Source organism: Vibrio chagasii, assembly GCA_041879415.1.
GTDB lineage: Bacteria > Pseudomonadota > Gammaproteobacteria > Enterobacterales > Vibrionaceae > Vibrio.
This window is the reverse complement of the sequence record CP090851.1, coordinates 1787065-1844735: the sequence shown is the minus strand read 5'-3', so window position 1 is coordinate 1844735 and position 57671 is coordinate 1787065. Positions and strand designations below refer to the sequence as shown.

The window sequence follows — 57671 nt, the reverse complement described above, 5'->3', positions numbered from 1 at the left end:
AAAAATGGCAGACAATTATAAGAAGCCGTCCAAGGAACTAGATCGTATTGACCGCAACATTCTTAATGAGTTGCAAAAAGACGGTCGTATCTCGAACGTTGAACTCTCAAAACGAGTAGGACTTTCTCCGACTCCGTGTCTTGAACGTGTTCGTCGTTTAGAACGTCAAGGTTACATTACTGGGTACACAGCGTTGCTGAACCCACAGTACCTTGATGCTTCACTTTTGGTGTTTGTTGAAATCACATTGAACCGCGGTGCGCCAGATGTGTTCGAACAATTCAACACCGCTGTGCAGAAACTGGATGACATCCAAGAGTGTCATTTAGTGTCGGGTGACTTTGACTATCTTCTAAAAACACGTGTATCTGATATGGGTGCTTACCGTAAGCTACTGGGTGATACGTTACTTCGTCTACCGGGCGTAAACGACACTCGAACTTACGTGGTAATGGAAGAAGTGAAACAAACCAATCAACTTGTGATTAAAACTCGTTAGTCATAATTGGTGAAATGAAAGAAAGCGGACATTTGTTCCGCTTTCTTGCTTTCTGGAATTGGGTTTTTTGGTTTGATATGGTTAAATCAACAGTAGTTTCATTGAAACGGGCGGCCTGTGCCGCTCGCTATGTTTTTATCCCGTTTAATTATTAAGTTGGTTTATGTTCAAGCAGAGCAGTAATAAAGTAGAAACAATCATTAAAACGAGTGAAGAGCCCCAGTCTTCTCGTTTGAATGGTTCTCAACGCCTTAAAGAGTGCAGCCTGATACTGGGTGTTCTTTTCTCTATTCTACTTGCCGTTGCGTTATTAACCTTTAGCCCTGCCGATCCTTCATGGTCGCAAACCGCGTGGGGTGGTGACATTCAAAACGCAGGTGGCTATCTAGGTGCATGGCTAGCAGATACGCTTTTCTTTGTATTTGGCTCTCTGGCTTATCCACTGCCTATCTTAGTGACCGTTGCCGCATGGGTCTTATTCCGTAAGCGTAATGAAGACGAACAGATCGACTTTATGTTGTGGGGCACCCGTTTACTTGGCTTAACGGTGCTTATCCTGACCAGTTGTGGTTTGGCTGACATTAACTTCGATGATATCTGGTACTTCTCGTCAGGTGGCGTGGTTGGTGACGTATTAACGAGCCTTGCACTGCCAACGCTGAATATTCTGGGTAGTACGCTTGTGCTTCTTTTCCTTTGGGGTGCAGGCTTTACGCTTTTAACCGGTATCTCTTGGTTGAGAATTGTGGAATGGCTAGGTGAAGGTGCGATTAAGCTCTTTACTTCAGCGGTAAATAAAGCACGTGGTCAAGACCAAGAATTGCTTGAGCCAGAATTGAAAGAGTCGGCAGACCGAGATCCACAGCAAGATAGCCGTCAACAGCCAATCTACAATGAAGATGTCATCGAGGAGTCTGGTACGGCATCGGAAGCTCTCGATCCTGCAATGAGCTTCTCAGCGACCAATGGACCTTCTGATACTGCTAATAGAGTATCTGGTGAAGGCGCATCAGAAAAACGTCATTACAATATTCATATGCCTGCGGAAGCGCCGGCTAAGCAGCAAGCTCCGGTTTCTCAAGACCCCGTTTCTCGAGTGACTCAACCGCCTGTTGTTCCTCAACCAGAAAAACCAATTGCTGCCGCTCCCGTTTACCAAGCGCCACAAGAGCCATTGGAAGAGGGCGTCGAGCGTTCTAAGCAGTTGAATGCGACGATTGAGCAGCTAGAAAGTGCTGCAATGTATGAAGATGATCTTGCTGAACAAGATCAGACAGATGCCCATGAATCTCAAGTTGCTTATCAACAATATATGCAGCAAGAGCAGGAATCAGTTAGTCCAGCTGAGCCTGTTGTAGAAGAGAGCGCTGAAACAGTTCTTGATGAACAATATGCACAACCAGAGATTGAGAATGAAGCTCAAGCGTCTACAGAGTTTGATGCTGACGACGTTCAGCCTGAATCTTTGTATGCCTCACCTATGGGTGAACCAGAAGCTGATACTCAAGATGATTTCTCAGCGCACAGTGCACCATTTGATGTGTCTGAAGAGCAAGGATACGAGCAGTCTTCTGAATTCGATTCTGAAACAGTAGAGAGTGATATCGAAGAACAACCTGAATCATTCTCTTATCAGCAAGAGCAAACAGCGCAACCTGCCGTTGCGGATGAAGAGCAGGTGATTGACCTTCCTTGGGAAGAAGTAACGGAAGATCAAGATCTGAATCAGGATAAAGACGTTGCGGCCTTCCAGAATATTGTTTCTGAAGCTCAAGCGAATATGGCAGCTGCACAAAACCCATTCTTGGTTCAGCAGGAAGTTAACTTGCCGAAACCGGCAGAGCCGCTACCGACACTGGATCTATTGTTCCACCCAGAGAAGCGTGAAACATTCATCGACCGCGATGCACTAGAAGCGATCGCTCGTTTGGTTGAATCCAAGCTAGCTGACTACAAGATTAAAGCGGATGTTGTTGATATCTTCCCTGGTCCAGTAATTACACGCTTCGAGTTAGATTTGGCTCCAGGTGTGAAAGTAAGCCGTATTTCTGGCCTTTCTATGGACTTGGCTCGCTCATTGTCTGCGTTGGCAGTACGTGTTGTTGAAGTAATCCCGGGTAAACCTTATGTCGGTTTAGAACTGCCAAACATGAGTCGTCAAACCGTATTCTTCTCAGACGTAGTGAGCAGCGAGCAGTTCCAAGAAGCGAAATCACCAACGACGGTGGTATTAGGACAAGATATTGCAGGTGAAGCTGTGATTGCTGACCTAGCTAAGATGCCACACGTTCTGGTTGCGGGTACTACAGGTTCTGGTAAATCGGTGGGTGTGAACGTAATGATCTTGAGTATGCTGTATAAGGCATCGCCTGAAGACGTTCGTTTCATCATGATTGACCCGAAAATGCTTGAGCTTTCTGTATATGAGGGTATTCCTCATCTACTATCTGAAGTGGTTACCGACATGAAAGATGCGTCGAATGCGCTTCGCTGGTGTGTTGGTGAAATGGAACGTCGTTACAAGCTGATGTCAGCACTTGGTGTTCGTAACATTAAAGGCTACAACGACAAGCTTAAGATGGCTGCCGATGCAGGTCACCCAATCCACGATCCATTGTGGAAACCAGGTGATAGCATGGACCCAGAAGCGCCATTACTTGAAAAACTGCCTTACATTGTGGTTATCGTCGATGAATTTGCCGACTTAATCATGGTAGTAGGTAAGAAAGTAGAAGAACTGATTGCCCGCTTGGCACAAAAAGCTCGTGCGGCAGGTGTTCACTTGATTCTTGCGACTCAGCGCCCATCGGTTGACGTTATTACCGGTCTGATTAAAGCCAACATTCCAACGCGTGTTGCCTTTACCGTATCAACTAAGACTGACTCTCGAACCATTCTTGACCAAGGTGGTGCAGAATCGCTGCTTGGTATGGGTGATATGCTTTACTTACCGCCAGGTTCTAGCCATACAATCCGTGTTCATGGTGCGTTTGCGTCAGATGATGATGTACACGCAGTGGTAAATAACTGGAAGGCACGTGGTAAACCAAACTACATTGATGAAATTACCAATGGTGAGCAAACGCCTGAAACCTTGCTTCCGGGTGAGAAGATGGAAGGTGATGAAGAGGTTGATCCTCTGTTTGATCAAGTAGTCGAGCACGTTGTTCATTCTCGTCGTGGTTCAGTTTCTGGTGTACAACGTCGATTCAAGATCGGTTACAACCGAGCGGCACGAATTGTGGAGCAGCTTGAGGCGCAAGGCATTGTAAGTGCTCCGGGTCATAACGGTAACCGAGAAGTCTTGGCTCCAGCACCGCCGAAAGAGTAATCACTTAATTGTGTAGATAGGAACTCAACCCTTAATAATCGGTCATAGTTTTATGACCGATTTACCTTGTAACAGGACTATTAATGAAAAAAGTATTCGCACTTTTATTTATGAGCTTCTCAGTGTTTGCTTCTCCGAAAGAAGAGTTGAGTAGCCGCTTGGCATTGAACGCAGGGTTTAGTGCTGACTTTAAACAAGTGGTCACAAGCCCTGATGGTGATGTTGTAATGGAAGGTGAAGGCACGGTTGAAATTGCACGTCCAAGCTTATTCCGTTGGGAAACCACGTTCCCGGATGAAAACCTATTGGTCTCTGACGGTCAGAGTTTGTGGTATTACAGCCCGTTCATTGAGCAAGTTAGTATCTACTGGCAAGAGCAAGCGACATCGCAAACGCCTTTTGTACTACTGACTCGCAACCAAGAAAGCGATTGGGATAACTACAATGTGGCGCAATCGGGTAACCAATTTACATTAACACCAACGGCAGTTGACTCTAATCAGGGCGACTTCCAGATTAACATCAATGAAAAAGGCATTGTTCAGGGCTTTAATGTGATTGAACAAGACGGTCAAAAAGGCGAGTTTACCTTCAGCAATGTAAACCTGGGTAAACCAGCAGCAGACCGCTTTACTTTTGTAGCACCGGAAGGTGTCGAGGTCGACGACCAAAGAAATTGATCGAAACAAGCCGATCGTTTGGTAGTACGTCGATAGGGTTGATGGATATTGTTTCCATCAGCTCGATGCCATCAAATAATCAAGAGATTGCAATTGAGTAATTACAGCTTAGATTTTGCAGGGGACGAAGATTTTCGTCCCCTTGCTGCTCGTATGAGACCAGAAACTGTAGAACAGTATATTGGTCAGCAGCACATATTAGGTCCAGGTAAACCCCTTCGTAGAGCCCTTGAAGCGGGCCATATCCACTCGATGATTTTGTGGGGGCCTCCTGGCACAGGTAAAACCACGCTCGCAGAAGTCGCCGCCAATTATGCTAATGCAGAAGTGGAGCGTGTCTCTGCCGTGACATCGGGTGTGAAAGACATTCGCATCGCGATCGAAAAAGCCCGTGAAAACAAGCAAGCAGGGCGTAGAACCATCTTGTTTGTGGATGAGGTCCATCGCTTTAACAAAAGCCAGCAAGATGCGTTTCTGCCTCACATTGAGGACGGTACGGTTACCTTCATTGGTGCGACGACCGAAAATCCTTCTTTCGAGTTAAACAACGCTCTGTTATCTCGTGCGCGAGTGTACAAGCTGACTTCTCTCAATACCGATGATATTGCGACGGTAATACGCCAAGCGATTGAAGATAAGCAGCGTGGTCTTGGTGACGTTCCTGCTCACTTTGCTGACAATGTTTTGGATCGCTTAGCTGAGTTAGTGAACGGTGACGCGCGTATGTCGCTCAACTACCTTGAGCTGCTGTATGACATGGCTGAAGACAACGACAAAGGCGAGAAGTCGATTACCTTACAGTTACTTGCTGAAGTTGCAGGTGAGAAAGTGGCTCGCTTTGATAACAAGGGTGATATTTGGTACGACCTAATATCCGCTGTTCATAAATCGATTCGAGGTTCAAAACCTGACGCGGCCTTGTACTGGTCGGCTCGAATGATTGCGGCAGGCTGTGATCCGCTTTATATCGTTAGGCGCTTATTGGCAATAGCTTCTGAAGATATTGGTAACGCTGACCCTCGTGCCATGCAGGTTGCGATGTCTGCTTGGGATTGCTTTACACGTATTGGTCCTGCTGAGGGAGAACGCGCGATTGCACAGGCGGTTGTTTATTTAGCGTGTGCACCAAAGAGTAACGCGGTTTATACGGCTTGGAAGCAAGCGTTAACCGATGCTCATAATCTTCCTGAGTACGAAGTGCCTCATCATTTGCGAAATGCACCAACAACCTTGATGAAGGACATGGGCTACGGACAAGAATACCGTTATGCTCATGACGAACCGGGAGCCTACGCGGCGGGTGAAAAGTACTTGCCTCCTGAAATGGGAGAGAAGCAATACTATTTCCCAACAAAACGAGGCTTAGAGACCAAAATTGGCGAGAAGCTAGATTATCTGGCGGATTTGGACGCAAAAAGCCCACAAAAACGCTATGAAAAGTAGTCTTTTTTGGATATCGTTACCTAGTCATAAAATTTAAATTAAATCGTTACAAATTGGTCGAAATAGCACCAGTTTTAGGGGTTTAGCAGTGATTCAGTAGCAAATTACTGAATATTCAAATAACTAAAGCATAGGATTAGCAATGCTGGATTCTAAATTACTTCGAGCTGAGCTGGATGAAACAGCGGCAAAATTAGCACGTCGAGGCTTCGCCCTTGATGTAGAGACAATTCGTGAACTTGAAGAAAAACGTAAGTCCCTTCAGATGAAAACTGAAGAGCTACAAGCGTTACGTAACTCTCGATCGAAGTCCATTGGTCAAGCGAAAGCAAAAGGCGACCATGAAGAAGCTGAGCGTATCCTTGCTGAAGTAGGCAACTTAGGCGCAGAACTAGACCAAGCTAAAGCAGCATTGGCTGAGCTTCAATCTGATCTAGAAACGATCACTATGTCTATTCCAAACCTGCCAGACGAGTCTGTGCCAGAAGGTAAAGACGAAGATGATAACGTTGAAGTTTCTCGTTGGGGTCAACCTAAGACTTACGACTTTGAAGTGAAAGATCACGTTGATCTTGGCGAAATGTCTGGTGGTCTTGATTTTGCTAGCGCAGTAAAAATCTCTGGTTCTCGTTTCATCGTGATGAAAGGCAAATTTGCACGTCTACACCGTGCGATTGCTCAGTTCATGTTGGACCTTCACACTGATGAGCACGGTTACACAGAAATGTACGTACCGTACCTAGTGAACCACGATAGCCTATACGGCACCGGTCAACTTCCTAAGTTTGGCGAAGACTTGTTCCACACAAGCCCGCTAACTGAGCAAGTAAGTGATGTCCCTCTTAAGACGCTATCACTTATCCCTACTGCGGAAGTACCTGTAACAAACATGGTTCGTGATACCATTACAGACGAAGCTGAACTGCCACTTAAGATGACAGCTCACACTCCATGTTTCCGTTCTGAAGCGGGTTCTTACGGTCGTGACACTCGCGGTCTTATCCGTATGCACCAATTCGACAAAGTTGAACTAGTACAAATCACTAAGCCAGAAGACTCAATGGCAGCTCTTGAAGAGCTAACAGGTCACGCTGAGAAAGTACTTCAACTTCTAGAGCTTCCTTACCGCAAAGTGGTTCTATGTACTGGTGACATGGGCTTCGGCGCCGCGAAAACTTACGACTTAGAAGTATGGGTTCCAGCACAAGAGACTTACCGTGAAATCTCTTCTTGTTCAAACATGTGGGATTTCCAAGCTCGTCGTATGCAAGCTCGTTTCCGTCGTAAAGGCGAGAAGAAACCTGAACTTGTGCACACACTAAACGGTTCTGGTCTGGCTGTTGGTCGTACTATGGTTGCGATTCTTGAGAACAACCAAGAAGCAGATGGCCGTATTGCTATCCCAGCAGTACTTCAGCCATACATGGGCGGCGTAACGCACATCGGCTAATCGTTTTACGATTTAATGAGCTTATAAAATATTGAAAACCCAGCCTATTGGCTGGGTTTTTTATTACTATTAATAATAGGTTGATCCATTCCTTAACTACTTTTATTTAATTACTATTACCAAGGTGTAATAGTATTTTGTTATTTGTGGTTATTATTACTTAATTGATATCCGGCTATAATGTCCTCTTACCGCGGTAGGTAAAGATTTTCTCGTTTATGTATAGAGGAGGGCTTATGGCCGTAGGATGGGCTGGAGACGACAGCGTCAGCCAGCAAATACAAAACACCATCGATGATGAGATCTCTCGTGTAAGAGGAAACCTTAGAGGTGGTGAGAGTTTGCGTTATTGTGATGAGTGTGGCGACGAGATACCAGAAAAAAGACGACTCGCGATAAAAGGCGTTCGTTTGTGTATCGAATGTCAGTCATTATTAGAGCACGACGCACATCGACATTCATTGTTTAACCGTCGAGCAAGTAAAGATAGTCAATTACGTTAAACTGACGGATATCTTCAAAATAGATAAGGCCTTACTTTTATGTAAGGCCTTTTAGTTTTATTAAATTATTTATTACTGAAGATATACGGAAATAATCACCGCTCTTGTTCAGAACAATAAACGCATTATTTAATGGCTATTTAAAGCAATGAGTATTTTGTAATGCAGTGTCGATAGCAGCGACCAATTTTTCGATATGTTGTGGTTCGCTAATAAACGGAGGCATCATATAAATTAACCTTCCGAATGGACGAATCCAAACACCTTGCTCGACAAAGTGAGCCTGTATAGTTTCCATTTCGACAGGCGAGTGGGTCTCTACGACGCCAATAGCGCCTAACCAACGAACGTCTTTAACCAGTTCATGTTTGAGCAACGGTGGCAGTAGCTCTGAGAAGAGCTGTTCAATTTGTAGAGTTTGTTTTTGCCAGTGGCCTTGCTCTATTAGGGATAAACTCGCGGCCCCAACGGCACAAGCTAATGGGTTACCCATAAAAGTTGGGCCGTGCATAAAGCAACCTGCTTCACCTCCACATACGGTGTCTGCGACTTCTTTACTTGCTAGTGTTGCGGAAAGCGTCATGTAACCACCAGTCAGCGCTTTGCCGACACACAAAATATCCGGTTGAATATCTGCATGCTCGCAGGCAAACAATTTACCTGTGCGGCCAAAGCCGGTCGCAATCTCATCCAAAATTAACAGCACGTTAAACTCGTCACAAAGCAAGCGAACTTGTTTTAAGAACTCAGGGTGGTAAATACGCATACCGCCAGCGCCTTGAACAATCGGCTCTAAGATCACGGCAGCGACTTCTTCATGGTGTGCGGATAGCTTTTCACGAAAACTATCAATGTCACTTGGGTTCCACTCATCCCAAAAGCCTGTCTTTGGTGAGCCAGCGAAAATATGCTCAGGTAAAAAGCCCTTATAGAGACTGTGCATTGAGTTATCGGGGTCTGTCACTGACATCGCAGCGAACGTGTCACCATGATAACCATCTCTCAGCGTTAAGAATTTAGAGCGAGGTTGCCCTTTCGCATGCCAAAACTGAAGTGCCATTTTTAGGCTCACTTCTACCGCAACTGAGCCCGAATCAGCCAAAAATACGTGTTCTAGATTGTCTGGTGCTAGCTTAAGAAGCTTCTTACATAAATCGATAGCGGGCTGGTGGGTGATGCCACCAAACATCACGTGTGAAACCTTTTCGATTTGGCTGTGCGCTGCTTCATTTAAGACCGGATGATTGTATCCGTGGATCGTTGACCACCAAGAGGACATGCCATCAATAATTCGATTTTCGCCTTCTAGTTCTAGGTAAACGCCGTCTGCATTGGTAACAGGATAGCAGGTCAGAGGTGTTAACGTTGATGTGTAGGGATGCCAGATATGCTGGCGATCAAAGGCGAGATCCATAACGATTTCCGTTCTTGTTGTGATTAAAAAGCAATCAGATGTAAACTTTTGTTATTATCAATGTGTTGACAGTCTAAAGCTTGTCGGTAGACTAGCCAAGCATAAATGCAATCTCTATTGATGGAGATGCGACATCAAATAATAAAAAAGGATCGACACGTGGAAGTTCGTCATGACTGGACAGTCGCTGAAGTAAAGGCACTGCTTGAAAAACCATTTATGGATTTAATGTTTGAAGCACAACTGGTTCACAGACAGTACCAAGAGCACAACCACGTGCAGGTGAGTACGCTGTTATCGATCAAGACAGGTGCTTGTCCTGAAGATTGTAAATACTGTCCTCAAAGTGCTCACTATCGAACTGACGTTGATAAAGAGCGTTTGATGGAAGTTGAGCGTGTGTTAGATGCTGCACAAAAAGCGAAGAATGCGGGCTCAACTCGTTTTTGTATGGGCGCAGCATGGAAGAACCCAAAAGCGCGCGATATGCCACACCTCACCGATATGATTAAAGGTGTGAAAGGTATGGGGCTAGAAACCTGTATGACACTTGGCATGCTAACGCCTGAGCAAGCAGGTGAGTTAGCCGATGCAGGATTGGATTACTACAACCACAATCTTGATACCTCTCCAGAGTTTTATGGCAGCATTATCACCACTCGTACTTATCAAGATCGTCTAGACACGCTATCTCACGTTCGTGATGCCGGAATGAAGATCTGTTCTGGCGGTATCATTGGCATGGGCGAAAGCACCAATGACCGTGCGGGCTTGCTGGTTGAACTGGCTAACCTTCCGGTACACCCAGAGAGTGTGCCAATCAACATGCTTGTTAAAGTGAAAGGCACACCGATGGAAAACGTCGATGATGTTGAGTCTTTCGACTTTATTAAATTGATCGCGATTGCTCGTATCATGATGCCGAAGTCTGCGGTTCGTTTATCTGCAGGTCGCGAGAACATGAACGAACAGATGCAAGCGATGTGTTTCATGGCAGGTGCAAACTCTATCTTCTACGGCTGTAAGCTACTGACGACACCAAACCCAGATGAAGATACAGATATGCAGCTGTTCAAGAAGCTGGGTATCAACAGCCAAGAAGTGGCTCAAAAGCCTGATGAAATTCAAGAAAACGAACTGTTAGATCAAGTGGTGGAGCGCGTTGCAGCTCGCCCTACGAAAGATGACATGTTCTACGATGCCACGGTTTAAATCTCGCATTAAAGAAGCCCTTGTTCATCGCCGTGAGCAAGGGTTAACTCGTCAACTCAAGGTGCTTGAAAACAGTAATGGTCCATTGCTTAGTAGTGAAGGTTTACCCTTCATAAACTTTTCGAGCAATGACTATTTGGGATTGGCTAACGATCCTGAGTTGGTCGAAGCATGGCAAAACGGGTTGTCTCAGTATGGCGCTGGCAGTGCAGCGTCGCCATTAGTCACCGGGTTTAGCTCAGCTCATCGAAACCTAGAAGCTCAGCTGTGTGAGTGGCTTGGCTTCGAGCGTGCGATTCTTTTCAGCTCTGGATTCAGCGCCAATCAAGCCTTGTTGTTTTCTCTGCTCGAGAAAGATGACGTCTTGCTACAAGACAAACTTAACCACGCCTCTTTGATGGAAGCGGGTGTGCTTTCTCCTGCCTCAATGAAACGCTTTAAGCACAACGATGTGCAGCATCTTGAGTCGTTACTAAGTCGTTCTCCACAATCGTTAGTCGTGACAGAGGGCGTTTTCAGCATGGATGGTGACCAAGCGCCTCTCGAAGATATCGCTAACCTTACCAATGAATACGACAGTTGGTTGGCAGTTGATGATGCTCATGGGATCGGTGTATTAGGCTACAGGGGGGCAGGTAGCTGCAATGCTGCACGAGTCTCACCCGATATTTTGGTGGTGACCTTTGGAAAAGCATTTGGTCTTTCCGGTGCTGCAATTCTATGTTCATCAGATGTGGGTGACTACTTAACCCAGTTTGCACGTCATCATGTGTATTCGACGGCAATGCCACCCTCACAGGCTTTCGCTTTGTCCCATGCGTGTCAGATGATTCAAACCCAAGAGTGGCGCAGAGAAAAACTGATTGATCTAGGTGGTATCTATGCGGAGCAGATGAAAGGTATACAAGGCTTTGTTGATACCAATACTCCTATTAAGCCATTTGTGATAGGCGAAGCACAGGCGGCATTATCGATAGCGGAAGAGTTAAAGCGCAATCAGATATGGGTAACGGCGATAAGACCGCCAACCGTTCCTTCTGGGACGGCTCGTTTGAGAATCACATTAACCGCCAATCACACTCAAAAGCAGGTTAACCAATTAAGTCGTTCGTTGCTTCAAGCTATCGAATTGAGCTGTGCATTAAAGGAAGAGGTTTAGCAAATGTCACAGGAAGCAGTAGTGCATGAATACCTAGGCCAAGATAAAAGTGCGATTGCCGAAGCGTTTGGAAAAGCGGCAACTACCTATGACAAACATGCTGAGTTTCAGCGTGATGTGGGCCACCGCTTACTGGATAAGCTACCAAGCGATCTTTCTGGTCTTAAGGTGCTCGACCTCGGTTGCGGAACGGGTTATTTCTCAGAACAGTTGTTGAATCGCGGTGCCGAAGTGGTTTGTGCCGATCTCTCTCTTGGAATGCTAGAGAAGGCAAAGCAGCGCTGTGGTTCTGCCGTCTCTTTATATCAACAAGCTGATGCCGAACAATTGCCGTTTGCAAATGGATGCTTCGATATTGTTTTCTCGAGCTTAGCGTTGCAATGGTGTGATGATTTATCGTCGCCTTTAAAGGAAATGAAGCGTGTTACGGCGGCTAATGGGCAAGTCATCTTCTCAACTTTGCTTTATGGATCACTGTTTGAGCTAGAAAAGTCATGGTCCAAAATTGACTCACATCAACACGTTAACCATTTTATTACAATCAATCAGGTAAAAATTGCGTTAGCGCAATCTAGCTGTACGGCTCATCAACTAGACTTGCCCACCATCACCGTTTGGTACGACACTGCGTTTGAACTGATGCGAGACCTTAAAGGCATTGGCGCTAATCACGTAAGTGGTCGCTCACAAGGTTTGACAAGTCGTCGCATGTTGCAGCTTGTTGAACGGGAATATCGAGAGTTTAAAAACCATCAAGGTTTCTTACCAGCAACATATCAAGTTTGTTTAGGGGTTATTCAATTATGATTGATGCAGTATTCATTGCAGGTACGGATACCGAAGTGGGAAAAACTGTGGTTTCAAAAGCGATTCTTCAAGCTTTGGCCGCACAAGATTTATCAACAATTGGTTATAAGCCAGTTGCTGCAGGGTGTGAAAAGTACCCTGAAGGGTTACGTAATAGCGACGCTCTACATCTTCAAGAAGCAGCGACACAAGAGATCGCTTATGAAGATGTTAACCCGTACGCATTGCTACTACCTTCATCACCTCACATTGCAGCTAAGCATGACGGTGTGGTGATTGAAGAAGAAGTGCTATCGACTAAGCTAGCTGAACATAAGCAGAACTCTGACATCGTTTTAGTAGAGGGTGCAGGTGGGTGGCGAGTACCTGTTTCAGATGATGAGTACCTGTCTAGCTGGGTTAAAAAAGAACAGCTTCCAGTGGTTCTGACGGTAGGTATTAAGCTAGGCTGCTTGAGCCACGCTCTATTAACTGCAGAAGCGATTCGTGCTGACGGCTTAAACCTAGTCGGTTGGGTGGCTAACCGCATTAATCCAGGCACTGAGCATTACGCGGATATTATTGCGATGCTTGAAGATAAGCTAGGTGCGCCAAAGCTAGGTGAGATCCCTTATGTACCAAAAGCTAAGTCCAAGAACATTGGTAAGTACATCGATGTTCAGCCATTGCTTGCACTGTAATTGGTGAGTAGAGCATAGAATAAGAAAAGGGCTGCGATTGCAGCCCTTTTGCTATTTAAGCCTTTATAGAGTCAAGCGAGGGATTAGTGCTCTTTAGTCAGCCCCATTAGTGCTTGCTGTGTCTCTGTGATGTTTGCTTGCGCTGCTTCTGGCGTAAGAATACCGATCTGTTTTTTCGCTTCTTCTTCAGTAATCCCTAGGTGACAGCACAGTAAATCGATAGCCATTTGAGTGTTAGTACCTTCAACCATGATCCTTTCCTTTTGTTACATGAACTAGCCAATACATTAATTGACTGACACTCTAAACGGATCGTTAGAGGTAGACCATACTACTTAGGTCTAATGGACGAGTACGAATTGCGCTACTCCCGTAATCAAATGTTTCAATTTAATGCTTAACCTTGTTTTCTTAATCTAAGACTATATGTATAAGTAAGTATAAGTCGTCAAGGTTGGAATCAATTGCTGTCTGCCTTGTCTATAACAATAAGTTTGATAAAAACAGCTTTCATGCGGAGATAAGTAATGAAGCGAGTAATGTTGTTCCTTGCAACCAACCTTGCGGTTGTATTGGTTCTAAGTGTTGTTCTTAATATTGTATACGCAGTCACAGGTATGCAACCAGGTAGCCTCTCAGGCTTACTGGTGATGGCTGCGGTATTCGGTTTCGGCGGCTCATTCATCTCACTAATGATGTCAAAGAAAATGGCACTTCGTTCTGTTGGCGGTATGGTTATTGAAAGCCCGCGTAACGAAACAGAACATTGGTTGATGGAGACGGTAAGCCGTCAATCTCAACAGGTTGGTATTGGTATGCCGACAGTGGCGATCTATGACTCGCCAGACATCAACGCATTTGCGACAGGCGCTAAGCGTGACGATTCACTGGTCGCGGTATCAACTGGTTTGCTACACAACATGACACGTGATGAAGCTGAAGCGGTACTGGCGCACGAAGTTAGCCACATCGCAAACGGCGACATGGTGACAATGACGCTGATGCAAGGTGTTGTGAACACGTTCGTTATTTTCCTATCTCGTTTCATTGCCAATATTGTGGCATCGAATGACAACGAGGAAGAAGGTGGTAGCAACATGATGGTGTACTTCGGTGTGTCTATGGTGCTGGAATTGGTATTCGGTTTCCTAGCGAGCTTCATCACCATGTGGTACAGCCGCCATCGTGAGTTCCATGCTGATGCAGGTGCTGCTCACTTGGTAGGTAAAGAGAAGATGATTGCTGCTCTAGAGCGTCTTAAGGTGAGCCACGAGCCACAACTAGAAGGTTCTATGATGGCATTTGGTATCAACGGTAAGAAGTCTCTAACTGAGCTACTAATGAGCCACCCACCGCTAGACAAGCGTATTGCGTCTCTACGTAACATGTAATGTCTAATACGATTAGCCATCGCTAATCGATAAGGTAAATCTAAAGGCTTCCTTCGGGAGGCCTTTTTTGATCTTGGCGTTTAAGATAACAAGTGTTGATACATGAGGTGCACTTGTCGCTAGGTGAATAATGAATGAGTAAGGGACGAGTAGATCAATTGGAGAAGGCTTGGTGTTCTATGTTGACGATTCTTTTGACGATAGATTTAGTTCCGCGCAATAAAAAGGCTTCCACATAGGAAGCCTTCTCATATCATCTAATTCGAATCTCGAATTACAGCTTGTCAGTTAGCTCGACAGCTTGACCGATGTAGTTCGCTGGAGTCATCTCTTTCAGACGAACTTTCTCGTCTTCAGGGATCTCTAGGCCGTCGATGAATGCACGCATGCCTTCGCCATCTACACGCTTACCACGAGTTAGCTCTTTAAGCTTCTCGTATGGCTTCTCGATGCCGTAACGACGCATTACTGTTTGTACTGGTTCAGCTAGAACTTCCCAGTTTTTGTCTAGTTCAGCAAGTAGTGCTTCGCGGTTAACCTCTAGCTTGCTAATACCTTTCAGAGTTGAAGTGTATGCAATGATAGCGTAGCCAACACCAACACCTAGGTTACGAAGAACCGTAGAGTCAGTTAGGTCACGTTGCCAGCGAGAAACTGGAAGTTTTTGCGCTAGGTGGCCGAATACAGCGTTAGCTAGACCAAGGTTGCCTTCCGAGTTTTCGAAGTCAATTGGGTTAACTTTGTGCGGCATTGTAGATGAGCCGATTTCACCAGCAATCGTCTTCTGCTTGAAGTGACCAAGAGCAATGTAGCCCCAAACGTCACGGTCGAAGTCTAGAAGGATAGTGTTGAAACGAGCAATCGCGTCGAATAGCTCAGCGATGTAATCGTGAGGTTCGATTTGAGTTGTGTACGGGTTCCAAGTTACACCAAGAGATTCAGTGATGAACTCTTCAGAGAACTGGTGCCAATCTACTTCTGGGTATGCAGAAAGGTGTGCGTTGTAGTTACCAACAGCGCCGTTGATTTTCGCTAGGATCTCAACGTTTTCGATTTGCTTGTATTGACGTTCCATACGGTACGCAACGTTAGCCATCTCTTTACCCATAGTAGAAGGAGAAGCAGGCTGACCGTGTGTACGAGAAAGAAGAGGGATATCGCGGTATTCGTTCGCTAGTGCTTTGATTGCGTCGATTACGTTGCGGATCTCTGGAAGAACAACTTTGTCGCGAGCTTCTTTAAGCATAAGCGCGTGAGACGTGTTGTTGATGTCCTCAGAAGTACATGCAAAGTGAATGAATTCGTTTACAGCGTGAAGCTCAGGAACGCCAGCTACTTTCTCTTTTAAGAAGTATTCAACCGCTTTTACGTCGTGGTTTGTAGTGCGCTCGATCTCTTTGATACGTAGAGCATCTTCTTCGCTGAAGTTAGCGGCTAGTTCATCAAGAAACTGGTTAGCTTCTGCACTGAACGCTGGTACTTCTTTGATTGCATCAGTAGCTGCAAGCTTTTGTAACCAACGAATTTCAACGATAGAGCGGTACTTTAGTAGACCAAACTCACTAAAGATGCTGCGTAATGCAATAGTCTTACTTCCGTAACGGCCGTCTACTGGTGAAACAGCAGTCAATGCTGACAGTTCCATGGTGTTCTCCTGAATTGAGTTTTCTAAATTTTGAGAGGTTTATACCAGTAACAATCTCAATTGTCACGCATATTGCGCAAACGTTTGCGTGAGAGTTGTGTTGATACAAAAAACAAGCTCGCGACGAGGCGCGAGCTAATAAGTTACATTCGAGCTAATAGGATTTGAGCCTGCTCGATCATCTTCTTGCGACCGAAGATAAGGTGACGACGTTTGCCGCCCACCTGACGCCATAGAACAGCACTTCGAATCCCTGAGAGTAGTAGGGCACGAACCTTATGTTGGGTCGAGGTTTGTTGAAGTACCGCTGGCGTGCCAGAAACCTGAATACGAGGGCCGATTGGGCTCACAACATCAAGGTAGATGCTCGCTAGGTTGCTGACCATCTGCTCGTCAAACAAGTCGAAATGTTCACTCTGACGCTCTGCAGTTTGAATGCGGTCACCAAGCTGAGACATAGAGTCGTTGCGAGATGATAGCTTACGTTCAAGCGCCATTAAGCTGATGATGTAACGAGTGATATCGCTACCAGCAGGAGTACTATCGATACCTTTTACTAGGCACTCAAGACCTAATTTTAGGTTAGCTTCACGTCCAAAAACACCAACAGTGTTTGCTGGGCTAGTATTCAAAATAGCACTGAGTGAAGCTTCGAAGGCATCTTTATCACAATGGCCGTCTTTCGCTACTTGTTGAACCAAAGCCACAGCTTGGCAAATTCCGGCGAAAGCAATAGTACGGTCATAAAGTGTATTAGCCACGTAGTAACTCCTAGTTGTCTTCTATCGTTTGTCGTTCGATCAGTTAGATGCGTTTTTCGATGATACCACCGCCAAGACATACGTGGTCTTGGTAGAATACTGCAGATTGACCTGGGGTCACTGCGATCTGTGGCTCGTCAAAAATAACCTTAATGTTCTCGTCATCAATTGGGATGATTGTACAAGGAATATCGGTTTGACGGTAACGTGTTTTTACCGTGCATGTCATAACTTCAGTAATTGGTGTGCGATTTACCCAATGAAGCTGAGAAGCGATCAAACCTTCTGATTTAAGAAGAGGGTGATCTTTACCTTGTACGGCAATCAGAACATTACGCTTAAGGTCTTTTTCACCAACAAACCATGGTTCTTCATTACCACCACCACCTTTGGTGCCGCCAATGTGAAGGCCTTTACGTTGGCCCAGCGTGTGGTACATCAAGCCGTTGTGGTTACCAATCACTTTACCTTCTGGTGTTTCGATGTCACCTGGTTGTGCTGGTAGGTATTTGCCAAGGAACTCTGTGAACTTACGCTCACCGATAAAGCAGATACCTGTAGAATCTTTCTTCTTCGCCGTGATTAAGTCTTGCTCTTCAGCAATGCGTCGCACTTCTGGCTTCTCTAATTCACCAACTGGGAATAGGCTGCGCGCAACTTGGTCTGAGCTTAGCGTGTAAAGGAAGTAGCTTTGGTCTTTGTTGCTGTCTAGACCACGTAGCATCTCTGGTTTTACGCCAGCATCTAGCTCTTCTTGAGTTGGGAAAGTACGACGAACGTAGTGACCCATCGCAATGTAGTCTGCGTCTAATACTTCATCGGCAAACTCTAAGAATGCTTTGAATTTGATTTCTTTGTTACAAAGAATATCTGGGTTAGGCGTACGACCTGCTTTGTATTCCGCAAGGAAGTATTCGAATACATTGTCCCAGTATTCTGCAGCAAAGTTGATTGTGTGAAGGTGGATACCTAGTTTGTCACATACCGCCTGAGCATCAGCAAGATCTTCAGCTGCCGTGCAGTATTCTTCGTTATCGTCTTCTTCCCAGTTTTTCATGAAAAGGCCTTCTACCTGATAGCCTTGTTGCTGAAGAAGATACGCCGATACTGACGAATCTACACCGCCGGACATACCGACAATTACTTTCTTTTCGCTGTTTCCAGAGCTGATATCTGACATGTCTAAACACCGTTACTATTACTTGGTCGCAGATTCTAACAGAAAGAGAAACGCCGTGACAGATCCGAGACCGGAATCACAGTTTCATTTGCACAAATAGTGCGCTGACTTTGTTAGTAATCGCATGAGAGCGAGGTGAGTCGCTAGGATGTCAGAAGTATATGTGGCATAGTCGCTCGAAATCCAAGACTTGAGATAAAAAAATGTCTGAACAAAATGAATTTATGCAAGAAGAGCAGTTGATTGAAATTATTGAAAATCAGCTAGAAGACGGTCAGCCAATTAAAGTAAAAGAGACGTTAATGCGTCTTATGATGACAGGCACACCGCGTGAAGACGCAATTGCAGCAATGGCATGCGCACTTGCAGTTGAAGTATTTGACGTAATGAAGAACGGCGCAGAGTTTAATCAAAAGCGTTATGCCGAGCATTTAGAGATGCTGCCTGATTTAAGCTTTATGGAAGGTGAATAAAAAAATAACTCAGCAAACGTTTGCTATAGTTTGAATGATTGCCGCGTTAAATATAGCGCGGTAGAATCCGCCACCTATTTCCCCTTGACTTAGACTAGCCCTATGAAATTCCCTGGACAACGTAAATCAAAGCACTATTTTCCGGTTCACGCACGTGACCCATTAGTGAGCCAAGCTCAAAGCAGTAAAAGAATGTCACGCACTCATATTATCGGTATTGACCAAACTTTGGTTGATATTGAAGCAAAAGTGAGTTCTGAACTTATTGAGAAGTACGGTTTAAGTAAGGGACACTCACTGGTTATCGGTGATGAAGCGGCTGAGTCTTTATATCAAGAACTAAAAGAACAGTGTCTAATTACCAATGAATATGCTGGTGGCACTATCGGTAATACATTACACAATTACTCAGTACTAGCGGATGACCGTTCAACGCTACTAGGTGTAATGAGCCAAGATATTAAAATTGGTAGCTATGGTTACCGCTATTTATGTAATACATCAAGCAGAATGGACTTGAACCATTTACAAGGGGTAGATGGCGCAATCGGTCGCTGCTTTGCATTAATTACTGAAGATGGTGAGCGTACTTTCGCAATTAGCGAAGGGCAAATGAACCAACTAAAACCAGAAAGTATTCCTGAAAAGATTTTCAAAAGTGCTTCTGCTTTAGTATTAACGGCTTATTTAGTTCGTTGTAAGCTAGGTGACCCGATGCCTGAAGCAACAATGAAAGCGATCGAATACGCGAAGAAATACGATGTACCTGTTGTTTTAACTTTGGGTACTAAATTCGTTATTCAAGACGATCCTGAATTCTGGAAAGGTTTCTTAGAGCAACATGTAACGGTTGTTGCAATGAATGAAGACGAAGCTGAAGCCCTAACTGGTGAAAGCGATCCACTTGCTGCTTCTGATAAAGCGCTAGATTGGGTAGACCTAGTACTATGTACTGCAGGCCCTGTTGGTCTATTTATGGCGGGTTACACGGAAGACGCAGCGAAACGTGAAACATCACTGCCTTTACTTCCAGGTTCAATTGCTGAATTTAACCGTTATGAATTTAGCCGTCCTGCTCATAAAGATTTATGTGAAAACCCTACTAAAGTTTATTCACATATTTCGCCTTATATGGGCGGTCCTGAGAAGATCAAAAATACCAACGGTGCAGGTGATGCAGCTTTATCTGCTTTATTACATGATATGGCGGCGAATAAGTACCACAAAGAAAACGTGCCAAACTCAAGTAAACACCAGCATTCATTCTTGACGTATTCATCTTTCTCACAAGTTTGTAAATATTCGAACCGTGCGAGCTATGAAGTATTGGTTCAGCACTCTCCACGTTTATCTCGCGGTCTTCCTGAAAGAGAAGATAGCCTAGAAGAAGCGTACTGGGAAAGATAAGAGACTTTGTTTATCCGCTGCGCACAAGTTTATCAAATGCGCAGCAATGTTTATAAAGAACATGAATGGGTAACAAAATATAAAAAAGGCTCCGAAAGGAGCCTTTTTTGTTTCTAAATATATTGAAGTCGTAAATAATACTTTAGTCGACTTAAATATTAATTCTATTGCTTAGTCAGTAATTGCGACACCCACTATGCAAATTGAACATTTAGATAGCGAAATCTTCTAGAGATTTACCAGCGTCTAGTTGTTCTTGGATAGCTGAAGGTGTACGACCTTGACCTGTCCAAGTTTTCTCGTCGCCGTTCGCATCTACGTATTTGTATTTAGCTGGGCGAGGAGCGCGTTTCGCTTTTGTTGTTTTAGATTTTGCTTCGCCAGAAAGCGCAGCAATAAGATCAGCAACATCAATTCCGTCTTTTGCGATTTGCTCAGCAATAGCAGAAAGTTTAGCTTCTTGTGCTGCTTTAGCCGCACGTTCTTCAGCTTCAGACTCTTGACGCTCTTGTACAACAATAGTTAGCTTGTCTAGCGCTTCTTCTAGTTGCTCAAGAGTTAATTCACGTGAGAATGCGCGAAGGCTACGGATATTTAATAGAGTTTTTGTTAATTCAGACATGATATTTTCCATCAAGGTAAACTAAATAATCTACCTAATAATAAACAGAGCTTGGGAATAAAACAAACAGTATTTCTTCTATTACATATTTAAATATAAAAGTGAGATGAATAGTTGAAAATGCCAATGCTCATCTCAATTGAATTTATAATAAATATTAAGAATATCTTAAAAACTGATATGTGACTGGTGGAGTAGTTACACTATGTTGACTATTCTTAAGTTGAATAGTTCACAAATAAAAAGCCGCTTTTCTCGGAATGATATGTTGCATTGTTGCTCTTGATGGGTACAATTGCGGCTACCTGATGCGATGCTTTGGTTAATCATTTGTTAAACTATTGTTTGAGTGGTTAATAATGTTGTCGCACGTAGAGGTGCAATTATAAAAAGTAGTTTTCGTTGGGGTGATGCCAATGAACGGGAATGAAAGGTGTAATTGCCGAAGTAAATTGTATATCTAAGCAATTTGCTGGGGTTGTGCTCAATAGGTACAACACTGCCATAGTCTTAATTTTAAACTATGGAGCGCTACTGTAGGGTTGGGTGAAGTGTTCACTTCCCTTTCGCTTAGTTCAACATGAACTTGGTCATCCGTATCAAGTTTGTCTGCAGTAGATCTCTAGCCAAATAAAAAACTGGTTTTTGAAGATCATGAATTTAATAGATTTTGCAACATCTCCTTTATCTTTGCTTCCGCCACTTGTGGCTTTGAGCCTTGCTATCGTTACCCGCCGTGTATTGGTTTCTCTGGGTGTCGGTATCGTTATGGGTGCTATCTTACTTGCTGATTACTCAGTGGGTAATGCCGCTAGCTACGTATTTACTAAAGCATCTGGCGTTTTCATTGAAGATGGCGGTATTAACACTTGGAACATGAGCATCATTGCTTTCCTAATTATCTTGGGAATGACAACGGCGCTATTAACATTGTCTGGTGGTACTCGCGCATTCGCTGAATGGGCTCAGTCTCGCGTTAAAAGCAAACGTGGTTCTAAACTGCTTGCAGCTTTCTTAGGCGTATTCATCTTTGTGGATGATTACTTTAACAGCTTGGCGGTAGGTGCAATCTCTCGTCCTGTAACAGACCGTTTCTACGTATCTCGCGCTAAGCTAGCTTATATTCTTGATTCTACTGCAGCTCCTATGTGTGTGATCATGCCAGCTTCGAGCTGGGGTGCTTACATCATTACTATTATCGGTGGCATCCTAGTAACACACGGTGTGACTGAGTATTCAGCTCTGGGCGCTTACGTTCGTCTAATTCCAATGAACTTCTATGCGGTATTTGCACTTCTTATGGTGTTCGCAGTGGCGTGGTTCGGTCTAGATGTTGGTAAGATGCGTGATCACGAGATCGAAGCGTCTCAAGGTCGTGGCTTTGAAGGTGACAACGACAGCCAACAAGCTCACGATTTAAACGAAGAGCTAGATATCGAAGAGAGCGAGAACGGTTCTGTTTCTGACCTAATCATGCCGATCGTTTCATTGATCGTAGCGACGGTTGCAGCGATGCTTTACACAGGTGGTCAAGCGTTAGCGGCTGATGGTCAAGCGTTTAACCTACTTGGTGCATTCGAAAATACAGATGTTGGTAAGTCTCTTGTTTACGGTGGCATCATCGGCCTACTTGTTGCTCTAGCGACTGTATTTAAGCAGAAGCTATCTATGGCAGACATCGCAAGAACGATGTGGATCGGTGCAAGCTCTATGTTTGGCGCTATCCTAATCCTTGTGTTCGCTTGGACTATCGGTTCAGTAATCGGTGACATGAAAACAGGTACGTACTTGTCTTCTCTAGTAACAGGCAGCATTGATTACCACTGGCTACCAGTTATCCTGTTCCTACTTGCAGGCATCATGGCTTTCTCTACCGGTACTTCATGGGGCACGTTCGGTATCATGCTACCTATCGCGGGTGATATGGCGGCAGCATCTGATATCGCACTGATTCTTCCTATGCTAAGTGCGGTTCTAGCGGGCGCGGTATTTGGTGACCACTGTTCTCCAATCTCTGATACAACGATTCTGTCTTCGACAGGTGCTCGTTGTAACCACATCGACCACGTATCAACACAGCTTCCATACGCGCTATCAGTAGCGTTTGTATCGTGCATTGGCTTCATTACCCTAGGTATGACAGCTTCTATCGGTATCGCATTCAGCGCGGCAGCTCTAACGTTCGTTGCTGTGTGTTTCGCTCTGGCTTATTTCTCTCGCTGCAAAATGGCGACATGCAAAAGCTAAAAACGAAAGTTAATCAGTAAACTATCAGGGAGGCGTTGGCCTCCCTTTTTTGTGCCTGTTAATTTAATTTTAAGTTTCGTGAAAAAAGTTCGAATTAATGGTTGAAAAAGGATCTTACCTTGGTTAGTGTGGAGACAAGACAGCAAACAACCTAAGAGCTGATAAGTATGCGTAAATTAGTAATGAACATTCATCACCATCATCACCCTATTTAGTCTTTCGGGGAGATTTACGTATACCCGGGAGCAAGGTTACTCCCGGAGGTTAAGTCAAAAGAATTTAGATTTAAACCCTCGGGATGACAGAGTCTTCCGAGGGTTTTTTAGTTTTAGCGCTTTTAAATAATCAATAAATTCAAATATTTGCACAGGGATACAGCAATGCAGACACAACGCCTAAGAATCGCAATTCAAAAGAAAGGTCGCCTAAGTAAAGAGTGCCAAGACCTACTAAAAAAATGTGGTGTTAAATTTAACATCATGGGTGAGCGCCTAGTGGTTCATTCACTAAATATGCCAATTGACCTGTTATTAGTTCGTGATGATGACATCCCAGGTCTCATCATGGATGGTGTGGTTGACCTTGGTTTTATCGGTGAGAATGAGCTTGAAGAAGTTCGTCTAGATCGCCTTGCTCTTAAAGAGCCTGCAGAGTTCCAAACACTACGTCGTCTAGATTTCGGTGGCTGCCGTTTATCTATCGCTATCAATAAAGACGAACAGTACAACGGCCCACAAGATCTAGCGGGCAAGCGTATTGCAACAACCTACCCACAACTACTTAAAGCCTACATGGACGAGCAGGGTGTTGATTTCAGCACTTGTATGCTAACAGGCTCGGTTGAAGTAGCTCCTCGCGCTGGTCTAGCTGATGCAATCGCGGACTTAGTTTCTACCGGTGCAACGCTAGAAGCAAACGGTCTAAAAGAAGCGGAAGTGATTTTCCAGTCTAAAGCGACCTTGATTCAACGTACTGGTGAATTCGACGCAGACAAAACAGCATTGATTGAAAAACTACTGACTCGTATGCAGGGTGTTCAACAAGCAAAAGAGTCGAAGTACATCATGCTACACGCGCCAACATCTCAGCTTGAGCAAATCAAAGCACTACTGCCTGGCGCTGAAGATCCAACAGTACTGCCACTTTCAACAGACAAAGATAAAGTTGCCGTTCACCTAGTAAGTACAGAGAACTTGTTCTGGGAAACGATGGAACAGCTGAAAGAGTTAGGCGCAAGCTCGATTCTAGTACTACCAATCGAAAAAATGATGGGGTAATGACGATGAGAACCGTTGTTTGGCAATCTTTAAGTGAATCACAGCAAGACTCGGTATTAGAGCGTCCCGCTATTACTGAAGGTGCAAACATCACAGCGACAGTTTCTGATGTTATTGCAAAAGTACGAAATGAGGGCGATGCAGCGCTTAAAGAACTGACTGAGAAGTTTGACCGCGTTACTCCAAAATCAATTCGAGTGAGCTCGGATGAAATTGAAGAAGCGAGCGCTCGTCTAACTCCAGAAATGAAGCAGGCGTTAGAACAAGCTTACAGCAATATTGCTAAGTTCCACGAAGCTCAGAAACCTCAGCCAATTAAGGTTGAGACGCAACCAGGTGTTGTGTGTGAGCAAGTGACACGTGCGATTAACACGGTTGGTCTATACATCCCGGGTGGCAGTGCGCCACTTCCGTCAACGGTTCTTATGTTAGGTGTTCCTGCTCAAATCGCAGGTTGTCGCAAAGTTGTACTTTGTTCTCCTCCGCCAATCGCTGACGAAATTCTGTATGTCGCTAAGCTTTGTAAGATCGATGAGGTTTACAACGTTGGTGGTGGTCAAGCGGTTGCTGCGATGGCTTACGGTACGGAAAGTGTTGCTAAAGTCGATAAGATTTTCGGCCCAGGTAATGCTTTTGTGACTGAAGCAAAACGCCAAGTAAGCAATGACTTCCGCGGCGCGGCGATTGATATGCCAGCGGGCCCATCAGAAGTGCTAGTCATTGCTGATGAGACAGCAGACGCAGACTTCATTGCTGCTGACTTGTTGAGCCAAGCTGAACACGGTCCTGATTCTCAAGTGGTGTTGGTCACACCTTCTCCATTGATTGCGGATCAAGTGACCGAAGCTGTTCAAAAACAATTGAAAGAGTTGTCTCGTGCGAGTATCGCTCAGCAAGCGCTGGCATCAAGCCTAATCATCATTGCTGAATCCATCACTCAAGCGATTGCGATTTCGAACTTCTACGGTCCTGAACACTTGATCGTTCAAACCAAGAACCCACGTGAATTACTGCCATTGCTAGACAATGCAGGCTCTATCTTCCTTGGCGATTGGTCTCCAGAATCGGCAGGGGACTATGCCTCTGGTACTAACCACGTATTGCCGACTTACGGTTACACCAAGACATACTCTAGCCTTGGTTTAGCTGATTTCTCAAAACGCATGACAGTGCAAGAACTGAGTGCTGATGGCCTAAAAGGCTTAGCACCAACAGTTGTTACTATGGCGGAAGCCGAAGGCTTGGATGCACACAAACGTGCTGTGACTATCCGAGTTGAAAAGTTAAACCAAGCTAAATAAGGGCAGGGCATGGAAAAGTTAGCAAGAAAACAAGTTCAGGCTCTTACACCTTACTTGTCTGCAAGACGCATTGGCGGCACAGGCGATGTATGGCTAAATGCCAACGAATCTCCATTTGATAACGAGTACAACTTAAATCTGTCTCGTCTTAATCGTTATAGCGAGTGTCAGCCTAAAGAGTTGATTGATGCTTACGCGCAATATGCAGGTGTGAAATCAGAGCAAACTCTGACGACACGAGGCGCTGATGAAGGTATCGAACTGCTGATTCGTGCTTTTTGTGAGCCGAACGAAGACGCTATCCTTTACTGCCCACCAACCTACGGTATGTATGCAATCAGTGCAGAAACCATCGGTGTTGAGCGTAAAGTTGTGCCTCTAACCGCAGAGTGGCAACTTGACCTTCCTGCGATTGAAGCTCAGCTAGACAACGTGAAAGTGGTGTTTGTGTGTAGCCCAAATAACCCAACGGGTAATTTGGTTGAACGTAAGGACATCATTAAGCTACTTGAGGTGACTCAAGATAAAGCAATTGTTGTGATGGATGAGGCGTACATCGACTTCTGCCCAGAAGCGTCAACCGTTGATTTGCTTGAGCAATACCCGAACTTAGCGATTCTGCGTACTCTGTCTAAAGCTTTTGCATTGGCTGGACTACGCTGCGGCTTTACGCTAGCGAACAAAGAGCTTATCGATGTATTGTTGAAAGTGATTGCACCATACCCAGTGCCAATCCCTGTTGCTGATATCGCGGTTCAAGCACTTTCAGAGCAAGGTCTTGCAAGAGCGAAGTTTCAGGTTTTGGACTTAAGCGCTAACCGAGCGTACCTACAGGCTGGTCTGATGGGGATGCCTAACGTTACGGTATTCGATGGATGGGGTAACTACCTTTTGGTTAAATTCCCAAACGGTGACGAACTATTTAAAGCGGCATGGGACAGTGGGATTATCTTACGTAATTCGCCAATTGAAGACTGTGTTCGAATTAGTATTGGTAACCGCGAAGAGTGCGAAAAGACACTCGGATTCATTCGTAACTTTTACCAGTAACGAAAGGCTTGCCAGTAATAACATTTGTCTGCCTTTATTCGATAAATAGCAGGCTGATAAATGAAACTTATATTTTGGGTTAGCGTTTAATTTTAGCTAGGCCACCAGATTTAAAATTAAAAGGAAGTTCAAGTGAGTAAACAACAAAAAATACTTTTTATAGACCGCGACGGCACCTTAATTGTTGAGCCGCCAGTCGATTTTCAAGTAGACCGTTTAGACAAACTAAAATTCGAACCGCTAGTGATTCCTAGCCTGCTTGCATTGCAAGACGCTGGCTACCGCTTAGTTATGGTCACTAACCAAGATGGCCTTGGTACAGATAGCTACCCACAAGAAGATTTCGATGCGCCACACAACATGATGATGGATTTCTTTGAATCTCAAGGCGTAAAGTTTGATGACGTGCTTATTTGCCCTCACTTTGACGAAGACAACTGCTCTTGCCGTAAGCCAAAACTGGGCATGGTTAAAGAATATCTGCAAGGCGGTAAAGTAGACTTCCAACACTCTGTTGTGATTGGTGACCGCGTGACTGACCTGCAATTGGCAGAGAACATGGCAATCCGTGGTATTCAATATGGTCCAGATGCTGAAACAGAAGGCACACTTAACTGGCCACAAATTGTTAAAGACTTAACGGTTAACGCTCGTGTTGCTGAAGTGGTTCGAACGACGAAAGAAACGGACATTAAGGTAGCGGTAAACCTTGATGAAACGGGCGGTAACAAGATTGACACTGGCATGGGTTTCTTCGACCACATGCTTGATCAAATTGCGACGCACGGTGGTTTCCAAATGAATCTAACTGTGAAAGGCGATCTGCACATTGACGATCACCACACAGTAGAAGATACAGCACTTGCGTTAGGCCAGGCTCTGAAAGATGCGCTAGGCGACAAACGTGGCATTGGCCGCTTTGGCTTTAGCCTGCCAATGGATGAGTGTTTAGCTCAGTGTGCGCTAGACCTTTCTGGCCGTCCATACCTGAAGTTTGATGCAGAGTTCAGCCGTGAGCAAGTGGGTGACCTTTCAACGGAAATGGTGGTTCACTTCTTCCGTTCTCTAACTGACACACTAGCTTGTACGCTACACCTTTCTTCTGCTGGCAATAATGACCACCACATCATTGAGAGCCTATTCAAAGCATTTGGTCGTACTTTGCGCCAAGCAATTAAAGTTGAAGGTAACGAGTTACCGAGTAGCAAAGGCGTTCTGTAAGGAATCGGTATGAAAGAGCAGAAAGTAGTTATTATTGATACTGGTTGTGCCAACGTCTCATCGGTTAAATTTGCGATTGAACGTCTGGGCTACACCGTTGAAATTTCAAAAGAGCCTGAAGTGGTTCTAGCAGCCGACAAGCTATTTCTACCAGGTGTAGGTACAGCAAGTGAAGCAATGAAAAACTTACAAGAGCGCGATCTTGTCGCTCTTGTAAAGCAAGTAGAGAAGCCTCTGCTTGGTATTTGTTTGGGCATGCAGCTTCTTGGTAAGTTATCTCAAGAAAAAGGCCAAAAGGCCGACGAGCTAGTTGAATGTTTAGGCTTGTGTGAGGGTGAAGTTCGTTTATTGGATACGGGCGATTTACCGCTGCCACACATGGGTTGGAATACCGTCACTGCAACACCGAATCACCCTCTATTTAAAGACATTGAAGAAGGCGAGTATTTTTACTTCGTTCATAGCTTCGCAATGCCAGTAGGTGACTACACTATCGCACAGTGTGATTACGGCAATCCGTTTACCGCAGCAGTGCAAAGCGGTAACTATTATGGTGTTCAGTTCCACCCAGAACGCTCATCAAAAGCTGGTTCTAAGCTGATTCAGAACTTCTTGGAATTGTAATAAGGATTAGGCAGCGGCTAACGTTGCCATATAAGGAATGTAAATGATTATTCCCGCATTAGATTTAATTGAAGGCCAAGTAGTTCGCTTATTCCAAGGGGACTACGGTCAAGTAACAGAATACAAAGTAGACCCAGCAGAGCAGTTCAACCTATATCACCAAGCTGGTGCTGGCTGGTTGCACCTTGTTGATTTAACAGGTGCAAAAGACACGACAGCTCGCCAGTTAGACTTGATCGCTAAGCTACTTGATAGCACGCCAGCTAACATTCAAATTGGCGGCGGTGTGCGTAATGAGCAAGATGTGATTGATCTACTCGAAGCCGGAGCACAACGTGTTGTTGTTGGTTCAACGGCAGTTAAACAGCCAGAGCTTGTTAAAGGTTGGATGGAAAAGTACGGCGCTGAAAAAGTCGTTCTTGCTCTGGATATCAACATTGACGAAAACGGCACTCGCAAAGTGGCGATTTCAGGCTGGCAGGAAGATTCAGGTGTGACTATTGAAGCGCTAATTGAGGACTACCTGACCGTTGGCCTTAAGCACGTTCTGTGTACTGATATCTCTCGTGATGGCACGCTAGAAGGATCAAACGTAGAGCTTTACGTGGATCTTTGTAAGCAGTACCCGCAGGTTCAGTTCCAATCATCGGGCGGCATTGGCAGCCTAGCAGACATCGAAGCTCTAAAAGGTAGCGGTGTGGCTGGTGTGATTGTGGGTCGTGCGCTACTTGATGGTAAGTTCACCGCAGAGGAGGCATTTGCATGCTGGCAAAGCGAATAATCCCTTGTTTGGATGTCCGTGACGGACAAGTGGTTAAGGGCGTTCAGTTCCGCAACCACGAAATCATTGGCGACATCGTTCCGCTAGCACAGCGTTATGCGGAAGAGGGGGCGGATGAATTAGTATTTTACGATATCACGGCATCAAGTGATGGCCGTGTTGTTGATAAGAGTTGGGTAAAGCGTGTTGCAGAGGTGATTGATATTCCTTTCTGTGTCGCTGGTGGTATTAAGTCGGCTGAAGATGCTGCGCGTATTTTAGAATTTGGAGCCGACAAAGTATCCATTAACTCACCAGCACTGGCTAACCCTCAATTGATCACTGACCTGGCTGATAAATTCGGTGTGCAGTGTATCGTTGTTGGTATCGACTCATACTTCGATAAAGAAACCGGTAAGTACCAGGTTTATCAATTCACTGGCGATGAAGCGCGTACTAAAGCAACCAAATGGGAAACCAAAGATTGGGTGCAGGAAGTACAAAAACGTGGCGCTGGTGAAATTGTGTTGAACATGATGAACCAAGATGGCGTTCGTAACGGCTATGACCTTGAGCAACTGAACATGGTGCGTGAAGTATGTAACGTTCCATTGATTGCGTCGGGTGGTGCAGGTGCAATGGAGCACTTCGCAGAAGCTTACAACAAAACTAATGTGGATGGGGCGCTTGCGGCTTCGGTATTCCACAAACAAGTCATCAATATTGGTGAATTAAAGCAGTATCTAAAACAACAAGGTGTAGAGGTGCGTCTATGAGTTTTGCAGCGACAGAAGTAAATACGCTAGCTGAACGTATCAATTGGGATAAAGTCGACGGTCTCGTTCCTGCGATTGTACAAGATTTCCAGTCAAGCCAAGTGCTGATGATGGGTTACATGAACCAAGATGCGTTAGCAAAGACGGGCGAAACAGGTCAAGTGACCTTCTTCTCTCGTACTAAAGAGCGCCTTTGGACTAAAGGTGAGACTTCAGGAAATATTCTGCAACTGGTGAATATGTCACTGGACTGCGACAACGATACCTTGCTAGTCAAAGTGAACCCAATTGGTCCTACGTGTCACTTGGGTACGACAACATGCTGGGATTCTGATCCACAGGAAGAGTCTCAGATGGTGTGGCTTCATCAACTTGAGCAGCTACTGGCTGCCCGCAAGGACGCAGATCCTGACTCTTCTTACACTGCCAGCTTATACGCCCGTGGCACCAAGCGTATATCGCAAAAAGTGGGCGAAGAAGGCGTTGAAGTCGCGCTTGCGGCGACGTCGGGCGATAAGGCGGAGCTAGTCTGTGAATCAGCAGACTTGATCTATCACCTAATGGTTCTATTGCAAGACCAAGGTCTATCGATGAACGATGTGGTGAATAAGCTAAAAGAGCGCCATAAGTAATCTTTAAGATACATCTGGACAAGTAAAAGCCCCGTAAACATAGCGTTTACGGGGCTTTTTTAGTGCTCTATCCGGTGTCTCTTTCACATTTAGGCCTCGTCATTCCGAGGAGCCTAAGCGACATCAGGAATCTCTTCTTCTAATCTGCTTCCTATGCGTACGAGTTAGCCGCAGCACTTCTTGTATTTCTTACCGCTGCCACAAATACACGGGTCATTGCGGCCGATCTTAAAGCTTTCTACGGTTTGGTTTAGTCGAGGGTCAATCTCAGGCTCAGGTTGACTTTGTTCTGGAAACTCACCATCGATATAGAACCAAAGGCCGTTTTCACGAATGAAACGAGAGCGTTCTTGCATGCAGTATTGCGCGCCACCTTCATTAAAATAGGCTTTAAATTCAACATAGCCTTCGTTTTCGTGGGAACCAGCAGCTGTGTCGATAACTTCTAGGCCTGCCCAATCATTGTTGATCGAATCAGCAATACCTTCTCTTTGTGCTTCAGCATTACAGCTAGGGTGGTAGGTCGCAACCACATAATCGACTAACCCTAAAACATGCGCGGAATAACGCGAGCGCATCAACTGCTCTGGCGTTTCAACGGAGCTGTGATCAAGGTGTGCTGATTCACAGCACTGAGGGTAAGTATTGTTGCTACCACATGGGCATAAAGACATAGTCAGATCCTGTAAAAATGGCCTCTAAATAAGAGGCCATAAATGAATGCGTTGGAGTTTAACAAGAAATCAAGGTCCACTAAAGAGGACGTTTCTATCAAGCCAATGGTTGATTAAGCTGGAGCTAACAAATCTTGCGCCCAAGCTGTTGCTTCGTCATAGGCGAGACCGAGTTGAGCCTCACTGAGCTTGAGGAGTTTACGAATGCGAGTCGCTTCTTCCCATCGAGCTTGTTCATAAGCAACAACCATGGCTAAGACCGCACCTAATACACCTTTGCGCAGTATTAGTGCTTGTTTTATCTCTTCGTCAATTGGCACAGAATCCAGTACCTGTTTTAACGGTTGATCGAATAATGAATCTAATAGTGAGAACATACCGGTTAAGAAAGCTTGTCCCGGCTCCACTTTAACGTTCATCTTTTCGACTAACAGTTCACACTGGCGAGCGCGAATGACAGCTAAGCCGTAAAGTGAGTCAGGTTTGTCTTCCTTCGCGGACGCAATCGCAACAAGAGAGACAAATTTACGCAGCTTCTGCTCTCCCAGATAAACTAATGCTTGTCGGAAAGAGCGAATGGTCGTCGCTGAGCCACCTGCCGAGTTTACGTAGGTAAGCAGCTTGTACGAAAGCGTAACATCTAAGGTGATCAGTCGTTCTACTTCACCAAAATCAATAGGATCGTTAGCGATCTCTTTTAACAGTTGCACGATAGTTAAAAAAGCAGGGTTGAGTGCACGAGTCTGAATCATCTCTGGCTTGCTAAAAAAGTAGCCTTGGAAGTAGCTGAAACCCGCTCTATTTGCTTCCTGATATTCCTCATAAGTCTCTACTTTTTCAGCAAGAAACTTAATATCTAACCCTTTCATTGAGCTCATGAACATCGAAGCTTTTTCAATAGAGACCAAGCGAATATCGAATTTGATAATCGATACGTAAGGTAGGAAACGCTTCCAAGCCTTACTTGGCACAAAGTCATCTAATGCAATAGTGTAGCCAGCATCATAGATAGTCTTGATCGCCTCAAGTAACTCGTCAGTTGGTTCGCAGTCTTCTAGAACTTCAACGACTAAGCTTTCTTTGGGGAACAGAGTAGGGACTAAGTTGATTAGGCTTGCATAAGGGAAGTTAACGAAACCAAGCTTATCACCCAATGTATTGTAGTGAGTCGATAAGAAGTGGTCAGATAGCAAACGACTAGTAGCGAGTTCCGGTTCTACTTCAGGGAAAGTGTTTTTAGGACCATCCCTGAATAGCAACTCGTAACCTATGGTTTTCTTGTCTGCATCGAGTATTGGTTGACGCGCTACGTATGAATATTTCAACTTGGTACTGTGTTCGGTTTATTTCAGATAGAGAGATAATAGCTAATTCACTAGAAATTACCATACACAATCTAAGAAAGTCTGACCCACTATAATAATCAAACTGAAAGTTTAAGGCTGTTGTTGAAAGCTATTGCTAAACGCTCGATTCTGTAGTTCAAAACTTTGCGGAGTAAACACCAGTACAGAGCCTTGTGTATACCAATCACCAAGTACGATACGAGTTTTAGTGCAATTATTAGCATCAAAAGTGTGGACGTTTGGACGATGGGTATGGCCGTGGATCATGAGATCAACATTGTTTTTCTCCATCACGTTTTCGACCTCTTGCTGCGTCACATCCATGATGTCTAGCGACTTAGTCTGCTTATCATCTTTAATATCAGACTGAACTTTTGAAACGATTTTCTTTTTAATAAAGAATGGAATTCTGTTGAAGATCCACTGTAGCCAAGGTTGATGTACTTTCTCACGGAAAGCGAGGTACTTTACGTCTTCAGTACATAGAGTATCACCATGCAATACCACGGCTTTTTGCCCGTAGATATCGATAGTCGTTACTTCGTCTAGAAGCTGCACACCAGTCTGCTTGGCAAATCTTTTGCCGACCAAAAAGTCACGGTTACCTTGCGTGAAGTAACAAGGGACACCAGTTTCCACCAAATCGATAAATGCTTGGCGAATAGAATTGGCGAATTCACTCTTATCGTCGTCACCAATCCAGAATTCAAACAGATCACCTAATACATAGAGTGCATCCGCTTCTACCGCTTCATTCTTCATGAAGGTTAGGAAGCAGTCCGTGATGTCTTGGCGTGACGGAGCAAGGTGAAGGTCTGATATAAAATATGTTTTCATAGGTCTAAAAAAAGGGAGCGATTCGCTCCCTGTATCCTGATTTTATCGGCTCATCAATTATTAATACTAACCGAAAGCAAGTAATTAAGCTTCGATTGTAGTACCAGTGATGATCACTTCTTCTAGTGGTACGTCTTGGTGCATACCCATAGAACCAGTGCTAACACCTTTGATCTTGTTTACTACGTCCATGCCTTCTACAACTTCTGCGAATACACAGTAACCCCAACCGTCTAGGCTTTCGCTACGGAAGTTAAGGAAAGAGTTGTCGTTTACGTTGATGAAGAACTGAGAGCTTGCTGAGTGCGGTTCCATAGTACGAGCCATTGCTAGCGTACCAACTTTGTTCGCTAGACCGTTGTTTGCTTCGTTCTTGATAGTTGCGCGAGTCGCTTTTTCTTTAAGGCCAGAAGTCATGCCGCCGCCTTGAATCATGAAACCATCGATAACACGGTGGAATAGTGTGTTGTCGTAGAAACCGTCACGGCAATACTGTAGGAAGTTTGCGCTTGTTTCTGGTGCTTTTTCTTCGTTTAGTTGAACTTTGATGTCACCAAAATTTGTGTGAAGGATGATCATGATTGTTACCTTACTGTCTTTTTAATATGAAAGGCGATTCTAGCCTAGTTTGATTGAGTTTCAAAATACGAAATCGTCAATAGATAACAAGGAGTTTAGCTGATTTGATGGTGAAAGGTATTACCTATTAAGGTATGACTTGTTATACTGCGAGCTTATTTTGATTAATCCATAAAATAGATAGAGATCATGCTAAAGATATATAACACACTCACAAGACAGAAAGAGGAATTCAAACCAATTACAGCTGGCAAAGTCGGCATGTATGTCTGTGGGGTAACCATCTACGATCTCTGTCATATTGGTCATGGCCGTACGTTCGTTTCTTTCGACGTTGTGACTCGCTACCTGCGTTACTTAGGTTATGACCTAACGTTTGTTCGCAACATCACAGACATCGACGACAAAATCATTAAGCGTGCGAACGAAAACGGCGAGTCTTGTGATTCTCTAACTGAGCGCCTAATCGGTGAAATGCACGCTGACTTCGATGCGTTGAACATGAAGCGTCCAGATGTTGAGCCTCGTGCGACGGAATTCATCACAGAAATCATCGAGCTTGTTGAAAAGCTGATTGAACGTGGTTTTGCTTACGTAGCAAGCAACGGCGACGTAATGTTCGAAGTTAAGAAGTTTGACGAGTACGGTAAGCTTTCTAAGCAGGACCTAGAGCAACTTCAAGCTGGTGCGCGTGTTGATGTTGAATCAGCAAAACGTAGCCCATTAGACTTCGTTCTTTGGAAAATGTCTAAGCCAGGTGAACCAACATGGGAATCGCCATGGGGTCCAGGTCGTCCAGGTTGGCACATTGAATGTTCAGCAATGAACTCGTCTATTCTTGGCAACCACTTCGATATCCACGGTGGCGGTTCGGATCTGCAGTTCCCACACCACGAGAACGAGATCGCACAATCTTGCTGTGCACACGGCACTCAGTATGTAAATACTTGGATGCACAGTGGCATGGTGATGGTAGATAAAGAGAAGATGTCTAAGTCTCTAGGTAACTTCTTCACTATTCGTGACGTGCTGGCGCATTACGATGCTGAAACGGTTCGTTACTTCCTAATGTCTGGTCACTACCGTAGCCAACTTAACTACAGCGAAGATAACTTGAACCAAGCTCGTGCATCACTTGAGCGTCTATACACTTCACTTCGTGGTCTAGATCTTACTGCTGCACCAGCTGGTGGTGAAGAGTACGTAACTCGTTTCTCTACTGCGATGAACGATGACTTCAACACGCCAGAAGCATACTCAGTGCTGTTTGAAATGGCTCGTGAAATCAACCGCATCAAGACAGAAAGCATTGAAAAAGCAAGTGGACTTGGCGCATTGATGCGTGAACTAGCGGATATTATCGGTATTCTTCACCAAGACCCAGAAGCTTTCCTACAAGGTGATGCCGCTGGTAATGATGACGAAGTGGCTGAAATCGAAGCTCTGATCAAACTGCGCAACGACTCTCGTGCTTCTAAGGATTGGGCAAATGCTGACCTTGCACGTGATAAGTTAAACGAATTAGGTATCGTTCTGGAAGATGGCCCAGAAGGTACGACTTGGCGTCGTAAGTAAATCTTATAAAAAAGGGCTGATTTTCAGCCCTTTTTTCTAGCAAAAATTCTCTAATTTCATCTTTTCTATATTCAACTTTATTAAACAGGAATATTTCTGTGGCTCAGATGTATTTTTACTACTCAGCAATGAATGCGGGTAAATCGACAACGCTTCTTCAATCTTCATTCAACTACCAAGAGCGCGGCATGACGCCTGTGATCTTTACAGCGGCACTCGATGACCGCTACGGTATTGGTAAAGTGAGCTCTCGAATTGGTCTGCAGTCTGAAGCGCAGCTTTTTAAGAATGACACGAATCTTTTCGAAGCGATTAACGAGCTGAACGAGGAAGAAAAGCGTCACTGTGTACTGATCGATGAGTGTCAATTCTTGTCGAAAGAGCAGGTATATCAGCTAACAGAAGTGGTTGATAAACTGCATATTCCTGTACTGTGCTACGGTTTACGTACCGATTTCCTAGGTGAGTTATTTGAAGGCAGCCGTTACTTGCTGTCTTGGGCAGATAAACTGGTTGAGCTTAAAACTATCTGTCACTGTGGCCGCAAAGCGAATATGGTAATTCGTACTGATGAGCACGGTGTCGCGATTGCAGAGGGTGATCAAGTGGCAATAGGTGGCAACGACAAATACGTGTCTGTGTGTCGTCTTCACTACAAAGAAGCGCTAGGTAAGTAAACGCGTCTCAAGTGCTGTGGCAATAGCTGAAAGGCAAAGTGATAAAAAAGAAACGGTGGCTTAGTGCCACCGTTTTTGTTTTCTCATTGGTTATCGCTATCTATTCAAAGCCGAGCTTCTTGATCGCTTGATAGGCGTGATCCACTTCCTCAGGGATTGGCATTTCAATCTGGAAACCTTTAGCGGGGTACGATTTGATGCGTTCAAAATCGGCCACCAACGCGCCTAGCACCATATCTAATGGCAACTCCTCATTAAAGTAATCGACCCAGTCCTGCCATTTGGAAGTGACTGTTATTTCCGCTGTGTCTTCAGGCCATTGCTTGCTGAAGGTCGCGTAGGTTCGCTTCTCCATAAAGGGCTTCTGCACTAAGGTCAGCCTTTTAGGAGATAATCCTAGCTCAGTAAGTAACTCGTGTGTGAAACGGACATTCTCTCCCGTATTTGTCGCGTGCTTTTCGATGACGATGTTAGAATCAGGCACGCCACAGTCTCTAGCAATGGCTGCAAAAGTTTCAGCTTCTGAGCGTTCAAAACTGCCTTCAGTAAATCTTCCGACGCCTCCAGAAAACACGATATAAGGCGCGACCTTTTGCTGATAAAGCTCAGCAGCATATTCAGCAACGCGAGTGTCGTTACTGCACAATACAAAAATGCAATCTGAAGGCTCAACCTTGTGTCCCATAGACATGAAATTCCAAAGGGTATCGATTGAGCGGTGTAGGTTCTTTGAGGATGGCTTAGTCATGAAGAGCGTCCAATGTGGATTCAAATTTAAATGAATAACCTAAATCGAGGATCTTTTTCGAAGAAATCAGTTTATCTGGTTCATTAACAACAGGCGGAAGTGGCTCACTACTGTTGGCACTTTTTAAAGCGGCAGCGTAGAACTCAGCTTTGCTTACCGTGTTTGGTGTCGTTACATTTGCGATTTCGTTATGCAGGTGGCTAATCGCAAAGTCAACCGCGCCAATAGCATCATCAAGGTGCAGCATATTCGCAGGGGCTTGGTTACTCACTTGTTTGAGTTTACTGGCAAAGCGCGACGGGTGGCGATTTGGGCCAATTAATCCACTAAAGCGAAGAATGGTGTAATCAATACTAGAATCTATCACTGACTGCTCAGCTTGAAGCATGATTCGCGCGTTATCGGAAAATGTGCAAGCATCATCGCTGTCACCGTTTGCAAGCGCGAGTGATGCGTCATGCTCGTACAAGATACCCGGTTTAGTTGGGTACACCGTTGTTGAACTGACCATAATTAGCTTCTTAACATTGGCTTGCTGACAAGCTTTAGTCAGTAGCTGCCAATAGTCGGCATACTCTTTACCAGCGCCTTTTCTAAAACCAGGAGGGAAGCTCCCAATCACGATCTCGGTATTGTGTTCGAGCAGTAAAGAATAGAGTTGTCCGACGGTTTGGTCTGAGTTTGACGAATCAAAGCTGAATACTTCGCAGGGAATACGTTCACTGCCGATCGTATCTGCACCTGCTTGGGTCGTTTTAGTGACGACGACGCGGTTACCATGTCTCTCTAGGTGTTCAGATAAAGGCGCGCCTACCCATCCAGCACCAACAATAAATATAGAAGCCATCTGTTCCTCACAACTGAAATTGATGGATTTACAATAAGCCTAACAAACCTTTGGCCAAAAATGAAAAAACTCCACGGCCGAAGCAAGTGGAGTTTTTACAATAACAGTCGCGCTTTATTTAAGTACGCGAAGCAGCTTGTCTGCACGCTCTGCCATCTCAATACCTTCATCGGTTAGGTAACCGCCGTCTGGTTGAGTACAAAGGTTCTTTTCGAATAGGCGCTTAACAGCGTCTTGAGTTTCTTGGCTAGCCTCTTGATGAACTTTAATACCCGTAGCTGCGCTACTTACATCAAATTGAAGAAGGAGGTTTAAATCAGCAATATGTTCAGCGGTGTACTTCATAATTAACCTATATATTCATAACGTTCTCTACCTTCACCTTAGTGCGCATTCTCGGCTCAGGCAACAGCAAATAAATAGATTTGATAACTGATACCAAATTGAATGATTAATCGTCGTATGGTGAACTTATTTTGGTTGTATTGAGTGATTTGTGCCCACTTAAATGGCGAATGATGTTTATTGCTAAGTGGTTGTAATATATTGTGTGACTAGAAATATATTGCATTCGGCTAATATTGTACAAAAAAGGAAATGCATCAGTGAGAGCGAACAAATTAGCATTGGTAATTAGTATGCTATTTGCAATCTCAGGTTGTCAAAGCACACCCTCAGAGCAGACAGACGCAAGTCAAACCACAAACAACAATGAATCTGCAGTAGAGGTCCGTTCGTTTCATTCTGTACAAGTTGTCTATACAGAGTGGCAGTCAAAGCTGGAAAACCACGCTCAATTGTCTCTTTATGCTCCAGAGAATTACAATGAACTTCTCGACGCATGGGAAGACGCGGAAAGTATTTATGCCGATTTACTCAAAGACGAGACGCGTCTTACTAAGAGTTATTCAATCTTCTCGAGCTTAACTTACGCTGAAGCCTTCGATGAGAAGATTGCGTTAATCAAATCAAACTATGATGCGATTCTCGTGCTTAAGGAAAAGGCGGATAGGGTGCTTGCCGATTCGATCGTGCAAATGGATTACCTCAAATATCTTGGTGCTGACACTATGTTCGCTTCGAGTTACAAACGATTGTATTCAGAATACAGCGAGCTATTTGAGTATGTGTTAGTCGATGAACTAGAGGATGCTCAAGAAGCTCAAGTTGAGTTCCTTAATAATGCACGCTTGTTGGAAGTGAAAGTTGCACACAAGAAATACATCGAACCGCTTAAAGACGAATTAGAGTACTTAGAAGATGAAGACTTTGACGATGTCGTACCGTTGACTTTTGCTAAGGCCGCTGCACAAATCACACTAGCTGAGAATCAGGTCAAAGCGAGCCCTCGTGAAAAGTCGATTATCGAAGACGCAGTAAAAGCCGCAGAGTTTGAGTTGGACCACGTACGAAGCGTTGCTCATGAAGTAAAAGTACTTGCGAGTGTTAAAGGGGACAAGTTCGAACAATCGGTGCTGAATGCTGAGAATCAGTTACTGAGCATCTCACAGGCGATCAATGAAGAAGATTATCGTGACGTAGTACTGCGTCTTCAGTCTCAGAAGATTGTTTCAAGTATAAATGAGCTTAAAAGTTCAGATATGACAGCCATGCTAAAATCTGAGATTGAATCTTTAACTGGCCAGCTCGCGCAGTTAGAAAGAGAAAACCAGCTACAGGCTCAACAATTGTCTGAGGCAACAAAACGTAGTGAACTGCTAGACGAACAAGTAGCCAAGAGTGATGCACATATTAAGAGCTTGGAAGAGCTGGTGGATAGTTTGAAGACTCTAGGCGGGAAGGTCGCTAATGAAAGTGATTCTGAACTGACGCCCACTAACACTGAATCAGATCTTGAAGATACAAGATTAGAATCGGTATCAGATGAAGTGGTTGACCCGTCGGTTTAGGACAACAAATCTCTTAATCTGTGACTGAGTTAAAAGCGCCTGAGGGCGCTTTTTTACGTTCTGTTGATCTATGTCAAAATCTGGATGCAAAAGCCCTAAAAATACGTTTTTAGTGTACGTCATTTTTATTGTTTTAACGTAACTTGTTGATATTTAAAGATGTGTTGTTTTTATTGGTAACAGGTTTTCATTCATCACAGTTTTGCTTTTACTACTAAAGTCGTATGAAATTTCAATATCATTGTGAGTTTTGCATATTCTTGGTTGTTGAGCGGAATTTGAGTCAAAAATAGCTCTTGAATTCAGAAATGAAAGAGAGGATTATCGCGCTCCCGACGACATGTTTCAAAATGTAAATCATCATGAATCTAAACCAATTTGACTCATTATTACCGCCACAAATGGCTGAGCGCGCTGCAGATATTGGCGTAGGTAAAGCAACTAAAGATCCAATCAAATCTTTTCTACTAGCGATTTCAGCTGGTATCCATATCGGTATTGCGTTTGTGTTTTACACCATCGTTACTACTGGTGCTGGCGATTTGCCATGGGGTATCACTCGCCTGTTGGGCGGTCTAGCATTTAGCTTGGGCTTAATTCTTGTTGTTGTCACTGGTGGTGAACTGTTTACAAGTTCTGTACTTACTTTGGTGGCTCGTGCAAGTGGTAAAATCACTTGGAAAACACTAATTAAGAACTGGGCGACGGTTTATATTGGTAACCTGATTGGGGCACTATTGCTCGTAACTTGTATGCTATTGACTAAGCAATACATGTTTGATCATGGGCAAGTTGGTTTAAACGCGATGGCGATTTCTCAACATAAGATGCATCACGATTTTATCCAAGCTGTCGCGCTAGGCATCATGTGTAACGTGTTGGTTTGTATTGCGGTGTGGATGACTTTCAGTGGACGCACGCTGACTGACAAAATCGCGGTAATGATCTTGCCAGTTGCGATGTTTGTATCATCAGGCTTTGAGCACTGTATTGCGAATATGTTCCAAGTACCGCTTGCTATCGGCATTAAGACATTCGCTCCTACTGAGTTCTGGACGATGACTGGCGCAAACCCTGCAGACTATGTTGACCTTAATATGATGGATTTTTTGACCAATAACCTGCTGCCTGTGACTTTAGGTAATATCATCGGTGGTGGTATCTTTGTTGGCATGTGGTATTGGATGATTTATCTACGCGACTAATTCAAGCTCGGTGATTGCACCGAACTGACTGTGACACTAAAAAGACGGCCTGCATTGCAGGCCGTTTTTTATTTGTGGAAAACCATGTCATGGGATTCTCTCGTGAAGAAGAGAAGGCCTAGCCACTACGATCTACATATGTGTATATGTCGTTGAAATTAACGAAGGATCAAAGGAAATGATCTTTTGGGTGGGGGAGTTGGATAAAAAAGGATCTATATTGATTTGGTTATCCACAGTTTCTGTGGATAACCTGTCTCAAATTCAGTGAGTAACCAGATCTCATGGTAGGGGAGCGGCTATTTAGAAGCCTGAATTTGTGCAAGAACTCGACCTTCTTTGGTCAGTGATGTCTTCAAAGATAGGTGTAACGCAAGCGCCAAAGAGCAACTCATCATGACAAAAATAGCCAGCATGATCATCAGTTGATATTTAATAGCGATCATTGGTGAAGCTCCACCTAGAATTTGTCCTGTCATCATTCCTGGTAGCGTTACTAAGCCGGTAATGGCCATTGACGCCATAATTGGTGACATCGCCTTCTGTATTGCATTGCGTACAAATGGCGCGGCTGCGTAACTCGGTGCGGCTCCTAGGGCTATAGCTGCTTCATATTCTGATTTCTGTGTTTCGAAAGCGCCAAACAAGTTCTGTAATGCCACTATATTACTGCTCAAGCTATTACCTAAAAGCATCCCTGCAATGGGGATAAGGTATTGTGCACTAAACAATGGTGTCGGCTTGATGATAAAGAAGCAGATAAACAAAACAATGGGTACGCACGTTACAGCAAGACCAACAGCAACTGGGCCAAGTAGCAGCTTTCTAGGCAGCTTAGATTTTTCGACAATGGAACTTGCTCCGACGACTATCATGGCAAACAACCACAGTAAATTGACCCATAAGCTATTTAGAGTAAATAGGTACTCTAGATAAAGCCCTACCAGAAAGAGCTGTACAGCCATGCGCACAATACTTATAGAAGCCTCTTTACCTAGACCTAATTTCAGCTTGTGATTAATGGTGATCGGTAAGATGAGAAGTGAGCTAAATAGCAGTAACTGCCACCAAGATATGTCGATAACGTCTTGCATAGTGCTTCCTTTTTATTGGACACACATCATATCTGAAAGTGCCAAATGATGCATTTCAGCCTACGGGTTTTTGATTCAATTGTTACGCAAGAATTTAACAATTGCAGTACAAAACCTTGGTTGTTTGATGCATTTTTAGCTACTACTTAGTAGGTAAAACGTTAAAATTAGTTACAATAGAGTTTCATAAGTGTTGGCTTTTAACATTTGTGAAATATACTTAATTCTTCACATTTGTTAATACTTTTTAATATGTTTCTTTAACTGAAAACAACTCTGGATGAGCTCAAAAAAGTATTGATTAGCAAGGGTTATAACGGGAGATTTCATTGAACCCTACTTTGAGTATGGTCTAAAATTTGTTGTTAGAAACTGATGAACTTTAGCCCCTTAGAATGGGCTTATCGAAATTACTAAATACAAAATAGGCAAAATGTATGAGTGATGTTAATAAAATTGAAACTGGCGAAAAACGCTCGCTGGAGTGGAAGTCATTCCTCTTCATCGCAGTGGTTCTCTTTCCTGTGTTGAGTGTTGCTTTTGTAGGTGGCTACGGCTTCTTAGTTTGGGCGCTTCAAGTGTTCGTATTCGGACCTCCAGGTGCTCACGGCGGCATGTAATGCCCTCACGTAACAACATTTTTTAGACCAAATATTTAAGAGAGCTAATCATGAAGTCATTTTTAGTTAAACTGTGGCGCACTATGACTCGCCCTGCAGTACACATCAGCCTTGGTGTACTAACCATGGGTGGTTTTATCGCGGGTGTAATCTTCTGGGGTGGTTTCAACACCGCTTTAGAACACACTAACACAGAAGAATTCTGTATCAGCTGTCACACTATGCGTGACAACGTATACGTAGAGCTACAAGAAACCGTTCACTGGAAAAATACATCTGGTGTTCGTGCTACTTGTCCTGATTGTCACGTTCCTCACGAATGGACAGCAAAAATCGCTCGTAAGATGCAAGCATCTAAAGAAGTATTCGCACAAGTTTTCGGTGACCTAGATACACCTGAAAAATTCGAAGCACGTCGTATCGAGTTGGCAAAACACGAATGGGATCGTTTCTCTGCAAACAAATCTCTAGAGTGTAAAAACTGTCACAACTACGATTCAATGGATTTTGAAAACATGCGTCCTACTGCGCGTATTCAAATGAAGAATGCAGCAGAGCGTGACCAAAGCTGTGTTGACTGTCACAAGGGTATTGCACACAACCTTCCATTAGATATGGAATCGGCAAGTGGTATCGTTGGTGAGCTTGAGCAAGTTGCTAACAGCACTTCTTACTCGAACGGTGCAGAAGTGATTTCAATTCGTCACCTTCCAATGTACACGGATGAGACTGCAACAGTTGAAGCAGGTCTACTAAGCCCTGCAAGTAAAGTTGCTGTTATCGACGAGAAAGGCGACATGATCAAGATTCAAATCGACGGTTGGCGTAAAGCGAAAGGCTTCGGACGTGTAATCCAAGAAGACTTCGGTATGAACATTTCAACGGCGATCTTGACGAAAGAAGTATCTCAAAGTGACGTAATCACTGTTGGTGAGAAGAAAGAAGATGAGCTAACTGGCCTTCCATGGGAAGAAGTTAACCTAGCACTTTGGATGAAGAAAGAGTCTATGGTTGATAACTTCGATCCAATCTGGAACGCAGCTGGTCAAGCGTACCAATCTAACTGTTCAACTTGTCACTCACAACCAGATGAAGCGCACTTCAGTGCTAACGGTTGGGTAGGCATGCTAGATGGTATGATTGCATTCGTTAACTTCGACACAGATACAGAAGCATTGGTTCTTAAGTATCTACAGAAGCACTCATCAGATTTTTCTGAAGGCCATCACTAATAAGACGTCAATTGGAGTAACACAATGGCAATTACAAGAAGAAGTTTTCTGAAAGGTGTCGCAACGACTAGTGCGGCATCGGTTATCGGTCCAAGCTTATTGGCGTCGGCTTCAGCATCTGCTGCAGAAACAGACGGCACATGGAAAGTCTCTGGTTCTCACTGGGGTGCATTCCGAGCTCGCGTTTACGCGGGTAAAGTACAAGAAATTAAACCTCTAGAAATCGATCAGCACCCAACTGAAATGCTGAAAGGTATCAAGGGTATTATCTACAGCCCATCTCGTGTGCGTTACCCAATGGTTCGCCTAGATTGGTTTAAGAAGCATAAATACAGCGCAGACACGCGTGGTAACAACCGCTTTATTCGTGTGACTTGGGATGAGGCACTAGACCTTGTTTACCGCGAACTAGAGCGCGTACAGAAAGATTACGGTCCATGGGCACTTCACACAGGTCAAACTGGTTGGAGACAAACTGGTCAGTTCCACAGCTGTACTAACCACATGCAACGTGCAATGGCGCTTCACGGATACTCTGTGAAGAAAATCGGTGACTACTCGACAGGTGCTGGTCAAACGATCATGCCTTACGTACTAGGTTCTACTGAAGTTTATGCACAAGGTACATCTTGGGAACTTATCCTAGAAAACAGTGACAACATTGTTCTTTGGGGTAACGATCCAGTTAAAAACCTTCAAGTAGGTTGGACATGTGAGACTCACGAGTCGTTCGCATACCTAGAACAGCTGAAAGAAAAAGTTGCTAAGAAAGAAATCAACGTTGTTTCGGTTGACCCTGTTAAGAACAAAACAGGTCGTTACCTAGAAAACGAGCAGTTCTACATCAACCCACAAACTGATGTGGCGTTCATGCTTGGTGTTGCTCACGTACTTTACAATGAAGGTCTATACGACAAGAAGTTCATCGAAACTTACTGTCTAGGTTTTGAAGACTTCATCAAGTACGTTCAAGGTGAAACGAAAGATAAAGTTGAGAAGACTCCTGAGTGGGCTGCTGCTATCTGTGGCGCTAGCGCGGATTCTATCCGTGACTTCGCTAAGATGCTGGTTAACGGTCGTACACAGATTCTTGTTGGTTGGAGTATCCAGCGTCAACAACACGGTGAACAGCCTTACTGGATGTGTGCAGTTATCGCGGCAATGGTTGGCCAAATCGGTCTACCTGGCGGTGGTATCTCTTACGGTCACCACTACTCAGGTATCGGTGTATCTTCAACTGGTTTCGCTGCTCCGGGTTCTTTCCCGCTGAACATCGACCAAGGTCAGAAGCCTAAGTACACAAACACAGATTACAACGGTTACAGCCGCGTAATCCCAGTTGCTCGTTGGGTTGATAGCTTGCTAGAGCCTGGTAAGAAGATCAAAGCGAATGGCGCAACGGTAACATTACCTGATATCAAGATGATGGTATTCAGTGGTAACAACCCGTGGCACCACCACCAAGATCGCAACAAGATGCGTAAAGCATTCAAGAGCCTACAAACTGTAGTGGCTGTTGATTTCGCTTGGACTGCAACTTGTCGTCACTCTGACATCGTGCTTCCTGCATGTACTCAGTGGGAACGTAACGATATCGATGGTTACGGCGCATACTCTGGTCGTGGTTTGATCGCTATGCACAAACTAGTGGATCCTCTGTTCCAGTCTAAGACTGACTTCGAGATCATGTCTAGCCTAACTAAGCGTTGGGGTCGTTACGACGATTACACGCGTGGTATGGACGAAATGCAGTGGGTTAAATCTCTGTACGACGAATGTCGCGCAGCAAACGAAGGCAGCTTCGAAATGCCTGAGTTCGCTGAGTTCTGGGAAAAAGGTTTCCTAGACTTCGGTAAAGGTAAGCCATGGACTCGTCACGCTTCATTCCGTGAAGATCCAGAGATCAACGCACTAGGTACACCTTCTGGTTTCATCGAAATCACAAGCCGTACTGTTGGCAACATGGGCTACGAGCACTGTCAAGAACACCCAATGTGGTTCGAGAAATCTGAACGTTCACACGGTGGTCCAGGCTCTGATAAACACCCGTACTGGCTACAATCTTGTCACCCAGACAAGCGTCTTCACTCTCAGATGTGTGAATCTGAAGAGTGGCGTGCGACTTACGCGGTACAAGGCCGTGAGCCAATCTACATCAACCCAGTTGATGCTAAGAAGAAAGGCATCAAAGACGGTGACGTAGTACGTGTGTTTAACGACCGTGGTCAACTACTAGCAGGTGCTGTTCTAATGGATAGCTACGCTCCTGGTGTTGTACGTATCGAAGAAGGTGCTTGGTACGGTCCGATCAACGAGAAAGTGGGCGCGCTAGATACATACGGCGATCCAAACACACTGACTCAAGACATCGGTACTTCTGAGCTAGCTCAAGCGACGTCAGCAAACACATGTTTGGTAGACTTCGAGAAGTTCCAAGGCAAACTGCCTCCAGTAACTTCATTCGGCGGTCCAATCGAAGTATCTTAAGTTTCGACTTAAGTTCTGAGATAAACGTTTAAATTAAAGCCCCTGTAAGCACTCTTACAGGGGCTTTTTGTTTTTTAGCTATCTAAGTTGTATTTACAGAAAAGTATCGGTGTGGCGTGTTTAGAAGCGTATTGAGAGGTGAGGAATGAGAAGCTTACTGGTTAGAGTCTGTCCTTAGATAAGAGCGGCTGTAAGTGGTGGTTAGGATGACAAAGTACGAGAAAGCAAAAAGGTCGATACCAAGTACCGACCTAATAGAGACCTATCGAGCTGTAAGATTTAAATCTCGAAAATGAACCAATAACCGTACGCACAGATTAGAGCGGGTACACTGGAGTACAAGGTCGCGACCAGTGCGGCTTTAGGTGCCATCGCAATGGCAGGGAACAGGGCATCACCATCATTTGAAATTGCATTGCCTACCTGAGCTGAAAGAGGAAGTGCGCCTGAAAGGTAAAGACTAGTCACCAATAATTGTGGTCCACAGCCCGGTAGCAAACCCATCAGGACCCCAGCCAGGGGGAGCATCATTCCCCAGCTTGAGAATAGCGTCGCAAAATCAACATTTGCTATCACAGAACCGAACTCAAAAAACAGAAAAGCAACCACGACCCAGGCTGTAACAAAGTTCGTATCCTGTGCTGTTTTTTGTAGCGGGTGAGATCCTAGACATTTTTCGTCTTCACTTACCGCTGATTTGTAGTCTTTGATCTCACGTGTGAGTCCCCACAAAAACATCGAGCTAATCAACAAGATAGCGCCAAGCCATTCCATCGACATCTCTGGTAAAGCGAGCAGTTGATTGACATCGACTTGAAATGAGCCGAGTAGGGCAACCGCAGCGCCTGGGATAATCAATACTGACCACAAGTAACCTTGCAAATTGATCGCTTTTTTAGAAACGGCTTCTTTGTCTTGTGATTGCGATGAACAGCTTCTAACAGGTTCATTATTCTCAACTTGTTTAGGGCGTAAAAAGTCATCGGCGTGGAATAGGTTGATGATTCGGCCTGAAGCCGTACCGACGATGACACCCATTGCCATCATAGCGAGGCCTGTTTTCGGTTCGCTGGCGATGAGTAGAAAGGCTGCATCGCCCATAGTGGACACCAACACAGCGACAACAGCACCGAAACCGAGCTTACCTGAGATAAATTGTGTGGTTACCACGATAGCACCACCACAACCGGGCAGCGCACCCATCAGAGCGGCAAATACAACTTGGTTGGAGCGAGATTGATGGACCAACTTACTGAATACGTTGTCTTTGTTGATGTAGAGAGCTAGCCAGTGATAGACCGCCAGGGTTAGAGCAACATAACAAGACACGGCCCAGAACGCGTCAGATAAGGTGGTTACCGTAAGCTCTCGCGTAGCCGGTGCTGCAACTAGAGCGGCAAGTGAAATAGGCAAAAGCAGTCGCTTGAAAGAGAGTGAAAACTGAGTGGTTTTCGCAGTGCTACTACTTGGTAAAAATGAGATTAGTCGATCCATAGGTGTTACTCAAAAATAGGTGTCTAAAGATTAATATATACGAATGATAATAATTATCAATTGCATTCTTGGGTTTTTTCTCTATTCTTGAAGTGGGGAAAATCGACGAAACATGACCAAACTAAAAAAATAAGGTAAAGTGTGCCTAATAAAGAGAGGCTCTATAGGTAGAGTCGTAATTGTTAGTGTAATAGGAAGAAACATGATTTTAGTTGTTGGTCACAAAAACCCTGATAGTGACAGTATTTGTAGTGCGTTAGTTGCAACAGAGCTTCTTAAAGCTCGTGGCGAGGAAGCGACACCAATTCGCCAAGGCGAGATCAACCGCGAAACTCAACACATTCTTGAAGTTGCTGGTGCAGAAATGCCAGAACTTCGTACTTCTGTTGCTGGTGAGAAAATCTGGCTAGTAGACTACTCAGATCTAGCACAAGCACCAGACGATGTTGCTGACGCAGAGATCCTAGGTATTGTCGATCACCACCGTCTAGGCGACGTGATGACAGTTAACCCAATGGAAGCTTGGATCTGGCCTGTTGGTTGTACTAACACAGTACTTTTCAACATGTTCAAGATTGAAGGTCACGCTATCTCTCAACAAATCGCTAAGCTAATGATGTCTGCAATCCTTTCAGACACTGTTGGTTTCGCATCTCCAACTTGTACTCAAAAAGACAAAGACGCGGTTGCTGAACTTGCTGAAATCGCTGGCGTAGACGACGTTGATGCATTCATCAAAGCACTTCTAATTGCTAAAACAAACATTGAAGGCCTATCTGCTGCACAGCTAGTAGAAAAAGACCTTAAAGGCTACCCATTCAACGGTCGCGATGTTGTTGTTGGTCAAGTTGAGCTTGCGACTCTTGAGCAAGTAGATGGCATGATCGAAGCACTTGAAGCGGATCTTGAAGAGCGTTGTGAGAAAGACGGTCTAGCATTCGCTGCTGTAATGCTTACTGACATCACTACAGCTCAAACTCGTCTACTTTACAAAGGTGAGTGGGCTGAGAAATTGGTTAAGCACGAAAAAGACGGCATGCTAATGATGGAAAATACATTAAGCCGTAAGAAGCAAGGCTGGCCTTGGCTACAAGGTGAGCTTGTTTAATCAAGTCACTTAATAACAAACGCCTGCTAACTTAGCAGGCGTTTTTCTTTGAAGTAAGCACTTTTCTTCATCGATAATATTTGCAGTTAAAATCACTCTGCATAAAATAACTTTAAGCGTAAAGTTACTGACTAAAGTAGGAAATTAAGATGACTACACAGCTAGACGATAAAAGAATCGCTGAAATCAATAAGTACACGGGTGAGCAACGCCTAAAGTACTGTGTGAAAGAAATCGTAGCAAACCGTGAAGTATGGATCTTAACCGATGAGCACGGTTGTGTAATGCTAAACACAGAAGACGAAGACTGCGTTCCTGTATGGCCAAACCAAGAGTTTGCTGAGTCATGGGCGACAGGTGACTGGGCTGAGTGTAAGGCTGAGTCTATCTCATTAAACAAATGGCACAGCCGCTGGACGAATGGTCTAGAAGACGATGAACTTGCTGTGGTTGTATTCCCTAATGAGCAAGAAGAAGGCGTTATCCTGTTCCCTGATGAATTCGACTTTGAGCTGAAGAAACAGGCTGCTAAGCGTTAATCTTCTCGTCACATCATAAGTCAGCGTTGCCTTCTGTTAGGCAACGCTTTAATCCTGTTTGCTGTTGCAGCGTTCCCCAAGTAACACAACTACTATCTCGCGTACTAATATCCAATCAACTGATACAAAGGTGCTTGCTGTGCAGTGTTTGGTGCCCGTTTAAGTACACCCGTCTCTTGATACCTCTTCAAAATTTTTCGCACAATGGGTTTTACTTGTGCTTTGGTCATCCCAGGTTTTAACTCTGGTTCGTAGAGTAACTGAAGTAGCACCACATCTAACGGTGAAAGTAGATCCTCTGGCGTATGATCGTTGAAGATGGAAGGGTAGGCTGTATCTGAATCATTTGGAAGCCCAAGAACTTGTGTGATTTCTTCTACGATACAGGCGACAAGTTTTCCTCGTGACCTAGCCTGATCAACAGGAATAATGATTCCTGCATAGACAATTTCACCTTTTGCGTTAGTTCGATAGCCTGCTGTGCAAATCGCACTGTTTAGGTGTTTGGTCGATTTGAGATTGAGTATTCGTTTGGATTCCGAAATCCACTTGCTTTGTCTGGTGTATATCCACTTAACGTTCGCTTCAGATTCTTTATTGACGAGTGAAATGGGGTGTTGAGTCACTTGAGCTAAGTGCTGGATATGCAGTTCGGCGAGTTCTTGATGAAGCTCTTTATCGCCGACACGATGGTTAATCCAAATTTTGATCGGTTGCTGCCATTTGGCTAGTGGTTTTGTTCCTGAGGAGTATTCGTGTTGCAGTGCCACGTTATAAAACGCGGTTTCTATGAAGGCTCTATCTAACCAAGTCAGTGGTGTGCTTGCCGCTTTAAACGAGAGGCTAACAAGCAAGAGGGGAAGTATTGAAGCGGTTCGTAACATACTTTCCCTCCTACTCAACATAGCTTGGTTCTAGCTTAGTAGTTTCAGACTAGTGGTTTGGCGCTTTCGAGAAATGGCTCTCAACCAGCCTTTGAGTGATTTGGTGACTTGGGTTGGTCAGCACTTCATCGGTGTCCCCACTCTCAACCACATCACCTTCATGCATCACGATGATCTTATCGGTGATGTGCTTAACAATGCCAAGGTGTTGAGATACGTAGACGAAGGATACGCCCATCTCTTCTTGCAGTTCTAAGAACAGGTTGATGATCTGAGAACGCATTGCCATATCTAGACCGTTCAAAGCTTCGTCAGCGACAATGATTGATGGCTGAAGTATCAAGGCACGAGCTAGACAAACCCTTTGTTTCTGGCCAGCAGCAAGCATCTGAGGGTAGAAGTAAGCATGCTCTGGTAAAAGACCTACACGTAAGAGTGTGTCCTTTACACGGCGCATACGGGCTTCTGGTGGCATGTTGGTGTTTCGCTTCAAAGGACCTTCAAGAATACGACCAATCTGAATGCGTGGGTTAAGCGATGTATTGGGATCTTGGAAGATCATGCGAATCAACTTACAGCGAGTTGAGTAGTCTTTGTGTTCCAGCTTTTCACCGTTTACACGAATCTCACCCGCAGTCGGTTCTACCATACCTGCTAGCATTCTTGCTAATGTCGATTTCCCAGAGCCGTTCTGACCAATAAAACCGATCGTTTGGCCTGCTTCAAGCGTAAAGCTTACCGGCTTCACCGCTTGATGAATCTTTTTACGGAAAAGACCAGAGCGAGTCGTAAAGTCTTTAGATAATTCACTGACTTCTAATAATGCACTCATGATTTCTTTTTCTTCTCCATATTCAGAGGGAAATGACAGTTAAACTTATGGTTTTTGATTCGTTTAGTGTGTGGGATTTCCACACACTGTCTTTGCGCGTAAGGGCAACGTGGACCCAATCGACAACCAATAGGAAGATGCTGTAGTGGAGGAATCGACCCTGGTAGCGACTGAAGCTTCTCTTTGTGTGGGATCCAGTCGTTAAAGTCTGGCATCGCTTTCAACAGAGCCACAGTGTATGGGTGCTTTGGTGCATCCAACAGTTTTTGCGTATCCGCAGATTCAACAGACTGACCACAGTACATAACGGTAATTCGAGTCGCCCATTGAGTGATGGTCGTTAAGTCATGGCCGATCAGGATAATGGTCGTGTTATGGAGCTGATTCATACGGCTCAATAATCGCAAGATCTGAGACTGGGTAATAGGATCCAAGTCGTTGGTCGGTTCATCGGCAATCAAGACCTTCGGCTTGGCCGCGATCGCCATCGCGATCATCACCTTTTGACACTCACCATCAGTGAGCTCGTAAGAGTAGCTGTCCATTAGGCGCGAGTGATCTTTGATGCCGACTTTGTGCAACAGTGCGATAGCTTGCTTCTTGCGCCACTTAAATCGTTGCCACCATCGACCTTCAAAGGCGTGTGAGGGAATGGCTTCGATCAGTTGATTGCCCACTTTTTCTGAAGGATCAAGACACGTTGATGGCTCTTGGAAAATCATCGCAATATCACGAGCAATAACACGTCTGCGCTCTTTCGGTGTTAGTTGAAGCAGGTCAACATTCCCGAGTCGCATACGGTCAGCGGATACCTTCCAGTTTTCTTTACAAACACCAACGATCGCTTTAGCAACCAAGCTTTTACCAGAGCCTGATTCACCTACTAAACCACGAATTTCCCCTTCATTGAGGGTAATACTCATTCGATCTACCGCTTTAACCATCCCTTGAGGGGTCTCAATTTCAATGGTTAGATGTCGAATATCAAGTAACGGCATTATTCGATTCCTGCATTTAGCGCTTGGCGAACACCTTCACCGACGAGGTTAATCACAATCACTGTAAACATAATGGCTAGGCCGGGTAGGGTTACTGTCCATGGTGCGAGATAAATCAGTTCTACAGAATCACCTAGGATAGAGCCCCATTCTGTGCTTGGTGCTTGAGCGCCAAGACCAAGGAAGCCTAAGGCAGTGATATCAAGAATTGCGACCGATAACGCCAGTGTAATTTCTAGTGCCACAACAGTAAGAATATTCGGAAGAATCGAGTTCCACAGCAGGTAGAAGTCGTTCGCACCATCAAGGCGAGAAGCCAGAATATAGTCTTTTTCTACTTCAGCATGTACGGCAATGTAGACCGAGCGAATAAAGCGCGGAATCAATGCCAAACATAAGGCCAGCAAGATATTGAACTCGCCAAAGCCAAGGAATGCTACAAAGATGATTGCTAGTAGCAGAGACGGAATCGACATCACCGTATCAAGCAGGTGGTTTAGAGTACTTGATAGCAAACCACGCGTCATACCCGCAAGCACGCCAATGAGACAGCCAATAACGGCAGCGATAAAGGTAATCACGACCGCCGCACCAAAGGTAAGCTGAGAGCCAATGATCAAGCGAGAGAGAATATCTCGGCCTAGATCGTCTGTACCCAAGAAGTATTCAACAGTACCTGCTGGATCCCAAGATGGTGGTGTTAGTAGATGGCCGGTTTGCTCTTGTGCATCATGGGGCGCCAACCACGGAGAAGTGATCGTCACCAGAATGATAAGTATCAAACACCACAAGCCAAACATCGCAAGGTTGTTAGAGCGGAAGCTACGCCAGAAGCGCTCAAACTGGGTAGGAATTTGTTCTTCCTGGTAGACGTTATTTGTTAGCATACCATTCCTTCCTTACCAGTGGGTTGACCATAGCGCCTAGTAGATCAGACAGAATATTTGCAGTCAAAACCAGAGTTGCCACCACAATTACGCCAGCTTGAATAGAAACGTAATCTTGATTCGATAATGCGTCTAATAGCCAGCGCCCAATCCCCGGCCAGTTAAAGATAGACTCGGTGATGATCGCAAGCGTTAACATGCTCGAAAGCTGAACACCGACCTTAGGAATAATCGGTGGAATCGCATTTCGTAATACGTGCTGAGTCACGATCTCTCTTGTTGATAGACCTTTAATACGTGCCGCACGGATATAGTTCTGCGTCATTACTTCAGCCACAGATGCTCGCATTAAACGGATAACCTGAGTCGTCGGTGCCAATGCTAAAACAAGACACGGCAGCGCCATGTGCTCGATGACACTTTGCAAAGCGTGTGCGCGGTAGCGACCTTCAGCAAAAAAGGCATCGATGATCGCAAAGCCAGTCACGTGTTCAATCTCATAAAGTAGATCGTATCGACCGCCAACAGGGAACATTTCAAAATGCAGAGAGAACACCATGATCATCAATAGTGCAACCCAGAATATTGGTGCAGAGTAACCTGCCATCGAGGTGAAGGAGATAGTGGTGTCGACAAATTTACCTTGTCTCATGCCTGCGATGGTCCCAAAAGGGATGCCAATCAAAAGCGCTAATACGAAGGCAAAGAAACACAGCTCTAATGTGGCTGGGAATACAACCACAAGCTCATCAATGATAGGGGTACCGTGTTTGCTCAAGCCAAAATTCAGCGTCGACAATTCAGTGACGTAGCTTAACCAACCCGGCCAGAAATCTTGAATCGCCCACGGTGAGGTTTGGTCGAGTCGCAGTAACGAAAAGCCGACCATCGTCAGGATAGCAAGCGTGATAACGAACAGGTTAATACGTCTTAATGTATACCAAAACATCAGTGCACCTCTCTTCTGACTTGATCAAAAGGTTGGGCATTGAACGGGCTTTGTTTAAAGCCGGTTAGTGAACGATCATGAACGCGGAACTGCACTCCGTGAGCCAGAGGGATCACAGGAACTTCCTCGTTGAGAATGTTTTGGGCTTGGCGATACAAGTTTACACGGTGCCTTTGTTGGTTGATCTCTAAGGCTAAATCCAGAAGGAAATCAAAGTCTGAATTACACCACATCGATACGTTGAGACCTGCGCGCTCAGAGCTGCACGAGAGTAGGGGACGTAAGAAGTTATCAGGGTCACCAGTATTACCAATCCAGCCAGTTAGTAGCAGATCTGTTGAGGCGATTGAAGACAGCTGTGTACGGTCGAATCGGTCGTCAGTGTAAAGTTTCAATTCGATGCCGATGTCCGCTAAGTTAGCTTGGATAAGCTCAGCAGTCTTACGTGGGCTTGGGTTGTACGCTCTTGGTTCTAGCGGTACCCACATTGAAAGCTCCAACCCTGGCTCTACGCCGGCTTCTTTGAGAAGGGCAATCGCATAGTTTCGGTCATAGCGTACTTGAACATTGTCTTTCTGATGAGCCCAAGATGTCGGCGGCAGCAGTGTATAAGCCTTGGTGCCCGTACCGTAGTATACCGAATCAAGAATATTCTGGCGGTTGATAGCCAAGTTCAGCGCTTTGCGTACGCGAGAATCACGCAGGGCTGGGTGCTCTGTATTAAGGGCGATGAAAGAGACATTAACCGCTGGTGTCGCAGATATCTGCAGCTCTTCGTGTGCTTGAATGATTGGAATCTGGCTAGAGATCGGCGAGTTCAACACGTCACATTCATTGCGCAGCAACTTAGCGAGTGTGCCAGTTCCGCGTTGTGAGGTATCGAAAACCACTTGGTCCATTTGCACATCACCTTTCCAGTAATGCTTGTTCTTTTTAAGACGCACCAAGTCGTTGATTTGATATTCATCCAGATAGAATGGGCCTGTACCAACTGGCTTAGAGTCGATTTCATTCTTCTCATCAGCAGCCACGAGTTGGTTTGCGTATTCTTTAGAGTGGATCACCGCGTAACTGGTCGCGATGTTATTTAGAAAAGAATTATCTGGTCGACTTAATTGGAATTTAACCGTTAAGTCATCCACTGCCGTGATATCGACAATCAAGTTCTTGAAATCGATGCCAGCAAACCATGGATATAGACCGCCGCCCACATAGTGGAATGGGTTTGAGCTATCAATGATACGTTCGAAACTAAAAACCACATCTTGCGCGTTCATAGAACGGGTTGGCGTAAACCAGTCTGTGGTCTGGAACGCGACGTTCGGGCGCAGTTTGAAAGTGTATTCAGTACCTGATTTATCGACAGACCAGCTTGTTGCTAGGTTCTGTTGTGGTCGATAGGTCATAGGATCGAGTGTGAGCAGCGTGTCGAAGATTTGAGGGCTCAGCGATTCTGCTGTAATTCCACTATCAACCAATTGAGGGTTGAAGGTACTAGGATTACCTTGGCCGCAATAAATGAAGCCTTTTTCACGAATTTGGTCGTGATTCACACTCTCACCACATCCAGCTAAAAAGCTCAGCGTGCAGATGCTCAGTGATAGTCTTATTAGTGCTTTCATAAAAAGAAATACTTTTCGAAACGAGGCGTTAGAGGAGCCTCAAGATCCGGATAATTTAACATTTTATTTATTCGGCTCCAAATAATAATCCTATGAGTGTGGCTATTTCTCACTGCCTTGTCCGACAATCGCGTACTTCCTCACCATTCCCCTTAATTGGTTGTAGGTGAGCCCGAGTAATTCGGCGGCTTGTTTTTGGTTGTACTTGCTCTGTTTTAAAGCTTGATTGAGCAGTTTGATATCTTGTTGTTCTTGCCATGCTTTGTAGTCAAGAGGCAAAGAAAACGAGCTCTCAGTAGAAGTATGGCTGTTGGATGGATCATTGCCAATTACTTGAGAGGATTCTTGATTTGTGTCCCATGCTGGCTTGAACGGGTTAAATACCAAAGATTCAATAGGATATGGGTTATTGCCATGTTGGTAGATGGCACGCTCGATGACGTTCTTGAGCTCCCTGACATTACCTGGCCAAGAGTATGCCAATAAGGATTCAATAGCAGATGGTGCAAAGCCAACAAATAGCTCAAGCTCTAATTCACGGCACATCTTAATAGCGTAGTATTCGGCCAGTAATGTGATGTCTTCTTTACGTTCACGGAGCGGAGGAATTGTTATCACATCAAAGGCGAGTCTATCTAATAAGTCGGCTCTGAATTCGCCCTTAGATGCCATCTCTGGTAGGTCTGCATTAGTCGCACACACCAGCCTTACATTTGCACTTAGTGCTTTTTGTCCACCAACACGTTCATATTGTCCGTATTCAATAACCCGCAATAGTTTCTCTTGAACTGCAAGGGGCGTTGTCGCGAGTTCATCAAGAAATAGTGTGCCGCCCTCTGCTCTTTCAAATCGGCCATGGTGACGACCTTTTGAGCCGGTAAAGGAGCCTGACTCATGACCAAACAGCTCTGAATCAATCAAGCCTTCACTCAGTGTTGAACAGTTTAGCGAAATCAAGGGTTGGTCCCAACGCTTTGAGAGGTAATGGAGCCTTTGTGCAATCAACTCCTTACCTGTACCACGCTCGCCAATGATCAGAATAGGTCTCTCTATTGGAGCCAGTTGAGAAACTTTGTCCAAAACAGAGAGAAAGCTAGGTGATTCACCAATGAGATTCTGCTGCATAGCGGGTCCTTGTAGTAGCTGAGCGCTGGTGGAGGTCATATAAGGGCTGTAATGGTGAAAAATACCAATACTTGGTTAAATTCATCATAGCATGGTTCAGGTTAATCGCCATTACATTGTAAGTGGCTGATAATTAATGCCTTAAAAGTTGGCACGCTACTTGGATTACTTATGGTAGGTTTAACAACAAATGTAAATTAGCGAGCAAGTGGTGATGAGTCGCACAACGATTTAAAACGCATTTGCCTTCAATTGTAATTAAGGAGTTCCTCATGGGTATTTTTTCTCGCTTTGCAGACATCGTAAACTCAAACATCAGCGCACTATTAGACAAGGCTGAAGATCCTGAAAAAATGATTCGTCTGATCATCCAAGAAATGGAAGATACATTGGTAGAGGTTCGCACTAACTCAGCAAAAGCTATTGCGGACAAGAAAGAACTTGCTCGTAAAGTTGAAGCTATCGAAACTCAGATTCTTGATTGGCAGAATAAAGCGACACTGGCACTGACCAAGCAACGTGAAGATCTAGCGAGAGCGGCGTTGATCGAAAAACAAAAGCTGGAAGACATCATCAAGAGTCTACACACAGAGCAAACGTTAGTGCATGAAACAATTGAGAAACTAACGAATGAGATTGGTAAGCTTGAAACTAAGATCGCAGAAACACGTGCCAAGCAACAAGCATTGATGATCCGCAACAACGCAGCAAGCAATCGTCGTGATGTGCAAAAACACCTGCACTCAAGCAAAACCAGTGAAGCAATGGCGAAGTTTGAGCAATTCTCGCGTAAAGTGGATGAATTAGAAGCTGAAGCGGATGTTTACGCGAAGACAGGCAATGCAAAATCGTTAGAC

Annotated in this window: 54 protein-coding genes and 1 other annotated feature (1 of these 55 running past the window's edge); of the genes, 32 read left to right on the top strand and 22 right to left on the bottom strand. The window is 44.7% G+C overall.

The annotated features are described in order from the left end of the window. Positions 1-4 precede the first annotated feature (4 nt). The 6 genes from lrp (at position 5) to L0991_08175 (ending at position 7906) form a co-directional block, all read left to right on the top strand. A complete protein-coding gene (gene lrp / locus L0991_08200; protein XGB61430.1) occupies positions 5-499 on the top strand; it encodes a leucine-responsive transcriptional regulator Lrp in 495 nt (164 codons plus the stop codon). 163 nt (positions 500-662) lie between these two features. Further along, positions 663-3830 carry a DNA translocase FtsK 4TM domain-containing protein gene (locus L0991_08195; GenBank protein ID XGB61429.1) on the top strand — a complete coding sequence of 1056 codons (3168 nt, stop codon included), beginning with the start codon at positions 663-665 and terminating at the stop codon, positions 3828-3830. An 83-nt stretch (positions 3831-3913) separates the two neighbouring features. Beyond that, positions 3914-4510: an outer membrane lipoprotein chaperone LolA gene (lolA, locus tag L0991_08190; GenBank protein XGB61428.1), complete on the top strand. Its 597-nt coding sequence runs from the start codon at positions 3914-3916 to the stop codon at positions 4508-4510. A gap of 93 nt (positions 4511-4603) precedes the next feature. Further along, positions 4604-5953 carry a replication-associated recombination protein A gene (locus tag L0991_08185; protein XGB61427.1) on the top strand — a complete coding sequence of 450 codons (1350 nt, stop codon included), beginning with the start codon at positions 4604-4606 and terminating at the stop codon, positions 5951-5953. 142 nt (positions 5954-6095) lie between these two features. Continuing rightward, positions 6096-7403: a serine--tRNA ligase gene (serS, locus tag L0991_08180; protein ID XGB61426.1), complete on the top strand. Its 1308-nt coding sequence runs from the start codon at positions 6096-6098 to the stop codon at positions 7401-7403. Positions 7404-7639: 236 nt separating this feature from the next. Next, positions 7640-7906, top strand: a complete 267-nt coding sequence (locus L0991_08175; GenBank protein XGB61425.1) for a DksA/TraR family C4-type zinc finger protein — start codon at positions 7640-7642, stop codon at positions 7904-7906. 136 nt (positions 7907-8042) lie between these two features. On the opposite strand, the gene bioA is transcribed toward L0991_08175, so the two are convergent. After that, positions 8043-9320, bottom strand: a complete 1278-nt coding sequence (gene bioA, locus L0991_08170) for an adenosylmethionine--8-amino-7-oxononanoate transaminase (protein ID XGB61424.1) — start codon at positions 9318-9320, stop codon at positions 8043-8045. Between the two features lie 159 nt (positions 9321-9479). Between bioA and bioB the strand changes: the two genes are divergently transcribed. Genes bioB through bioD form a run of 4 tightly spaced genes read left to right on the top strand, consistent with a single transcriptional unit; the run spans position 9480 to position 13178 of the window. Next, a complete protein-coding gene (gene bioB / locus L0991_08165; GenBank protein ID XGB61423.1) occupies positions 9480-10532 on the top strand; it encodes a biotin synthase BioB in 1053 nt (350 codons plus the stop codon). Beyond that, complete coding sequence (bioF, locus tag L0991_08160) at positions 10519-11691, top strand: 8-amino-7-oxononanoate synthase (GenBank protein XGB61422.1); 1173 nt, start codon at positions 10519-10521, stop codon at positions 11689-11691. The genes bioB and bioF overlap by 14 nt, the downstream gene beginning before the upstream one ends. 3 nt (positions 11692-11694) lie before the next feature. Beyond that, on the top strand, positions 11695-12498 hold the full coding sequence (bioC, locus tag L0991_08155) for a malonyl-ACP O-methyltransferase BioC (GenBank protein XGB61421.1): 804 nt from the start codon (positions 11695-11697) through the stop codon (positions 12496-12498). Then, positions 12495-13178, top strand: a complete 684-nt coding sequence (gene bioD / locus L0991_08150) for a dethiobiotin synthase (GenBank protein ID XGB61420.1) — start codon at positions 12495-12497, stop codon at positions 13176-13178. Before bioC ends, bioD begins: the two co-directional genes overlap by 4 nt. Positions 13179-13261: 83 nt before the next feature. On the opposite strand, the gene L0991_08145 is transcribed toward bioD, so the two are convergent. Next, positions 13262-13429 carry a hypothetical protein gene (locus tag L0991_08145; GenBank protein ID XGB61419.1) on the bottom strand — a complete coding sequence of 56 codons (168 nt, stop codon included), beginning with the start codon at positions 13427-13429 and terminating at the stop codon, positions 13262-13264. Positions 13430-13705: 276 nt separating this feature from the next. Here L0991_08145 and htpX point away from each other — a divergent pair, with 276 nt between their 5' ends. Further along, positions 13706-14569, top strand: a complete 864-nt coding sequence (htpX, locus tag L0991_08140; GenBank protein ID XGB61418.1) for a protease HtpX — start codon at positions 13706-13708, stop codon at positions 14567-14569. Positions 14570-14843: 274 nt separating this feature from the next. Here the strand turns inward: htpX and purB are convergent, their stop codons facing one another. From purB to mnmA, 3 genes are all read right to left on the bottom strand, one after another. Beyond that, on the bottom strand, positions 14844-16214 hold the full coding sequence (purB, locus tag L0991_08135) for an adenylosuccinate lyase (GenBank protein XGB61417.1): 1371 nt from the start codon (positions 16212-16214) through the stop codon (positions 14844-14846). Positions 16215-16357: 143 nt separating this feature from the next. Beyond that, a complete protein-coding gene (gene hflD / locus L0991_08130) occupies positions 16358-16975 on the bottom strand; it encodes a high frequency lysogenization protein HflD (GenBank protein XGB61416.1) in 618 nt (205 codons plus the stop codon). 43 nt (positions 16976-17018) lie between these two features. After that, positions 17019-18155, bottom strand: coding sequence for a tRNA 2-thiouridine(34) synthase MnmA (gene mnmA / locus L0991_08125; protein XGB61415.1), 1137 nt, complete (start codon positions 18153-18155; stop codon positions 17019-17021). 203 nt (positions 18156-18358) lie between these two features. Between mnmA and L0991_08120 the strand changes: the two genes are divergently transcribed. Together L0991_08120 and L0991_08115 are read left to right on the top strand one after the other, a co-directional pair. After that, the gene (locus tag L0991_08120) at positions 18359-18628 is read left to right on the top strand and encodes a hypothetical protein (protein XGB61414.1); all 270 of its coding nucleotides are present in this window, start codon (positions 18359-18361) and stop codon (positions 18626-18628) included. A 102-nt stretch (positions 18629-18730) separates the two neighbouring features. Then, on the top strand, positions 18731-20035 hold the full coding sequence (locus L0991_08115; protein XGB61413.1) for an inosine/guanosine kinase: 1305 nt from the start codon (positions 18731-18733) through the stop codon (positions 20033-20035). Between the two features lie 211 nt (positions 20036-20246). Here L0991_08115 and L0991_08110 read toward each other — a convergent pair whose 3' ends face one another. Then, positions 20247-20657 (bottom strand): H-NS histone family protein, encoded by a 411-nt coding sequence (locus L0991_08110; protein ID XGB61412.1) that lies wholly within the window; start codon positions 20655-20657, stop codon positions 20247-20249. A 654-nt stretch (positions 20658-21311) separates the two neighbouring features. On the opposite strand from L0991_08110, the gene L0991_08105 reads away from it, so the two are divergent. The 9 genes from L0991_08105 (at position 21312) to hisIE (ending at position 30545) form a co-directional block, all read left to right on the top strand. Further along, complete coding sequence (locus L0991_08105; GenBank protein ID XGB61411.1) at positions 21312-22904, top strand: Na+/H+ antiporter NhaC family protein; 1593 nt, start codon at positions 21312-21314, stop codon at positions 22902-22904. A gap of 190 nt (positions 22905-23094) precedes the next feature. Continuing rightward, positions 23095-23231: a sequence feature (His leader region), on the top strand. Positions 23232-23284: 53 nt separating this feature from the next. Next, positions 23285-24181 carry an ATP phosphoribosyltransferase gene (hisG, locus tag L0991_08100; protein XGB61410.1) on the top strand — a complete coding sequence of 299 codons (897 nt, stop codon included), beginning with the start codon at positions 23285-23287 and terminating at the stop codon, positions 24179-24181. Beyond that, on the top strand, positions 24181-25482 hold the full coding sequence (hisD, locus tag L0991_08095; protein XGB61409.1) for a histidinol dehydrogenase: 1302 nt from the start codon (positions 24181-24183) through the stop codon (positions 25480-25482). The genes hisG and hisD overlap by 1 nt, the downstream gene beginning before the upstream one ends. Positions 25483-25491: 9 nt before the next feature. After that, positions 25492-26532, top strand: a complete 1041-nt coding sequence (gene hisC / locus L0991_08090) for a histidinol-phosphate transaminase (GenBank protein ID XGB61408.1) — start codon at positions 25492-25494, stop codon at positions 26530-26532. A 132-nt stretch (positions 26533-26664) separates the two neighbouring features. Further along, positions 26665-27753 carry a bifunctional histidinol-phosphatase/imidazoleglycerol-phosphate dehydratase HisB gene (gene hisB / locus L0991_08085; GenBank protein ID XGB61407.1) on the top strand — a complete coding sequence of 363 codons (1089 nt, stop codon included), beginning with the start codon at positions 26665-26667 and terminating at the stop codon, positions 27751-27753. Between the two features lie 9 nt (positions 27754-27762). Continuing rightward, the gene (gene hisH, locus L0991_08080; protein ID XGB61406.1) at positions 27763-28377 is read left to right on the top strand and encodes an imidazole glycerol phosphate synthase subunit HisH; all 615 of its coding nucleotides are present in this window, start codon (positions 27763-27765) and stop codon (positions 28375-28377) included. Positions 28378-28420: 43 nt separating this feature from the next. After that, positions 28421-29158: a 1-(5-phosphoribosyl)-5-[(5-phosphoribosylamino)methylideneamino]imidazole-4-carboxamide isomerase gene (gene hisA / locus L0991_08075; GenBank protein ID XGB61405.1), complete on the top strand. Its 738-nt coding sequence runs from the start codon at positions 28421-28423 to the stop codon at positions 29156-29158. Continuing rightward, positions 29140-29913 carry an imidazole glycerol phosphate synthase subunit HisF gene (gene hisF / locus L0991_08070; GenBank protein XGB61404.1) on the top strand — a complete coding sequence of 258 codons (774 nt, stop codon included), beginning with the start codon at positions 29140-29142 and terminating at the stop codon, positions 29911-29913. The genes hisA and hisF overlap by 19 nt, the downstream gene beginning before the upstream one ends. Next, a complete protein-coding gene (hisIE, locus tag L0991_08065) occupies positions 29910-30545 on the top strand; it encodes a bifunctional phosphoribosyl-AMP cyclohydrolase/phosphoribosyl-ATP diphosphatase HisIE (GenBank protein XGB61403.1) in 636 nt (211 codons plus the stop codon). The genes hisF and hisIE overlap by 4 nt, the downstream gene beginning before the upstream one ends. Before the next feature lie 164 nt (positions 30546-30709). Here the strand turns inward: hisIE and L0991_08060 are convergent, their stop codons facing one another. From L0991_08060 to L0991_08045, 4 genes are all read right to left on the bottom strand, one after another. Continuing rightward, a complete protein-coding gene (locus tag L0991_08060) occupies positions 30710-31219 on the bottom strand; it encodes a YchJ family protein (protein XGB61402.1) in 510 nt (169 codons plus the stop codon). 113 nt (positions 31220-31332) lie between these two features. Continuing rightward, on the bottom strand, positions 31333-32544 hold the full coding sequence (locus L0991_08055; protein XGB61401.1) for an EAL domain-containing protein: 1212 nt from the start codon (positions 32542-32544) through the stop codon (positions 31333-31335). Between the two features lie 111 nt (positions 32545-32655). Continuing rightward, positions 32656-33402 (bottom strand): UDP-2,3-diacylglucosamine diphosphatase, encoded by a 747-nt coding sequence (gene lpxH / locus L0991_08050; protein ID XGB61400.1) that lies wholly within the window; start codon positions 33400-33402, stop codon positions 32656-32658. Between the two features lie 84 nt (positions 33403-33486). Then, the gene (locus tag L0991_08045; protein XGB61399.1) at positions 33487-33981 is read right to left on the bottom strand and encodes a peptidylprolyl isomerase; all 495 of its coding nucleotides are present in this window, start codon (positions 33979-33981) and stop codon (positions 33487-33489) included. 189 nt (positions 33982-34170) lie between these two features. On the opposite strand from L0991_08045, the gene cysS reads away from it, so the two are divergent. Both cysS and L0991_08035 read left to right on the top strand, forming a co-directional pair. Beyond that, positions 34171-35556, top strand: a complete 1386-nt coding sequence (gene cysS / locus L0991_08040) for a cysteine--tRNA ligase (protein XGB61398.1) — start codon at positions 34171-34173, stop codon at positions 35554-35556. Positions 35557-35654: 98 nt separating this feature from the next. Then, positions 35655-36233, top strand: coding sequence for a thymidine kinase (locus L0991_08035; protein ID XGB61397.1), 579 nt, complete (start codon positions 35655-35657; stop codon positions 36231-36233). 100 nt (positions 36234-36333) lie between these two features. Here L0991_08035 and L0991_08030 read toward each other — a convergent pair whose 3' ends face one another. The 3 genes from L0991_08030 to L0991_08020 form a co-directional block, all read right to left on the bottom strand. Further along, positions 36334-36981, bottom strand: a complete 648-nt coding sequence (locus L0991_08030) for a YdcF family protein (GenBank protein XGB61396.1) — start codon at positions 36979-36981, stop codon at positions 36334-36336. Continuing rightward, the gene (locus tag L0991_08025) at positions 36974-37828 is read right to left on the bottom strand and encodes an NAD(P)H-binding protein (protein ID XGB61395.1); all 855 of its coding nucleotides are present in this window, start codon (positions 37826-37828) and stop codon (positions 36974-36976) included. Before L0991_08025 ends, L0991_08030 begins: the two co-directional genes overlap by 8 nt. Before the next feature lie 114 nt (positions 37829-37942). Beyond that, on the bottom strand, positions 37943-38173 hold the full coding sequence (locus L0991_08020) for a TIGR02647 family protein (protein ID XGB61394.1): 231 nt from the start codon (positions 38171-38173) through the stop codon (positions 37943-37945). A 260-nt stretch (positions 38174-38433) separates the two neighbouring features. On the opposite strand from L0991_08020, the gene L0991_08015 reads away from it, so the two are divergent. Both L0991_08015 and focA read left to right on the top strand, forming a co-directional pair. Next, the gene (locus L0991_08015; protein ID XGB61393.1) at positions 38434-39738 is read left to right on the top strand and encodes an ATPase; all 1305 of its coding nucleotides are present in this window, start codon (positions 38434-38436) and stop codon (positions 39736-39738) included. Positions 39739-40100: 362 nt separating this feature from the next. Then, positions 40101-40943 carry a formate transporter FocA gene (focA, locus tag L0991_08010; protein ID XGB61392.1) on the top strand — a complete coding sequence of 281 codons (843 nt, stop codon included), beginning with the start codon at positions 40101-40103 and terminating at the stop codon, positions 40941-40943. Positions 40944-41242: 299 nt separating this feature from the next. Here focA and L0991_08005 read toward each other — a convergent pair whose 3' ends face one another. Then, positions 41243-42037, bottom strand: a complete 795-nt coding sequence (locus tag L0991_08005; GenBank protein ID XGB61391.1) for an ABC transporter permease — start codon at positions 42035-42037, stop codon at positions 41243-41245. 437 nt (positions 42038-42474) lie between these two features. Between L0991_08005 and torE the strand changes: the two genes are divergently transcribed. From torE to torA, 3 genes are read left to right on the top strand one after another with little or no spacing between them, the layout of a single operon-like run. After that, positions 42475-42657: a trimethylamine N-oxide reductase system protein TorE gene (gene torE / locus L0991_08000; GenBank protein ID XGB61390.1), complete on the top strand. Its 183-nt coding sequence runs from the start codon at positions 42475-42477 to the stop codon at positions 42655-42657. A gap of 50 nt (positions 42658-42707) precedes the next feature. Next, positions 42708-43889, top strand: coding sequence for a pentaheme c-type cytochrome TorC (gene torC, locus L0991_07995; GenBank protein ID XGB61389.1), 1182 nt, complete (start codon positions 42708-42710; stop codon positions 43887-43889). Positions 43890-43913: 24 nt separating this feature from the next. After that, the gene (gene torA / locus L0991_07990) at positions 43914-46376 is read left to right on the top strand and encodes a trimethylamine-N-oxide reductase TorA (GenBank protein XGB61388.1); all 2463 of its coding nucleotides are present in this window, start codon (positions 43914-43916) and stop codon (positions 46374-46376) included. 279 nt (positions 46377-46655) lie between these two features. On the opposite strand, the gene L0991_07985 is transcribed toward torA, so the two are convergent. Next, a complete protein-coding gene (locus L0991_07985; GenBank protein ID XGB61387.1) occupies positions 46656-47870 on the bottom strand; it encodes a putative manganese transporter in 1215 nt (404 codons plus the stop codon). A 202-nt stretch (positions 47871-48072) separates the two neighbouring features. Between L0991_07985 and L0991_07980 the strand changes: the two genes are divergently transcribed. Continuing rightward, positions 48073-48978 (top strand): manganese-dependent inorganic pyrophosphatase, encoded by a 906-nt coding sequence (locus L0991_07980; protein ID XGB61386.1) that lies wholly within the window; start codon positions 48073-48075, stop codon positions 48976-48978. Between the two features lie 149 nt (positions 48979-49127). Then, complete coding sequence (locus L0991_07975; GenBank protein XGB61385.1) at positions 49128-49517, top strand: DUF2750 domain-containing protein; 390 nt, start codon at positions 49128-49130, stop codon at positions 49515-49517. Positions 49518-49621: 104 nt separating this feature from the next. Here L0991_07975 and L0991_07970 read toward each other — a convergent pair whose 3' ends face one another. The 7 genes from L0991_07970 to pspF form a co-directional block, all read right to left on the bottom strand. Then, positions 49622-50401, bottom strand: a complete 780-nt coding sequence (locus L0991_07970) for a DUF2927 domain-containing protein (protein XGB61384.1) — start codon at positions 50399-50401, stop codon at positions 49622-49624. A gap of 49 nt (positions 50402-50450) precedes the next feature. Further along, positions 50451-51233, bottom strand: coding sequence for an ATP-binding cassette domain-containing protein (locus tag L0991_07965; protein ID XGB61383.1), 783 nt, complete (start codon positions 51231-51233; stop codon positions 50451-50453). Continuing rightward, complete coding sequence (locus tag L0991_07960) at positions 51230-52231, bottom strand: ATP-binding cassette domain-containing protein (GenBank protein ID XGB61382.1); 1002 nt, start codon at positions 52229-52231, stop codon at positions 51230-51232. Before L0991_07960 ends, L0991_07965 begins: the two co-directional genes overlap by 4 nt. Continuing rightward, the gene (gene sapC / locus L0991_07955; GenBank protein XGB61381.1) at positions 52231-53118 is read right to left on the bottom strand and encodes a peptide ABC transporter permease SapC; all 888 of its coding nucleotides are present in this window, start codon (positions 53116-53118) and stop codon (positions 52231-52233) included. The genes L0991_07960 and sapC overlap by 1 nt, the downstream gene beginning before the upstream one ends. Next, the gene (locus L0991_07950; GenBank protein ID XGB61380.1) at positions 53105-54067 is read right to left on the bottom strand and encodes an ABC transporter permease subunit; all 963 of its coding nucleotides are present in this window, start codon (positions 54065-54067) and stop codon (positions 53105-53107) included. The genes sapC and L0991_07950 overlap by 14 nt, the downstream gene beginning before the upstream one ends. Further along, the gene (gene sapA / locus L0991_07945) at positions 54067-55689 is read right to left on the bottom strand and encodes a peptide ABC transporter substrate-binding protein SapA (protein ID XGB61379.1); all 1623 of its coding nucleotides are present in this window, start codon (positions 55687-55689) and stop codon (positions 54067-54069) included. The genes L0991_07950 and sapA overlap by 1 nt, the downstream gene beginning before the upstream one ends. A gap of 102 nt (positions 55690-55791) precedes the next feature. Then, positions 55792-56814, bottom strand: coding sequence for a phage shock protein operon transcriptional activator (gene pspF / locus L0991_07940; GenBank protein XGB61378.1), 1023 nt, complete (start codon positions 56812-56814; stop codon positions 55792-55794). 272 nt (positions 56815-57086) lie between these two features. Here pspF and pspA point away from each other — a divergent pair, with 272 nt between their 5' ends. Then, positions 57087-57671 carry the 5' portion of a phage shock protein PspA gene (gene pspA / locus L0991_07935; protein XGB61377.1) on the top strand. It continues 87 nt past the right edge of the window, so the window shows 585 of its 672 coding nt (coding positions 1-585); its start codon is at positions 57087-57089; the stop codon falls past the right edge of the window.

Coding starts and splice junctions, on each gene's coding strand:
- lrp (XGB61430.1), top strand. CDS start 5: ATGGCAGACAATTATAAGAAGCCGTCCAAGGAACTAGATCGTATTGAC.
- L0991_08195 (XGB61429.1), top strand. CDS start 663: ATGTTCAAGCAGAGCAGTAATAAAGTAGAAACAATCATTAAAACGAGT.
- lolA (XGB61428.1), top strand. CDS start 3,914: ATGAAAAAAGTATTCGCACTTTTATTTATGAGCTTCTCAGTGTTTGCT.
- serS (XGB61426.1), top strand. CDS start 6,096: ATGCTGGATTCTAAATTACTTCGAGCTGAGCTGGATGAAACAGCGGCA.
- L0991_08175 (XGB61425.1), top strand. CDS start 7,640: ATGGCCGTAGGATGGGCTGGAGACGACAGCGTCAGCCAGCAAATACAA.
- bioA (XGB61424.1), bottom strand. CDS start 9,320: ATGGATCTCGCCTTTGATCGCCAGCATATCTGGCATCCCTACACATCA.
- bioF (XGB61422.1), top strand. CDS start 10,519: ATGCCACGGTTTAAATCTCGCATTAAAGAAGCCCTTGTTCATCGCCGT.
- bioC (XGB61421.1), top strand. CDS start 11,695: ATGTCACAGGAAGCAGTAGTGCATGAATACCTAGGCCAAGATAAAAGT.
- bioD (XGB61420.1), top strand. CDS start 12,495: ATGATTGATGCAGTATTCATTGCAGGTACGGATACCGAAGTGGGAAAA.
- L0991_08145 (XGB61419.1), bottom strand. CDS start 13,429: ATGGTTGAAGGTACTAACACTCAAATGGCTATCGATTTACTGTGCTGT.
- htpX (XGB61418.1), top strand. CDS start 13,706: ATGAAGCGAGTAATGTTGTTCCTTGCAACCAACCTTGCGGTTGTATTG.
- purB (XGB61417.1), bottom strand. CDS start 16,214: ATGGAACTGTCAGCATTGACTGCTGTTTCACCAGTAGACGGCCGTTAC.
- mnmA (XGB61415.1), bottom strand. CDS start 18,155: ATGTCAGATATCAGCTCTGGAAACAGCGAAAAGAAAGTAATTGTCGGT.
- L0991_08120 (XGB61414.1), top strand. CDS start 18,359: ATGTCTGAACAAAATGAATTTATGCAAGAAGAGCAGTTGATTGAAATT.
- L0991_08115 (XGB61413.1), top strand. CDS start 18,731: ATGAAATTCCCTGGACAACGTAAATCAAAGCACTATTTTCCGGTTCAC.
- L0991_08110 (XGB61412.1), bottom strand. CDS start 20,657: ATGTCTGAATTAACAAAAACTCTATTAAATATCCGTAGCCTTCGCGCA.
- L0991_08105 (XGB61411.1), top strand. CDS start 21,312: ATGAATTTAATAGATTTTGCAACATCTCCTTTATCTTTGCTTCCGCCA.
- hisG (XGB61410.1), top strand. CDS start 23,285: ATGCAGACACAACGCCTAAGAATCGCAATTCAAAAGAAAGGTCGCCTA.
- hisD (XGB61409.1), top strand. CDS start 24,181: ATGACGATGAGAACCGTTGTTTGGCAATCTTTAAGTGAATCACAGCAA.
- hisC (XGB61408.1), top strand. CDS start 25,492: ATGGAAAAGTTAGCAAGAAAACAAGTTCAGGCTCTTACACCTTACTTG.
- hisH (XGB61406.1), top strand. CDS start 27,763: ATGAAAGAGCAGAAAGTAGTTATTATTGATACTGGTTGTGCCAACGTC.
- hisA (XGB61405.1), top strand. CDS start 28,421: ATGATTATTCCCGCATTAGATTTAATTGAAGGCCAAGTAGTTCGCTTA.
- hisF (XGB61404.1), top strand. CDS start 29,140: ATGCTGGCAAAGCGAATAATCCCTTGTTTGGATGTCCGTGACGGACAA.
- hisIE (XGB61403.1), top strand. CDS start 29,910: ATGAGTTTTGCAGCGACAGAAGTAAATACGCTAGCTGAACGTATCAAT.
- L0991_08060 (XGB61402.1), bottom strand. CDS start 31,219: ATGTCTTTATGCCCATGTGGTAGCAACAATACTTACCCTCAGTGCTGT.
- lpxH (XGB61400.1), bottom strand. CDS start 33,402: ATGAAAACATATTTTATATCAGACCTTCACCTTGCTCCGTCACGCCAA.
- L0991_08045 (XGB61399.1), bottom strand. CDS start 33,981: ATGATCATCCTTCACACAAATTTTGGTGACATCAAAGTTCAACTAAAC.
- cysS (XGB61398.1), top strand. CDS start 34,171: ATGCTAAAGATATATAACACACTCACAAGACAGAAAGAGGAATTCAAA.
- L0991_08030 (XGB61396.1), bottom strand. CDS start 36,981: ATGACTAAGCCATCCTCAAAGAACCTACACCGCTCAATCGATACCCTT.
- L0991_08025 (XGB61395.1), bottom strand. CDS start 37,828: ATGGCTTCTATATTTATTGTTGGTGCTGGATGGGTAGGCGCGCCTTTA.
- L0991_08020 (XGB61394.1), bottom strand. CDS start 38,173: ATGAAGTACACCGCTGAACATATTGCTGATTTAAACCTCCTTCTTCAA.
- focA (XGB61392.1), top strand. CDS start 40,101: ATGAATCTAAACCAATTTGACTCATTATTACCGCCACAAATGGCTGAG.
- L0991_08005 (XGB61391.1), bottom strand. CDS start 42,037: ATGCAAGACGTTATCGACATATCTTGGTGGCAGTTACTGCTATTTAGC.
- torE (XGB61390.1), top strand. CDS start 42,475: ATGAGTGATGTTAATAAAATTGAAACTGGCGAAAAACGCTCGCTGGAG.
- torC (XGB61389.1), top strand. CDS start 42,708: ATGAAGTCATTTTTAGTTAAACTGTGGCGCACTATGACTCGCCCTGCA.
- torA (XGB61388.1), top strand. CDS start 43,914: ATGGCAATTACAAGAAGAAGTTTTCTGAAAGGTGTCGCAACGACTAGT.
- L0991_07985 (XGB61387.1), bottom strand. CDS start 47,870: ATGGATCGACTAATCTCATTTTTACCAAGTAGTAGCACTGCGAAAACC.
- L0991_07980 (XGB61386.1), top strand. CDS start 48,073: ATGATTTTAGTTGTTGGTCACAAAAACCCTGATAGTGACAGTATTTGT.
- L0991_07975 (XGB61385.1), top strand. CDS start 49,128: ATGACTACACAGCTAGACGATAAAAGAATCGCTGAAATCAATAAGTAC.
- L0991_07970 (XGB61384.1), bottom strand. CDS start 50,401: ATGTTACGAACCGCTTCAATACTTCCCCTCTTGCTTGTTAGCCTCTCG.
- L0991_07965 (XGB61383.1), bottom strand. CDS start 51,233: ATGAGTGCATTATTAGAAGTCAGTGAATTATCTAAAGACTTTACGACT.
- L0991_07960 (XGB61382.1), bottom strand. CDS start 52,231: ATGCCGTTACTTGATATTCGACATCTAACCATTGAAATTGAGACCCCT.
- sapC (XGB61381.1), bottom strand. CDS start 53,118: ATGCTAACAAATAACGTCTACCAGGAAGAACAAATTCCTACCCAGTTT.
- L0991_07950 (XGB61380.1), bottom strand. CDS start 54,067: ATGTTTTGGTATACATTAAGACGTATTAACCTGTTCGTTATCACGCTT.
- sapA (XGB61379.1), bottom strand. CDS start 55,689: ATGAAAGCACTAATAAGACTATCACTGAGCATCTGCACGCTGAGCTTT.
- pspF (XGB61378.1), bottom strand. CDS start 56,814: ATGCAGCAGAATCTCATTGGTGAATCACCTAGCTTTCTCTCTGTTTTG.